We start from the raw sequence: 56775 nt of genomic DNA on the forward strand, positions 1-56775 counted from the left end.
ACCTTGATCACGCCATAAATCATAAGGCACTTTATCAGTAGCCATTTTCTCTTTTGCCTTTTCCTCTGGAATGAAGGAATGCTGGCCGACATAATAAAAACCATCAAGAACACCAACCCACCCGACAGAAGTCAAATCCGTTGTCATAGACAAATCTATACCAAGATAGATCGCCATTTCCTTTAGATCAGGTATTTCACCATGACAGGCCCGCCATTTAGACATTTTCAAATAGCCTTTGTCCTTTTGATCGACCCATATATCCATGTTTTTTGTGAGGAAACTTCTCATCTTTTCAGGCACGTCTAATGCAACATTTATCGCTGACCGTAGTGATTCCATCCCCTCTGGATAAGTTGCTACAATCGGATTTGCCTTGATCCAGTTCGACTCATCCTTTACGTCGTCTTCGGGATCAAGCTCACAGATCATAACAAAATAGTCATCGTTTTCAATTTCAATGTCGGGATCAAGAATTTTGGAAACATATTGATACTCTTTGAAACACGGCCCGTTTAAGTTGAAACCTGCTGTAGTAATGATAACCATCAAAGGGCTTCGACGTGCGACCATTCCACTGTCAATAACATCATAAATTTCACTTGTTTCATGTGCTTGGTATTCGTCGACTATTCCAAGAGAAGGGTTTTTTCCGTCTCCTACCTTTCGGGCTTCACGGGATAACGGTTTGATGATTGAATTTGTTGCGTATTTTGTGACTTGCCCGTTAGCGTCTGTGTATTTCCCTTCTAAAATAGGTGCGTGCTTTAGTTGTTCAATGATTGCTTGATAGACTTCATCTGACTGCTCTCTTGACCAACCAGCAATAAACACGCGGTGTTTTTCTTTAGTAGGAAAGATTTCATATGAAGCCATGATAGCCAGCAACTGTGATTTCGCGTTTTTTCTCGCTAACTGGATGTATGCTTTTCTAAAACGCCTGGCACCATTCACTTTTTTGTAAAAGCCGTAGATATTAGCAGCGATGAATAATTGGAAGTCTGTAAGTTCAATTGGCTTACCTGCTAATATCCCTTCGACATGATTAAATTGCTTGGCCCATTCATAGAAATCAAGGACTGCTTCTGCGTCAAAATAATACGGGCAATCTTCATCTGCTAGCCGCTCTACGTCTTTAATGAACCTCTGAACAGCCCACTTGTGCTTCTTTCCTGCTTTTATTTCCCCCGCTTGGATTTTTTCGCAATATGACCATACGCGCTCAATTAAAAGCTCCGCGGTCATTTCTTGCGTTAGCATTACATGCGACCTCCAAAGCGTTCTTCTTCTTTTGTCTTAGGCTTGTCTTCTTTCTTTGGGATAACGAGTTTACAGCGTGAGGAAATGGTTAAGCCTAAATCACTTGATGCTTGTCTGCATTGTTTAAATAACTTGTCTTGATTTATAAGAAGATCACTGTAGGCAGCATTCGCAATTTCAAACTTTTCTCCCTCTGAATTTTCAGCAAGGGTTGTGATCGGTGTCTCTAATATGATTTCTGTTATTTCTAAATATTGTTTTCTTGCAAATAAAAAACGGGCAAGCGCGTCTACATCTAAATTTGTGATAATTCCGATGTTTTTGAGCTCGTCCGCTATCTTTTTGAATTCTCTTTTTAAGTCTTTTGGTAAGTAAGAAGGAGCTTTCACTTTGTCATCTGGTGCCTTTATTTCTTGCTCTCTTCTTTCTTTAATCTCTTTCTTGGTAAGGTTTTTCTTGCCCTTTACCAACAATAAATCTACCGGTTGTCTAGGCCTCGCCATCCTCTCACCTCCTTTCAAAATTTCATTTAGGGAATTTCTCGCGATGTTGAGGGAGACGCGGTCTACGCCAAATCGTTTCTAGGGATTTAAGGAAGGGGGGCTTCCATTTCCCGCCTTAGTTGATCCATATCTTTTTGACAATCCATTTGCGCTTCTTTGATTTTCTTTTTATAAATTTCGAGTAACTTTTCTGATCTCGCACTCCGAAGGACAACGAATAGCTTTCTAATTTTGCTTTGCTTTCGTCTAATCACTTCGTTTGTAAAGTAAGATGTGTATTCAGTTAGACATCTAGGACAAACTAGAAGATGTTGTTTAATTCCTTCGCCAATCTTTCTAATCCTAGAACAACTTTTAATAATGAATGTTGTTCCACATTGATCGCATACGCATGTTTGATTATCCATTCCCAAACCCTCCATCTTCTTTAGCGGTCTTCCTACTGTGACAGGACGCACACAGTGGCTGCCAGTTAGAAGAATCCCAGAATAATTTTTTATCTCTCTTATGCGGTTTGATGTGGTCCACTACTGTAGCAGCGATACGCTTGCCTTGTAACATGCAAGACTGACACAAAGGATGCTTTGCTAGATAACCTTCACGCGCTTTACGCCATCGACTATTATACCCACGGCGTGATGATGATTCACGGAACAGATCATATAAAGGCTTCGATATCTTATGCTGCCGGCAATATCCTTCGCGCGTAAGTTGAGAACATCCGGGTTCATTGCATGGTTTTAATGGCTTCTTCAATACTGTTCTTCACTTCCTCTCAAAATAAAAACCTTTCTATAAAAAGAAAGGTTAAAGAGATTATTAATTATAGATAAAGATATATTTAAAACCCCAGCAAAACAATACTAATTCCAATCCAATTCCTTAGCTTTTTTATTATATATTTTATCAACTTTTCTATCAGTCAAAACTTTCCCTTTTTGTATTTCTTTCTTAGTTCGACTCCATTCTGCTTTTAAGATGATTTGTTGAAGCTTTTGTATCTTTTTTCGATGCTCCAAAACCAACTTCGGATCATATTTCTCTTTTTCACGAAGTAACGAGATTACAGTAGTAATTTCATTAAGAAGTTCTTTAGCATACTTTTCTGAAGGATTAATCAATAAAGCAATATTAGTTCTTAATTTCCTTAACATTGTAATACTCTCAAAGAAATTAAAATTATCATTCCAACTCTCTTGTTTTTTTAGCATTCTGAGATACGTAGTCCATTTAACAGAGTGCACAAACATTTGATCATTAATTTCTACAAAATTATCCCTCATTTTATTAACCCATTCAATTCTTTGACGACTTATAGTTTCAACTATAGAAGTTCTTCTGGCATGTTTGTTTTGAATTATAATTGTTATAATACCAATCACTATCGAAACAAAACCTGCTATAATTGCAGCGGTTATAACTTCACTTATTTTAAACCCTTTTCCTAAATTCAATGGTAAATTAAAAAGAATTGGAGCTTCTATGATTTCATTCATCTTATTCCCCTCCTACTAAACTTATAGGCAAATTACAAAGAATTAAAATAGTGCTATTACAAATCAAATGAAAAAGCGAGCTGAAATGGAAGCCGCTCTCAATTTATCACCTAATACCATCATAACCACTCTCAAACAAAATGCTTTGCCAAGATCGTGCCAAAAATGTGCCATTTTCGTTTTTATCCATAACAATCATCGGAATTAATATCGAAGTATTCAAATGTCTCTTCAATCACCTTATTACAATCGTTGCATACAGACCAATGACCTTGGTCGTTTAACTCCTCAGAAATAGTAGAACGCTTCTCGCAAGTACAGTAATCTTCTTTAAACAAAGTAATACATCCAATGTTATTAAATTAAAGTTCAAGCCAATAAAAAAGCGACTAAAAGCCGCCTTGAAATAAATTTCCTATTGATTAATTCGTTTACAAATTGAAGCGTCCCATTTCATTATCACTGAACAAACTTAACATTAATTGAATCAGCTATAATTTCTCCATGTTGTTCAACAAGAACATCAAATACACCCTGATAAGAATAGGCATCTACTTTTAAAATTTCAACTTCTCCTGAATCTTTGATAATTGTAACCTCATATTTAGTTAAAGCAGCATCCTTATCATTTATACTTATCCGCTTCTTTTTTAACATAATAACCCTCCAATTTTTTTCATATTTCCTCTTTTTTGTCCACATCACTGAGTTCATTAATTAAGAATTGTATGACCAAGTTCAAACCATTATTTTTAATTTCAAACTTCCCCCAAGCTCTTCCTGAATAAGCTGTTGTCCAGTTATGGATAATTTCTTCTAAATAATTTGTTTGTTCCTCACTAATTTTATTCAAAGTCTTATTTATAACCATTTTTTTTAATTCAGGAAATAACTCGTGATTAAAAGATAACTCCTCTACTTTGTTTACTTCGATATTCACACCGGAATCAACTAAACTTATTAATTCACAAGCAATCGTACTTAATACAGCTTTTTTTAAAATTTTCATTTTTATATCCTCACTTCGCATATATTTTTACTTTATTTATTTCGGCTTAAATGCTGGAATCTTCAATATTTATCCACAAAATCCACCAATTCACCATATCTATTATTGTGTCTAACTCAGGGAATCGCTGAATCCTTTGCCCCTCTTGCTTTTCAGCCATTTCCTTAAAATGAGTTGGACATTTTCTCATTATGGTTAGTTGATGAAAAAGAGCGCAAAAAAAGACCCACCTGCCATTTAAACAGATGAGCCTATAAGCCAAAGTCGTCCATTGTTCTATCCATTGTGTCTTGTGTGATCCCAATATATCTCAAAGTAATATCTGGGCTTGAGTGGTTGAATATTTCTTGCAGCAAGGCCACATCCTTGAACTTTTTATAATGCCAGTATCCAAATGTTTTCCTTAATGTATGTGTACCTATGCTATCAAGCCCGACATACTCCGCTGCCTCTCTCAAAATGTTGTATGCACTGCTACGGCTGATTGGTTTGTTGAGTCCTTCTCTACTTTTAAAAAGATACTCTTGATCATCTTTGTCTTTAATATATTGATCTATCGCTTTTCGAAGCGTCTTGTTTATTTTGATTCTTTTCTCTTTACCTGTTTTTTGTTCTCTAAGGGATACGTACTGTTTTCTCACGTTCTTCACCCTTAATTCCAGCAGATCGGATATGCGCAAGCCCAGATTGATTCCCGCCACAAACAGCAGCAGGTTTCGTTTGTTTCTCTCACCTAAATACTTCTTTATATAATGGATCTGATCAAGGTCCCTTATCGGCTGAACAAAATTCATGATTTATCCCCCTGCTTGTACACTTCTTCTCTCAAAGCAAAGGCCAGTCTATAATATGCTTTATTTTTGAATCGGTAATAGTTCCTTTGGCTGAGGCCCATATCTGCGTAAATCTCATAATCAAACATTTCTTCGTCTTGCATGTAAAGCATGACCAAGATGCGGCGCTCTCTTTGTGTAAGACGATTAACGCCCCTTTCAATTCGCTTCATGTATTTTTCCCGCTCAAACTCCCTATCCATTTTTTTAAGGGCTGCATCCTCGGTCGATGAATGAAACTGATTTGAGAAACTAGGCGGCGTAATGGTGTAAGTTGTTGTGATCTTTGGAAGAAAGTCTTCCGGCGTTTGCAACCTAAATATTTTATATTTTTCCATCATCTTTTCCATTTTGAATCTTGTTTTTTCCTCGTCGATTTGAGGGATATCTAAATTCATTTGATCTGTTTGTTCGTTTGCTTTCTTATCATTTTTATTAGTCATCCCAATCACTCCCTTTATTTTCTGCGCATGACACCGCCTTTGGATCGTTTTAACCGCTGCATGTTTTGCCCCATTAGCTCTCTTGAATCTCTGTCAGTGAGCTTCTGTGTGTTCTCTTTGGGCTTTTCCTTCTTCATGTTCATCCTCCGTTCAGACAAATAAAAAACGGACACCAACCAGCACCCTAAAAAGGTGTTGATCAGTGTCCGCAGGCTCTCCGTCTTGGACATAATTAATTTAAAAAAACAACTTTTAATTCTAAAAATTCAACTTCGTATTCATCAAAGTGCGCTTCAAGTTCCTCATTAATAGCTATCCTACCCTCGCTATCAAAAGATTCTAAAACGGTCAAAAATATTTCAACTACTAGTATACCTTTTATTACCGTGAATTCTATAGTTTCAAAATTAGCCATTCTACCGTGGAAGAATCCATCCAGTGCATCAAAAACATCATTTTCATCAATTGAATCTCTGGTTTGAAAAGAAAGATGAATTTTTGTTAATTCTTTATTCATTTGCTCCTTTATATTTTTAGAGTAATCTTCCCTAAAATGGAAGTAATGATTTCTTACCTCCTTAACTTCTGAAATAGAATTATCAGAAAAGCTTTCGCTATAAATAGCTCCTGCTTCTTTCATGAACACATCAGAATTAAACATATAGAATTCCATTTTTGTCTTATATTTAAATTCATTTAGCAACTCGCTTCTAGGCCCAATTGTTTTTCCTTTGGATTCGTACCACCAATCTTTTTTTTCGTCATCTGTAATGAATATAACATTGTTTGGTTTTTCAATTGCATAATCAATAATCTGTCGCCAAAGAATGTAGTCTCCATACTTCTCCAATATCATCTCACCATTATGAAACTTAGCTCCTTTTTTAGAGGCATCTCTGTACCCTGGTGGTATCTCTAATGAATACCTTTTATCAGCTTCTTTTGCTATTTCTTCGAGTTCATTCTTTTTATATGGTTGCCCCACTTTATTTTCAAATAATGTGGTGATTTGTTGCTTAATGTGATCATTTTTCAATAAGATAGGGTGATCCTGTTGTTCTTGTGATATTTCAGAAGCTAATCTATCTATAGATGATTTTATTTGTTCAATTATAGAATCAATGCTGAGCGTAACGTGTTTTTTTCTATAAGAGCCTAGCTCTTTTTTTAAGCTGGAATCTATTTCAGATGATTTTTTTCTTAAAATTGACTCTATTTTTTCATAAGAAGTCTGTTGATCTAAAATGACATTTGTTCTATTAAGGTGAAATTCTAATGCTATTTGATGCGGTAGCCAGAGTCGATCTTTTGATTTTTCTAACAAAGCAAGTAATTTTTCTGATGTTTCCTTTGAATACCTATACAAATTAAGTAGAATATTTGTATCTAGCACGATTACTGAATTTGTCCAAATATCAGTATTTTTATTATCAAAATAAAATTCTTCAAATAATGATTTCATAATAATCCCTCTAATCCAAATAAATTCTAGATGATAGTTATTATATAGGATTTCATGCGACATTACTATTAAAGTTAAATGATCTTCAACTCGGATTGTTTTGGTTCATCGTGCTTCCTCTTTATATCAACGTTTAAGACCTGCAAAATCCAAAGAAGAGTATCCATGCCGGCAACAGCTTCTTTATACGGTTCATTCGATTTCACGCCTCTTTTTCCAAAAGCGTTCATTCGATGATTTGTCGCCACATGTTTTGCCCCATGAGTTCACGTACTCGTGTAAGCTTCTGCGGTCGTTTTTTCAGATTTTCCTTCTTCATAGCTGCTCCTTTCTGACAAAAAGAAAACGGACACCAACCCGTACCCTTTAAAGGTGTTGGTTAGTGTCCGCAGGTTCTCCGTCTCGGACTTCGTCTATTTCTTTTTCAATATGAATTTCTTTTTCATATAAATCTTCTTTTTTAAGAAACATAGTTTTCTTACATAAGTTATATTCTCGATGATCTCCCACTAAGATGACTTGTTTATCTACAGGATGAATCAGATACCATTTATTGTTCTTATCGTCTATCCAATAAGTTATTTTACGTTTGTACCAATTACCTAATTTAGAAACCGGGTATATAATAGTAGGTAATGGCAAGGTAATGAACAATAATATTATACCTAGAACTAAAAATTCTTTCCAAGACTTAACCTCACCAGTCACTGAAAAAACATCATTATATACTCCAATAAATAAGAACAACGTTAATAATAAATATATTATTATAACTAGGTTCTTTAACCATGAAATCATTTTTACACTTTGCAAAAGAGAAATACTAGTAGTCATACTGCAAATTACAATAAAGATTCCCAAAATCACCCAAAACAATGTCAGTATGAAAATAAAGTTTCTATAGTAATCTGGGTTAAGTGGAATCAATTCAGATAATAGATATAAAATAACTGTAAAAAAAAACGTCAAAGATAAATAATTAATAACGTAAAAAATAAATAACTTTTCTTTAGAAAAAAACTTTTTTTCAATAATGCCTGCTGAAATAAATGAAATTGGCTTTAAAGCACTAAGCAAAAAGATAATGGACAATGAGATACCTGGAATTTTAAGATACTCGCTCATTTCCTTAATAATGTCTTTGAAATCCATTCTAAAATCTCCCTTTAAATTTTTTAGCATAGAAGGAATGACAAAAATTTTGTCAAATTAAGATAACTATACCAAAAATAATTGAATATGGGTGATTAGATTATGAAATGCATTTACTGTAAAGATGAAACATCATTTACAACAATAAATCATGATTATATTTGTGAACCTTGTGCAATTTCGAAAAAACACGAGGTATGTACTAAGTGTGGGAATTATTTTGTTATTGGCTCATCAAATAGTTCCTCTTGTACAAGTTGTGAAGAAAAAGGCTTAGATTAAAAGCTTTAAAGTTTTAGAAACGAGTCTTAAAAACATATTTTAAGACTCGTTTTAATTTCAATTAGATTTTTGAATAAAAAATTGTCATTTCGCTTGGTGAAAGATTTATTTAAAAGACTTTCAATCGTTCTATGATATGCCGCTGTTGTGTTTTCTCCTATCCGAAAGTCGGTTCCGGCTTTTCATCTGGCGTCACTTGATCATCTTCATACTCAATATCAAGATCAAGCTGCACAGCGTTTTGACTTAATCTCATTAGCAAGATTTCAAAGTCGTTTAGATGTCTCAGCGACTTCAAAGCTTTGTTTGATCTATATTGAAGATCCCATTGCTCATCTCTTTTATAGAGAGAAATTGGTACCTCAAAATTCAATTCTTCGTCATGCTCACATTCAAAGAAGATTGTAGCGTGATTAAAGTGGCTCCATGATCTATCCTCATGATGTTCTACTTGAACACTAACCTCCACCGCTTCATACTCTGGTCCATCATCATACTCAACTTCAAGTCCGTCAGTTTCCACTTGCTTTGCCACATACTTCTTCCATTCATTAAAGAGGTCAGACAGTTTGATAGTCTTTTCTTTTTCTTCGATCATTAAATTCTTGAAGTTCTCAAGCAGTGTTCGGTTATCAAATGACGCTTCTTTTATCGTTTCGACTAGCACATGATCCAGCTTGGTGATGTATTCTGAGTAATCGTAAGTTTCAAGGTAAGGAACAATTACACTTTTCAACTTGTTTTCAATGACTTTCCTTGCTTCTCCACCGTATGAAGCAAACAGGTCTTCAAGCGCTTTTGAAACGCCTTGTTTCAATTGCTCTGCGATAAGATTTTCAACAATTCCATTTTCTAATTGTTGTGCAATAACATCTTTGATATTTTTTTCAAGATTCATTATTTTTTCCTCCTAGTGTTACTCAAATTTATTTTTAAAATACGAACACAAGTTCTTATTCATGGTGTATAATATGTTTATTCTTGTAAAAAGGTGGTGAATTCAATGGCTAAAAATAAAACTGAAAATGTTTTAATTACTTTACTAACCTTCTTTTGTATCACGATGATTGCAATTAAAGTAGTTCCAACACTAGCAGGGAAATAAATCCCTGCTTCTTCATTGTCCAAGTCCTCCCATCAACCCTGCGACAGCAATAATCCCCATGAAAGCCAGCAGAGTGAAGATGACAGGTCCGTTTGACTCGCGCTTTGCCATGACGACGTTCCCTTCAATGATCAAGTCAGGGCAACTATCGGCAAGCACCGGTACGAAAAATTTCGGCACGCCTAAATATGCAGCTGCATCATCAATCGTCATTGCTTTGTTTTTGCAGGCTTTGACCGCCTGGGAAAGCTCGACATGTTTAGGTAAATTCATGGTATTTCCTCCCCCGCAGGGGATGAACCCCTGCTATCGTTTAGTTTTATAACTGAAATCAAATCTAACTCGGTCAAAACTTCCTTTAATCGTTTCAATGATTGTGTGACCGTGTTCGGGAGCCTCTATGTAATGCGCTGTGTTGTTGATCCCGTCCAGCACGATCACTTGTACCTTGTCTTGTTCAACTAATGTTGTGAAAGGCTCGTTTTTTATTAATGAGATAGTCTGCGGTCTATTCACAATCTTCACTCCAATGTGATATAATTAAGGTTCCTAAGTTTAATTACTCACATTGAACTGATGTGAATTCTTACCGCTGAGACTCGACGGATTGATCTGTGCGCTGCCAACGCCAGTCTTTACGTTTGAGTCTCTTTTTATATGGCTTGGGTGGATGTTGCAGCCTATATGCTGCCAGTTCAACCTCTGACATAACCCACGCTTTTACTGGACCTGCTTTGTATGGATTCACTACAGTTTCCAATATGCTCACCTCCTTTTATTCGTCACGCTGCGGAACGTTGAGATTATAGATTCTTTCGAGTTCTTCGTCAGATAGTTTTTCGCAATACTCGCGACCAACGTTTGTGAGACTCAACCACTCGATCATTAACGCTCTATCATCACTACTCATCACTTGATGCCTCCCCTCTTTTTGAGGTGGCGCACGGCTGCTGCCTTGATCCATTTCGAACAATCTTCATATCTCGCGATGACTTCGAGTTGTCTTGCCGTTGCTTTCTCAAATGACAGCAACAAGGTGCATTTTCTCTTCACGCTGCTTGTCCCCCTTTCCGAAGACTCCACCTTTACGTTGCTTAATCTTTCCAAGCTCTGCTTGGTCAATTATGAGCAACAGGATGTCATCAACATTGCGTGCTAAACGATTTGCAATGTGTCTGATAGGCTCGTGGTCCTGCCACATTTGTCTAAATAAAATGATGTCTTTTTCATCAAATATGAAATCGCTGTGCGGACAAGCATAGTAAACCGGTTGCTGTTCAAACAACTTGCGTAATTCTCTCTTCTTCACGCTCATGGCGCTTTTTTTGATGTGCATTGGTTCATTTGCCCCGACACCGTTCGGACGCTCCTTGATCTTTCCTCGTTTGCTGAAATCAATCATCAGCATTAACACTTCTTCTTTTGGCCTGCGAAACAGCTCGGCCATTTCACTCAAAGACCTGCCTTCGTACCAGTAATCCAAAAACCTCTTGAGGCCAACAATGGTCCATTCGAAATTGAAATCTTCTAAAATGATTCTAATAGCACTCACTTTGCAATTTCCTTTCTGCGACCGACCTCTTTATGCACAATATGCATAAATGTTGTCAGATTCCTTTCTACGAGCCAATAACGTGGGTTCAACCCATTTATCACTAGAATACTTCTTTCTGCTCTGTTAGGCTTTCTACCGCCTTTTTTCAATTTCGTTCCTCCTTATTTTTTTCATAATCATTCAGACTTACTTCCAGCTGATCTATTAAACTATCAACCTTCTCAGATGTGATTTTCATGTTTTACACTCCCTTAGAACGGCAATAATTCTTTGCGTTTGTCCGATGTGTCTTTAAAAATGATGTACTGCTGTTTTTGGGTGATGCGTGATACTAGCTTGCTGTCATACATTTGATACAGCTTTTCGCTAGTGAGGTTTGTTGTATAGATGGTCACTTTATCCTGCCGAGCAGATGTTACTTTGTAGATGAGACGATGAATGAAATCGCTGGCTTTACTATCCGAATGTTCTGACCCTGTTTCTGCACCGATGTCATCTATCACGAGAAAATCGGCTTCACCCATCAACTGTGTTACATATGCTTCTGTGTACTTACTCTGTTTGTTGCTGAATGAATCTTTAATTACCGTTGCAGCATCTTCCATATTGATAAACAAACATGATCTTCCTTTGTCTTTAGGGTTGTCGGGATCAGGAGGCACGTTGAGTTCTCTAAGTGCTGCATATGCAAGATGACTCTTACCCACTCCTGGATGGCCCTGCAAAAAGATGTTGAACACTTCACCTTGTTGCAAATGTTTAACAAGATCCATCATGCGACTTTTATTCTTGGTCTCTTCTGGCTCAGCAACATTGTAATTATCAAATGTTGCTTGTGAGACAGTTCGCTCCCTGAACATGCTTCGTTTCTCCAACGTATTAAATTTTTTCTGCCGCTGGCTATATTCAATTTGACTTTCTAAGTCCTTTTGCAATTTCTTTGACTCTTCTTCCAGTTCACATCGAGGGCAAATAACTTTCCCATTCATCACCATCATTCGGACAGGTTTTACAACATCTTCACTGCCACGAGTGTATGTGTGCTTATTACAATAATCAGAATGGAAGGTCATTTTGTCGGTTACTTCGGCTGCCACCGCCTTTATGCTGTGCACGCTTTATCACCTCATCACTGTTGTTTAAGTAACCTTCGAATTTTGTTCCGAAAAGTGTTTCGGGACGAAGGAATTTACTCATGTCAGGGTTATCACGCCATTCAAAGCATTTTGCTAAGATGACCTTTTTAAAATCATCGAATCTGAATCCCTCATTCCATCTTGCTTTTATTAGTTGCTGTGTCTTTGGTGTGGTGTGACGGTAATTTTTCTCTGACATTTGGTTTAGAAGATCAGTTATGAGTTTGAATGGGATTTCTGATTCATCCGCAGTCGGGTTTCCCGACAATATATCTTTATTCTTCTTTCTTACTTCTTCTTTCTTACTTCTTCTTTCTTGTTCGTTACTTTGTGTTACTGTAACGTTACATGTAACATTACCGCTAGTTTCTAGAGCAAGAGCCTTCTGTTTCTCCCTATGTTTGGCTACTCTTTTCCTAGTGTCTTCCCTGATTTTATTCATCGCATCAACATTTTGATGTTTTTCCCAATTGCAAATACTTATATAGTGGTTGTCGTTAATCTCAATCATGCCGAATTGCTTAAAAGTATTGAGAGCCATTCTTACGACTCCTAAAGGTCGATTAAAAATAGCTGACAACATTTCCTCTGTGTATGGAACATTTTCGCTTAAATATATATATCCCGAGGCGTTAGTTTTACCAGCCTGAGCAAGTAATTTGACCCAGATAATTAATAGTGTGTCAGATTCAGGCATTTGCTCAATTAACTTTATTTTTTCGTCATCAAACATATTGGTGCTCAATTTCACAAACTTGATTTCAGCCATGATTTAAAGCTCCTTTTGTATTTGCTGCTATCCAAGCTTCTACCGCTTTTCGTGAATATCTTTTATGCTGACGTGGAGCACCAGGTAAACTTGTCAAATCGAGAGTCGGGAAATCTGGTCGATTAAAATAAAGCTCGTCTGCTGTAGCAGCAGTACATTTTAAAATGTTTTCATATACCTGTTTTTTTGTTAGTAGTTCATCTTTGGAAGCGATAATCATTAACATCTCTTCAATTTTTGGAATTAATGCGGCACTCACATTTGCGATAATGCTATTTGTAATTATTTCAAGATCAGAATCTTCAAATTCAAATTTCATTTCACTTTACACCTCACACCTCTTTTTATGATTAGGCTTGTCCTTCAAAAAAGGTGAAACAAAAGTTTCAAGCCTCTTTATTTTTTTTGTTCTTCTCTTTTTTTACTGGTGTGTAATAAGGTGCCACAGCCTCAGTAAAAAGTTTTTCTCTGTCTTCTGTTCCAAAGAAAACTTCTCCGAGAAACAGGTTGCTTTTTCTCTTTTGCTTTTTCTTAGCCATAAAGATCACCTCGACACATAATATGCAATATGGACAGTAGGACTAACCTTCGAATTTTGATTACTATAGGAAGCACTCTATTTAAAAAAAATAAACCGGTGGCAAATTTAATTTTTCACTTAGTTGAACTAAAGAAGAGTGAGACGGGTTAGCTTTCCCTTTTTCCAACTTACAAACATAAGAGCTAGAAAACCCAGTAACCAAACCGAATTGGCGTTGAGTTTCATTTCTTTCTGACCTTATTTTTTTAATTTTTTCTGCAAAAGAAGCAGTTTCGCGGTTCATTGTTTTCACCTCCCCGAACGCTTCCTATAGGAAGCACAAGTAAAATATACCAGCCTTTAGCTTTTTGTGCAACCATTATTTTTAAATGTTTCTTATGGGAACCTACATGTTATAATTATTTGTAGCGGTGTGTCGTGTGTCGTACACAAACACACAGTGGCATTAAATCGAGGTGACCTTATTTATGGACAAAAAAAATGAATTAATCGGTACCAACTTAAAAAGGTTAAGAGAAGAGCATAAACCAAAACTTTCAATAAGGCGACTTGCTCAAGAAGTTGGTTTAAGTAACGGTTACTTATCAAAACTTGAAACAGGAAAAATTAAAAGCCCTTCTTTGGAAGCTCTGACAAAGCTTGCTGATTATTTTAATGTTGACCCCACCTATTTTGTTACTGATCCAAGAGATCTTAAAAAAATGGGTAAAGAAGCTGAGAAAGTAGTTTTCGCGAAAGAACTAACTCTTGAAAATATCAAAAATGCAAATATTATAGATGCAGATGGCAAACAAATAACAGATGATGAGCGTAATTTCATGCTAGATGCCCTTAAAAATTACAGAGCTTCTAAGGCTAAATTTTTAGAAAACGATTCACCTGAAGAGGATTGATTTTGATCTTCTTTTTTTGTTGCTTCTATGATCTCCATTAATTCTTCATATTTTATAGCCATTTCACTACCCTCCAAGGAATACTTGTTCTATGTACGTTTTAGTCTATATTAGATATATTTAAAATAATTTCCTGTTTTCGTATTTTTTGAAAACAGGAAACTTCCCCAGAAAACACGAAAGACGATACCAGATTATAGGTAGCGTCTTTTTCATATCTTATATTTACATTCCTGGTCTTACATCTTTTGTTTCATATACTGTTTCTGGGTTGTTAGTGATAAGTGAGTGAATTTCCGAAACAACTATTGTTGCTCCTAGTGTAATTGTTAAAACAATTACATTGAAACGTTTAGTCATGTATAGCACCCCCTAACTCTTAGAGTGTATACCTAAATCCAATTCTATTCAATTCATTTTTTGGGAAACTTGCCCTGAAATAATCTTTGCTTTTTGAAAAATAATGATGGGATAATAGCAACTTTTCTGATGACAATTCTGTTATTCCATCAAAAAGAAGCGCATATTTATTATACCTATCATCCTGATAAAATTTGCTTAAATCCCCATCATGTTTTAATAACGTGGTGAATTCACTCACTGCAAATTCATCATTAATTCTTTTATCCCAGTATTTTTGAAGGAAAGCTATTTCTTCTTTATTCTCAATTATTTCGGCCTGTCTATCAGGGAATTTTGAATAGAGGTCAATACATTTAAGATAATAAGAAATTGATTGTTCATAGGATTCTAGAAAATATGAAAGACCTAAAATATGATAAGCAGTAATGTTGTGAGCTGTGCTGAAATTTCTGTCCAAAATTCTGTTAGCTATTTTTCTTGACTGGATTAATTCTGTTTTTTGCTTTAAGTAAATATTAACTTGAATTTCATCTAACCTAGCACCGTATGCCATTTTTAGAAACGGATCACTAACCTGAAACAATAAGTCATTTATTTGATCAATAGTATAAATAGTTAAATCATAAAGACCATTCAAATAATAATAATAAACATGTAAGACCTTCACCATGATTTCAGTTTCCAAAAATGTGGTCTTAAAATTTCTTAAGTTATCTAAAAAAGCGTTTCTTTCAAATATAAACCTCGACTCAATCATTAGTGAATATAAAGCACATAACTCTCGAGACTTGGGATTCCTTTTGCTTTTATATTCTCGTGCAATCACACTTGTGTAGTCGTACAATTGTTTAGAATAGCAATATTCTAAAGCAGCAGGAACATTTTTAGAATTAATGCCTTCTTTAAAATAATTTAAAATGAGTTCAATTTCGTTCTCTTTGTCAATGTAATTAATGATCTTATGAACTATCCAGAACGAGACATCCTTACCATTTAAAAATTTGCTTAAATAACTACTGCTTATGCCCAGCTTTGTTGCAACTTGTTTTTGACTTTCTTTAGACATTTCTATTGAGTTTCTTAAATGTGTCCGTAAGTCTTTCGCGATTGTACTTGTCATATATGATCACCTTACCATTGTTAAATTTATCATGAAGTACAAAAAAATGTTGTCGTAAATTGTCGTAGAAGTATGAATTTTTGCTCTAATAAATAAGTTAATTCAATTATAATCCTATTGTGTAACTTATTAACATACGACTTTCGGAGTTATTTAGATTAAAGGTTTAATTCGCAAAAGGTTTGCTTAGCATTCGAAATATGATTTCGAACAGTCTTTTCGCTAATAAAAAGCTCGCTTGCAATTTCTTTTGTTGTTTTATCTTGGACGAGCAATTCGAATACTTCTCTTTCTCTTTTGGTTAATAGCGGCTTGGATTGAAACTCTTTCTCCTTCAAGTATTGTAACCCTCCTTGCTAAGGTGAGAGCTCTAGTCTCTATAGAATGGGATTCTGTATAGTCGAGATATCATATGCCGGGTACCTGAGGTAGGTGACGTTAAAATCAAGAAATCCCGCATATCAGCGTCCAATTTACTGCGCTTTCAGCCACGCAAAAAAGGACGAGTCTCCTCACCGAGACATCGTCCTTTTTTACGTGGTATTTAAAAGATTGTAATGGCGCCTGTTAACAATGCAATAAGTGTTGTAAAAAGGGCAGTTAACACGGTCCATAGGAGTGCGTATTTTTGCAAATCACCAATATCTTTGTTCAGCATACCAACAAGCAGCAGCGTTGAAGCCACAAGCGGGCTCAGTAAGTGGACAGGCTGTCCTATGATAGAAGCACGTGCAATCTCCACCGGATCAATCCCGTAAGCTGCGCCGGCTTCAGCCAAGATTGGCAGCACCCCGAAATAGTAAGCATCATTTGAAAGAATAAATGTAAATGGCATACTCGTCAAAGCCACAATTAGCGGGAAAAATGAGCTGTAGGAATCTGGAATCATGTAAATGACCAAATGGGCAATGGCCTCAACCATCTTTGTTCCTGAGAAGATCCCTGTGAAAATTCCTGCTGCAAATACAAGTGTGATAACCGTTAATGCGTTTCCTGCATGAGATAAAATTCGCTCACGCTGATCTTCAACCTTTGGATAGTTAATCATGAGAGCGATGACAAATCCAATTAAGAAAAGTACAGGAATTGGGATGATATCCATGACTAGTGTGACCATGACAGCAATTGTAAGGAAGAAGTTAATCCAAATCAGATTCGGCCTTTTGATATCGGCTACTCCATCCTCAATTGACGCAGCCAATTCAGGAGAAATGGACGGCTCTTCTTTGTACTGAATTTCTGCAATCCCAATTCGTTTTCTTTCTTTTTTCCCAAGAATATAAGCAGTAAAAAGTATAAAAAGACCGCCTCCAACCATCGTTGGGAGTAATGGAATGAAAAATTCGCCTGCATCTAATCCAAGCGCCGCGATGGCACGAGTAGCTGGGCCGCCCCATGGCGTCATTCCGCTCATAATTCCTAATGATAATAATGAAATTGTTCCTAAAATTAATGGGTTCATCCCAATTCTTAAGAAAAGTGGAAGCATAGCTGATACGGTAATCATATACGTTGTTGTTCCATCACCATCTAAAGCAACAAGCATAGACAAAATCGCTACCCCAAAAGCAATTTTGACAGGATCACCTTTTACAATACGTAGAATGAGTTTAATCAGAGGATCAAACAATCCAGCATCCAGCATGACACCGAAGAATAAAATCGCAAATAACAATAAAGCAGCTGATGGTGCAACAGTTTTCAGTCCATCAAGCATCATGTCCCCTAATCCTTTGTTAAAGCCACCGATCAATGCAAATATGATAGGTACAACGGTTAGAGCCACCACCGGATGCATACGTTTAGTCATAATGAGAAATGTAAATGTCAAGACCATCAAGATCCCTAAAATAGCTAGCACTTTATATCCCTCCATCCTCTTCTTTACATGATCTGCAAGCGCCCCCTTGCACTTGCGATCTATATGTTAGCGCTTTCTATTTCAAGGATATAATAGCTTTTTTTATAATGAAAATATCGATTTTTTCGTATATTCAATAAATTCCTTTTATAATCAACCTTGCTGATTTCTTAAAAACTCAATGAACGCTTTCACAACAGACAAATGAAGTGAGTCTGGCTGGTACATGAGCCATGTATCTCTTAAAACAGGCTGTCCATCTTTATACGAAAGACCTTTTACAAATAACTCATCACTTGGTCTGAGGCAAATTTCTGGGACAATGGCATAGCCTAAACCATGCTTCACCATCTCTTTTGATGTATCCTGACGGTCTGTCTCCATCGTGACAAGCGGAGGCATTGTGAATGTTTCCTGCCACCATCTGTTAATCAGCCGTTTCAATGAACTGTCTGTATGATAGTCAATGAGCGGCAGATTCGGGAGATCCTTTAGCTGGATTTCTGATTTTGAAATGATGCAAAGACGCTCTTTATCGAGCAAAAAGCGCTCTCCATTCCAGTCATAATCGCCTCTTAAAATCCCTAAATGCACACTTGATGTTCCTAATAAATCCATTACCTTTGTGCTCCAGCCTGTGTTGACCATAAATTGAACATGTGGATACTGCTTAGAAAATTCTTTTAATATTTCTGGCAGTTTATACTGGGCAAAGTTACTTGAGACCCCTAACCGGATCGTTCCTTTGACCTTTTTTTGCATATTGAGCATGCCATCTTTTGTTTGCTGCAGCTGTTTGAGCATGTCATTTGCATATTGAGCCAAGTATTCGCCCTCTGATGTAAATTCAATTCCTCGTTTTCTTTTAAAGAAAAGCTTCATATCAAACTCCTCTTCAAGCTGTTTCAATCGATAGCTTAAGGCAGGCTGAGAGACAAATAATTTTTCTGCCGCTTTTGTGATGTTCTTTTCTTCATAAAGTACCTTTAAAAACCGCCAATCTTTTTCATCCATTGTTTGCCCTCCTTTTTTACTAATTATAAAATAATTTTATTGATTTCTCTCAAAATAATGTATTTAACTTATTTCTTATTATACTTTACCATTTTGGTTAGATAAACAGTTTATTAAAAATTGAGGGTGAGAGTAATGAGAAAAGTTCCAATCACAATCATGCGAGGCGGTACAAGCAAAGGGGTATTCATTCACGCGAACAATGCACCATATGAACACGATGAGCTCGAAGCATTTCTATTAGACATTATGGGCAGCCCTGACCGGCTGCAGGTCGATGGAATCGGCGGCGGTAATTCTTTAACAAGCAAAGTGGCGATTATCGATAAAGCCACACGCCCGGATGTGGATGTGAACTATACATTTGCACAAGTCAGCATTAATGAGAGATATGTCGACTTTAAAGGAAACTGCGGGAACATCTCATCAGCCGTTGGGCCGTATGCGATCATTAAAGGACTTGTTCAAGCGGTTGAGCCCATTACGACTGTACGTATCCTCAATACCAATACAAATAAAGTCATTACGGCAGAGGTCGAGGTCGAAAATGGAGAAGTAAAATTTGAAGGACAGGCAGAAATTCCAGGCGTAAAAGGAACTGGTTCTCCCATTTATTTATCCTTTGAGAAACCTGAAGGCGCTGTCACAGGTAAAACCTTTCCAACTGGAAACAAAATTGATACGATTCAAACAAAGTTTGGCGAGATTCCAATCTCGATCGTTGACATTGCAAACCCAATTGCCTTTATTCGCGCGAAAGATATTCAATTAAAAGGAACTGAATTGCCTGAAGAGTTTACAGACGAATTACTGGATGATTTAGAAGAAATTCGTTCCCTTGCTGCTGAAATGTGTCATTTTGCACCAAAAAAAATGGCCACATTACAGTCTCCAGCTGTTCCAAAGCTTGCGCTCATTAGTGAGCCTACTGATTATGTAGATACAAATGGAATCTTGAGACGAGCAGAAGATATGGACATCATCGTTCGTATGCTATCGATGCAACGACCGCACCAAGCACTTGCCATTACCGGCTCTGTCTGCGTGACAGCCAGCTGTTTCTTAGATGAAACGCTTCCTTCTCAGCTGTTTCAAGGAAAAGATGACACCCTTCGAATTGGGCATCCTGCTGGTATTATGCAAACTGAAATTGACATCTCTGAAAACAGAGTCAAAGTTATTCGAACCGCAAGAGAAATTCTAGACGGAGTTGTCTTCACAAAACAAGATTATGTGATTCAGCCTCAGATTAAAAGAGAAGCTTAAAGCAGACGAGAACATCGTCTGCTTAGATTGTTGACAAAGGGCTAAAATGATCTTGATTTTAGCCCTTTGTCTTCTTTTCAGCGTGATAGAAACCTTTGCAGTCTAGGAAGGACGAGCACAGGAGCGGAGCGAATGTGACATTCGTGAGCACCGGAGCGCAGACCTGACACCGAATGCGAGGGTTTGTCTACACGCTGAGCAGACGAGAATATCGTCTGCTTTTTTTAATGCTGTAGCGGTGCATCTATATCTCCGGCAGAATGAGCTTTTATCTGCCCTTTCTCATCTTTTAGCTGGAGATGACCGTTGTGGTTGACCCCGCAGCAAATACCCTCTTCCCATGTTTGTTTTTCACGGTCTAACGAAATCCGCAGCGGTTTATGAAGACGATATAACCGTTTGTTGTAGAGGGCAGTGAGTGCTTCAAACCCTTCATTCTTCCAGCGTGTATGATATTTTTCAAAAGCGGCTGCAAGTTCCTTCACAAGCTGATCGGCATTCACCTCTGTAAGCTCTGATAGGCAAATGGTTTTGTACGGAACATGCTCCGGCTTTGTCTTCACATTGATGCCAACACCAATATAAATGGCTGTACGGTCCGCTTCAATCAATGTGCCTGATACCTTTGCTTCATTGATGAGAATATCGTTTGGCCATTTAATCGCCAGCTGATCCTCAGCCCTTATGAGAGGTTTAAGTACATCGTAGATCGCTAGTGCCGTCAGCGGAGCAATCGTTGACTGGGTGGAGAGTTCTTCTGGCGGCAAAACCGTCATGGTCAAAGCGACATTCCCTGCAGGCGTTTCCCACGGCCTGCCTAGTCTGCCTCTTCCTGCTGTCTGCTGATGTGCATAGACAGCAAATGAAGGTTTTTCTCCTTGCTGAATGAGCCTTTTCGCTTCATTATTTGTACTATCAATGGTGTCATATTGAAAAATCTTCATGTGTTCTCCTTTTGTTTCTTCTTGATATGGTCTTTTTATTATAACAAAATGAAGCTTACACGTTGATGAGGCTGCATACTACCCATTTCGCTGAGCTTGAAATGTCTCTTTTTCTTCCTCTGTAAATGGGACAGGAGCGCCTGTTTCTTTATTAATTTGGACCATGGTGACTGAGCCTGTAAAGCATGGTTCCTGCTGCTCGTTTTCTCCTAAATAATGAAGAATAAGTGAGCTTGACCCAACTTTTTCCGGCTTTACATACACACGAAGCCGCTCCCCTATCTCCACCTGTTTGATGTAATCACATTGCAGGTTTGCCACGACTGTAATCGTCTCTTTCACACGTTTCATTCGTTTATCCACAATTCCTGTTTTTTGAAAAAAGGCAATCCGTGCTTCTTCAAAATACACAAATGGGGTGACATTGTTCATATGGCCGAACATATCCGTTTCTGAAAACCGGACAGTCGTTTCGACATAAAATCGAAAAGATGCCCTCCACTCTTCAAACGGTTCCTCAATATATGACGGAAGTCTCACTTTATCATCTCCTTATTCATCAATAAACGCCTCTCCCAATATTGGAAGAGGCGTTTATTTTGTGTTCCACCCAGCCTCTTGTAAACACTCATCATGATTGGCAAAGAGGACTGAATGTGATGTTATTCTGCGTGATCGCTTCCGAAGAAGTTACGGAAAGCTTGTAATGTTGTATCTCGGTTAAGTGCTGCAATTGACGTTGTCAGCGGGATTCCTTTCGGACAAGCCTGCACACAGTTTTGAGAGTTCCCGCAGTTCGCAAGACCGCCGTCACCCATAATTTCTTCTAGACGGTCAGACTTATTCATCGCACCTGTCGGATGTGCGTTAAATAGACGTACTTGTGAAAGCGGTGCAGGGCCCATAAAGGAAGACTTATCATTCACGTTTGGACAAGCTTCAAGGCAGACACCACAAGTCATACATTTAGAAAGCTCATACGCCCATTGACGTTTTTTCTCAGGCATTCTTGGTCCAGGTCCAAGATCATATGTGCCATCGATCGGCACCCATGCTTTTACTTTTTTCAAGGAGTTGAACATACGGCTTCTATCAACCTGCAAGTCTCTCACCACCGGGAATGTCTTCATCGGCTGGAGACGAATCGGCTGATCTAACTGGTCAATTAGTGCTGTACATGACTGGCGCGGTTTTCCATTAATGACCATAGAGCAAGCTCCGCACACCTCTTCAAGACAGTTCATATCCCAGTTGATCGCCGTTGTTTTTTCACCTTGTTTATTAACCGGGTTACGTCTAATTTCCATGAGTGCAGAAATGACGTTCATATTCGGACGGTAAGGGATTTCGAATTCCTCATCATAAGACTTTCCATCTGCTGTATCTTGACGTGTGATTATGAAATGAATTGTGTTTTTTTCACTCATCTTATTTCTCCACCTTTTTCTTCGAGTAATCTCGTTTACGAGGTGCAATTAACGATACATCGACGTCCTCATAGTGGAATGCAGGCTTTTGATTTTTCCCTTTGAACGTAGCCATCGTTGTTTTAAGGAATTCTTCATCGTTTCTTTCTGGGAATTCCGGTTTATAGTGTGCGCCTCGGCTTTCATTCCGGTTATATGCCCCAATCGTAATGACTCTTGCCAGCTGAAGCATGTTGTCAAGCTGACGTGTGAAGGCAGCGCCTTGGTTGCTCCATGATGCGGTATCGTTGATGTTGATCTTCTTGTAGCGCTCCATTAGTTCTTCGATCTTCTGATCTGTTTTTAGGAGTTTATCATTGTAACGAACCACTGTAACGTTATCCGTCATCCATTCTCCAAGCTCTTTATGAAGCACGTACGCATTTTCTGTACCATCCATGCTGAGGATGTTGTCCCATTTCTCCTGCTCTTTCTTCACGGCGCTGTCAAATGTTGCAGAAGAAAGGTCTTCCGCAGATTTCTCAAGGCCGCTAATATACTTCACTGCATTTGGTCCAGCGACCATTCCGCCGTAAATCGCAGAAAGAAGTGAGTTTGCACCAAGCCTGTTTCCGCCGTGCATCGAGTAATCACATTCTCCGGCAGCGAACAGACCTTTGATATTCGTCATTTGATCATAATCGACCCATAATCCGCCCATTGAGTAATGAACAGCTGGGAAGATTTTCATCGGCAGCTTACGCGGGTCATCACCCATGAATTTTTCATAGATTTCAATGATTCCGCCAAGCTTAATATCAAGCTCTTTTGGATCTTTATGAGAAAGATCGAGATATACCATGTTCTCTCCGTTGATGCCAAGCTTTTGCTCGACACATACGTCAAAGATTTCACGCGTTGCGATGTCACGCGGTACAAGGTTCCCGTATGCTGGGTATTTTTCTTCAAGGAAGTACCAAGGCTTCCCGTCTTTATATGTCCAAACTCGTCCGCCCTCACCACGAGCTGATTCACTCATGAGACGAAGCTTGTCATCTCCTGGAATCGCTGTTGGGTGAATTTGAATGAATTCTCCATTTGCATAATGCGCACCTTGCTGATAAACGATAGATGCAGCAGACCCAGTGTTAATCATGGAGTTCGTTGATTTACCGAACACGATTCCAGGGCCGCCTGTTGCCATGATAACCGCATCTGAACGGAAGGATTGAATTTCCATTGTCGTTAAGTTCTGCGCGACAATCCCGCGGCATACTTCCTCGTCATCTAAAACAGCGCCAAGGAATTCCCAGCCTTCATATTTTGTGACAAGTCCTGCTACTTCATAGCGGCGAACCTGCTCATCCAGTGCGTATAATAGCTGCTGGCCTGTTGTAGCTCCAGCAAACGCTGTACGGTGGTGCTGTGTTCCCCCGAAGCGGCGGAAGTCCAATAATCCCTCTGGTGTTCTATTAAACATAACACCCATACGATCAAGTAAGTGGATAATGGACGGCGCTGCTTCACACATTGCCTTTACTGGCGGCTGGTTGGCTAAGAAATCTCCGCCGTATACCGTGTCATCAAAATGCTCATAAGGTGAATCCCCTTCACCTTTTGTATTGACCGCTCCGTTGATTCCGCCCTGTGCACATACAGAATGCGAACGTTTCACAGGTACGATTGAAAATAGTTGAACAGCTGTTCCCGCTTCTGCTGCTTTAATAGTTGCCATGAGACCAGCTAAGCCGCCTCCGACAACGATGATGCTAGAATTACTCATTGTAGCCCCTCTCCCTCTTCTACTAATCTATTTCCTCTTAAACAAAAGCGAAAATTGCTCTTAGCCCTACATATGAAAGCGCTATAAATATACCTAATGTCACAAATGTGGAGATTCTTTGTGAGCGTGGTGAAACCGTAATTCCCCAGCTGACAGCAAATGACCACAAGCCATTAGCAAAGTGGAAAATAGTAGATAAAACGCCGACAATATAGAAGCCTAGCATAAATGGAGAGCTTAAAATATTCGCCATCATGTCGTAGTTGACTTCAGCTCCAAGTTGAGCTTGAATGCGTGTTTCCCATACGTGCCAAGTGATAAAAATCAATGTGATGATACCTGAAACCCTTTGCAGTCTGAACAACCAGTTTCTTAAGTAACTGAAGCGAGACGTGTTGTTTTGTGCCGTAAAGGCTATGTACACCCCATAAACAGCATGATAGATCAGTGGTAAGAAAATCACGAACAGCTCAAGTGCGTACCTGAATGGCAGCTGTTCCATAAAGTGTGCAGCTTTGTTAAACGCCTCTGGTCCATCCGTCGCAAAGTGGTTAATCACTAAGTGCTGTACTAAAAATAGACCGACCGGAATGACGCCAAGCAAAGAATGCAATCTCCGATAAAAAAATTCTTTGTTCCCCGACATTACTTTACCCCCTAGTAAAAAAAGTGCAATTGCTTGAAAATTGTCTTACCCCCGCTTCTTTCAATTGTAAGCACTTTATTCAAATTTATTGACAATTTCATTTTACTCCTATGTCAAAAAAGCGTCAAGAAACCGCGTACATAAATTAAAATTTTCCGAAATTTAAAAGTTTTAAATCAAAATTCGTTTTACTACAATAAGAATTTCTTAGACTTCAGGGAAAACTCTGTCATCATATGCCCACATAAGCTATAATAAATTGTTGAAAGAGGGGAGCCGTACAATGAATAAATTCGAATCTAACTTAGAACAGCTAAAAGAAATTGAAGTCAATGGATTTGCCTACGAGCTGATACGCGAAGTTCTGCTGCCAGATATTCTTGGTCAGGACCATTCATCTATGATGTATTTTGCGGGTAAACTGCTTGCTCGTAAATTTCCTCAAGAGTCATGGGAAAAGATCCCCGAATTTTTCCATGATGCCGGATGGGGGACTCTCACAATGGTCCATTCGAAAAAACAGGAAATTGAGTTTGAGCTCGAAGGTCCACTAGTATCCAATCGACTCACCTATCAAAAGGAGCCATGCTTTCAGATGGAAGCGGGTTTTATTGCTGAACAAATTCAGCTTCTTAATGAGCACGTAGCTGAATCCTATGAACAAGTGAAAAAGCGTGCTGAGAAAGTCATTTTAACCGTTAAATGGGATTTAAGAGACCCTAGCTAATCCTCTTGATAAAAGGCGCGGACTTCAGGTCACGCCTTTTTTATATGTCTACATCTATCATAGCATACTTAATGAATGGGTTTACGTCCGTTTCAGCCGATTCCATATAGAAAAAAGAGGCGATCCTCTTTCATGAGGTCACCTCTTTACCTTTTTAAGAGTGAGCAGCTGCGCTCACCTTTGATAAATCAAACGCATCATGCAGCGCTTCAACTGCTTTGACCATATCATCACGGCCGACCACTGTTGAGACTTTGATTTCAGACGTACTGACCATTTTCACTTGAATATCTTTTTGCGCTAACACAGCGAACATTTCAGCGGCTACGCCTGGGTTAGAGACCATTCCAGATCCCACGATGGATACTTTCGCTAATTTGCTTTCTGTCTCAATCTGCTCGTAGCCAAGCGCTCCTTTATATTCTTCTAATACTTCAACTGTTTTAGACAAATCATCCGTTTTAACAGAGAAAGAGATCGACGTCTGATTGGTGCTTGTGACAGACTGAATGATGATATCAACATTGATATTCTGTTTCGCAAGCGTCGTAAAAATGGTCGATAATGTTGTTAGACCGCTTGAAAGCCCGCACACTGTCACACGTGTAATCTGATCTTCAAACGCAATGCCTCTGACGACTAAATTTTGTTCCATGGATGATTCCTCCTCAATTAACGTACCCGATTCATTTTCAATACTAGAACGGACTTCTAACGGGACTTGATAATTTTTCGCAAATTCAACAGCTCTTGGATGCAGGACCCCAGCTCCTAAATTAGCCAGCTCAAGCATCTCATCGTATGAAATACCTGCAAGTTTCCGCGCAGATGGTACATAACGCGGATCTGTCGTAAACACACCTGGTACATCTGTGTAAATATCACATTTATCAGCTTTTAGGGCGGCAGCCAGTGCCACAGCAGTCGTATCTGATCCTCCGCGTCCAAGTGTTGTGATATGTAAGTCATCTGCAATTCCTTGGAAGCCTGCCACAACAACGACTTTCCCCGCACTTAATTCCTCTTTTATTCTTGCTTCATCAATGTCCACGATTCTTGCATTTCCGTGTACATGCTCTGTTTTCATACCAGCCTGCCAGCCTGTAAAGGAAATGGCATCATAGCCTCTTGCTTGGAGCGCCATCGCTAATAATGAAATGGTCACCTGTTCACCAGTTGCGAGCAGCATATCCATTTCTCTTTTGCTTGGATCGTCTGTAAGTTCTTTCGCTAGGTCTACTAGAACATCTGTTGATTTACCCATCGCTGATACAACCACAACCACATCATGTCCTGCCTCGCGTTCAGCGATCACTCTCTCTGCGGCATTGCGAATTTTTTCTGTTGACCCAACGGAAGTTCCGCCAAATTTTTGTACAATTAGTCCCATGTCTACCACCCTTTTTCAAAAGTTCACGTGTGAGAGAAGAGGTTGCTTTGGAGACTGTCCGCTCACTGCAAATAAAAAAGCAATGAGAGAACAAATCTCCCATTGCTTTAAAATCATCATTAAACGATGCAAACAATGAGATAGCCCTCCAAGAAATGAATTCTTGACAGCCCTACATTTCTTCAATGTACAGCCAGCGAATAAAATGAGTGGATTTTATTCACTTCGGCGACGCTCCCCTTTCAGCCCTCTTCTTAGATCCCATCGATCTCCGAAGGCTTACTCTTGAAGTTCGCACCTCTATCTTCAACAAACAACACGTTCATTTATTAAATTAGTCACATCTTAACAGACTTTTAATAAAAGTACAATCTATTTTTTTAATGCTTCCATTAAAAGTTCAGCCGTCTGTTTTGGAATGCCAGCCTCCTGAAAGTCTTGGATAGAGGCTTCTTTCATCTTTTTCACAGAGCCAAAATGTTTGAGGAGCTGCTTTTTACGCTTCTCTCCGATACCTGGTACATCGTCTAAAATAGACTGGAATGCATTTTTTCCGCGCAGCTGCCGGTGAAAGCTAATGGCAAACCGGTGCACTTCATCTTGAATGCGCTGCAATAAGTAAAAGGCCTGGCTATTTCGCTCCAGCGCAACAATTTCAAGTGTATCTCCCATCATGAGATTTGAAGTCCGGTGTTTTTCATCTTTTACAAGACCTGCGACTGGGACAGACAAATTCAATTCATTTTCAAGCACATCGATGGCTGCGTTGATCTGTCCTTTTCCTCCGTCAATTAAAATTAAATCTGGCAGCGGCAGTTCATCCTTTAACACGCGGGTATATCGTCTTCTAATGACTTCACGCATGGATGCATAATCATCTGGTCCTGAGACGGTTTTAATTTTGTATTTTCGGTATTCCTTTTTATATGGCTTTCCGTCCTGAAAGACAACCATGGCAGAAACCGGGTCTGCTCCTTGAATATTGGAGTTATCAAACGCCTCAATTCTGTACGGCATATAAATATTAAGCGCATCCCCAAGCTGCTTCACCGCACCAATTGTCCGCTCTTCATCACGCTCAATGAGCGAAAACTTTTCTTTTAAGGCGATTTTGGCATTTTGATGGGCAAGTAAAAGTAAATCCTTTTTCTTTCCTTTTTTCGGCTGGTGAACGTTTGTCTCAAGTAATTGCTCAATCATCTCTTGATCGACACTGTCCGGCACCAAAATTTCCTTCGGCAGAAAATGGTTGTTCTTTTCATAAAATTGCCCCATAAACGTGAGGAACTCCTCTTCAGGGTCCTGATACATAGGAAACAGGCTGACATCACGTTCAATCAATTTCCCCTGTCTGATAAAGAAAACTTGGACACACATCCAGCCTTTATCATAGGCATAGGCGAAGACATCTCGATCTGATAAATCACTCATCGTCATTTTCTGTTTTTCCATCGTTGAGTCGATATAAGCGATTTGGTCTCTCAGTTCTTTTGCCCGTTCAAACTCTAAATTTTCAGCAGCTTCCTGCATCTTTTCGGTCAGTTCTTTTTTGATTTGCTGATGTCCTCCGTTTAGAAACCTTGTGATTTCGTCCACGAGCTGCTTATTCGTTTCCTCGGAAATGTCATACACACATGGTGCAAGACATTGCCCAAGATGATAATAAAGGCAGACGCGGTCAGGAAGGGTGGCGCATTTTCTCAGTGGATATAAGCGGTCGAGCAGCTTTTTCGTTTCTCGTGCTGCTTGTACGTTTGGGTATGGACCGAAATATTTCCCTTTGTCCTTTTTTACATTGCGGGTGACGATCAGCTTAGGGTGGCGTTCATTCGTAATTTTTATAAATGGATACGTCTTGTCATCCTTGAGCATGACATTGTATTTTGGGTCATATTTTTTGATTAAATTCAGCTCTAAAATGAGCGCCTCGATATTAGAAGAGGTGACAATGTATTCAAAGTCTTCAATTTCACTGACAAGCCGCTGCGTTTTGGCGTCATGTGATCCAGTGAAATAAGAGCGCACCCTGTTTTTTAAAACCTTTGCCTTTCCCACGTAAATGATCGTATTTTGTCTATCTTTCATTAAGTAACAGCCTGGTTGATCCGGCAGGACTGACAGTTTTTCTTTGATTAGTTTGTTCATATTTTCATCCGTCCTTGTTTTCCTCTTTCACTCCTTCTAGTGTATCACGAACATTTGTTTTATACCATGTTGAAAGAAAAGCGGCTCTCGTCTTTACGAGAACCGCTTCAATGATTATGCCGCTTGGACATAGATCGGTTTATAGATGTTTGTTGACAAGTTCAGCAAGTGCTTCTTTTGGTTTGAAACCAACAGAAGTTTCTACAACTTCACCGTCTTTTAAAACAAGAAGTGTTGGGATACTCATAACGCCGTATTTACCAGCAGTTTCTTGGTTATCGTCTACATCAATTTTTACAATTTTCATTTTGTCGCCCATTTCTTGATCAAGTTCTTCAAGAACTGGAGCAATCATTTTACAAGGTCCACACCATGGTGCCCAAAAGTCTGCAAGAACAACACCTTCTGCAGTTTCTTGTGAAAATGTTGCGTCAGTAGCTTTTACGATTGCCATTATTCATTCCTCCAATGTAAATTATGCTTTTTAGTATAGCATCTACCAATGTGACTTGCGAATGAAATGCTTACGAATCATTTTTTAGGAAATGAATTAAAAAACAAACCGTATAATCGCACCAATAACAACAATCGCACCGATGATCATTAGAATGGTTCTAAGCATATGACATGACACCCTTTCCGCTTCATTTACAATGTATGATGCCCCAACATTCTTCTCACCAAACATCGAAATATGCAATTAAGCGAGGTCGACAGTTATCATGACCACTGACATTGGCGGCAGCTCTACCGTTAATTCCCCGGGATTTACAGTCATTTGCTGAAAGTCTTTTGGCTGAACAGAATGAGGATCATCAAATGTATTATGCGCATTCATGCGATCAGCCGTCAGCACACGTCCAGTGACTTTCGTTTGTACATCAACCCCTTCAATGGCAAGGGATACCTCTTTTTGTTCATGCGGATTCAGGTGACAGTAGCTAATATGCATCTTACTTGATGAACGCGAGGCTGACACACTAACCTGAGGAATTTTTTCACCTCTCTGTTCATACGGCGGTGAAACGAACTCCACTTCAAGCGCTTCTTCCTCTTGATGCACTTGAAACATGTGAAACACATGATACGTAGGCGTCAGAAGCATTTTTTCGTCCTTTGTTAATACCATCGCTTGCAACACATTAACCGTCTGAGCGATATTTGCCATATGAATCCGCTGACAATGACGATGAAAAATATGAAAATGGAGGGCGGATACAAGGGCATCTCTTAGTGTGTTTTGCTGATATAAAAACCCAGGATTTGTCCCTGGCTCTGGGTCATACCATGTCCCCCATTCATCAATAATCATCCCAATTCGCTTGTCTGGGTCATAACGATCCATGATTTCTCCATGGTCCTCGACAAACCGTTCCATCTCATAGGCTTTTTTCAGCGTGATAAACCATTCATCCTCATCAAATTCAGTCGCTGACCCTTTCTTCTCCCATGTACCAGGTACGGTGTAATAATGTAAACTGAGCCCATCCATCCACGGTGCAGCCCGCTCCATCAATACTTTCGTCCAATTCACGTCATTAGAGTTCGCGCCGCAGGCAATTTTATAAATACGCTGCCCGGCAAATTCTCTTACGTACGTTTGATAGCGTTTATATAAATCTGCATAGTATTCAGGTGTCATATTCCCGCCGCAGCCCCAGCTTTCATTGCCTACACCAACATAGGTCAGCTGCCAAGGTTCTTGTTTTCCATTTTGAATGCGCCAGTCGGACATAGGTGTCCCTTTTGGAAATGTCATGTATTCGACCCAATCGGCTAATTCTTGAACAGACCCGCTTCCCACATTGCCGCAAATGTATGGCTCACATTCAAGCAGCTCACACAATGCCATAAATTCATGCGTACCAAATGCATTGGATTCAACCGTACCACCCCAATGGGTATTTACCATCGGCTTTCGTTCACTGAGATCACCTACACCATTTGCCCAGTGATACTCGTCTGCGAAACAGCCCCCCGGCCACCTCAGCACCGGAATATGTAATGCTTGAAGCGCCTTCAGCACATCGGTACGAATCCCGTCAATATGGTCAATCTCTGAGTCTTTTCCTACCCAAATCCCGTCATAAATCCCTCTTCCTAAATGCTCTTGAAAGTGCCCATAAATGTGTTTAGAAATGCGTCCGATCACGTCATTGACTTTTACTGTCCCCTTCACTTGTCAACCGCTCCTTTTCTTCTTGATTACATACAAAAAAACCCAGAATACCTAGGCATTCTGAGTGTATGAGCGTTACGAGTGGATATTCATCTTTTTTAACTCTTCATTTAAAAGCGGTACCACTTCAAACAAGTCACCGACGATTCCGTAATCGGCGATTTTGAAGATTTCTGCTTCTGGGTCTTTGTTGATCGCTACAATGACTTTACTGTTAGACATTCCCGCTAAATGCTGAATCGCTCCTGATATCCCGCATGCAATATAAAGATCAGGTGTGACGACTTTTCCCGTTTGACCAATTTGCAGGGCATAATCACAATAGTCAGCGTCACAAGCTCCGCGCGAGGCTCCGACTGCTGCCCCGAGCGTCTCAGCGAGTTCATTCAGCGGTTCAAAGCCTTCCTTGCTCTTAACCCCGCGCCCTCCGGCAACAATGACCTTTGCTTCCGATAAATCTACACCTTCTGACGTTTTTTTAATGACTTCCTTCACGATCGTCCGAAGGTTTTGAATATCGACTGAAACTGGTGTGACTTCTCCGCCTCGTGACGTATCCCGCTCAAATGGCGCCACGTTGTTTGGCCGGATGGTCGCTAGTAACAGGCGGTCTGTGGAAATGACTTTTTCGAAGGCTTTTCCAGAGTAAATCGGTCTAGTGAAAACAAGATGTTCGCCGGTAACGCTTACATCGATCGCATCTGAAATCAAGCCAGTCTGGAGACGTGCGGCTATTTTCGGTGACAAGTCTTTTCCAATAGACGTATGGCCAAAGAGCACAGCATCTGGATCGACCTGATCTAATATGGCTTGAAGCGCCTGCGCAAAACCATCTGACGTATAATATGAAAGGTGCGGATGCTCCACAATCATGACATGATCCGCTCCATAGTAAAGCAGTTCATCCGCTAGGCCTTTGACGTCATCCCCTATTAACACGCCAATGACCTCACCACCATCTGCCACTTTGTGAGCGGCAGCAATGGCTTCAAATGTCACATTTCTTAATTTACCGTCACGACTTTCTCCAAGTACAACAACTTTTTTACTCATCTTCAAGCTCCCCCTTGTTCTCGTGATATCGTAAAGTGGATGTTTAGATGACTTTTGCTTCATTTCTGAGTAGATCTGTCAGTTCTTTGACTTGATCCTGAAGCTCGCCGCTCAGCACCTTGCCACCCTCTTTTTTCTCCGGTAAGTAACGTTCAATTGTTTTGATTTTATATGGTACATCGTCTTCGTCCAGATCTAAATCATCAAGTTCCAATTCTTCTAAAGGCTTTTTCTTTGCCTTCATAATGCCTGGTAAGGATGGATAGCGAGGCTCATTGAGTCCTTGCTGAGCTGTGACGACTAGCGGGAGTTCGGTAGAAATGACTTCCACATCACCCTCTGCATCTCGTTCAATCGATGCAGAGCCGCCGTCAATTTGAATACTTGTTATCGTTGTCACATATGAAAAGCCGAGTAATTCAGCAAGACGCGGAGCTACCTGTCCAGAGCCGCCGTCAATTGCTACATTCCCTGCTAAGATCAAGGAAGCTTCTTTGTCTTTTAAATAGTGATAAAGAATGGTAGAAGCTGAATATTGGTCCCACTCTTCTAAATCATCTTCCACGTTTAATAAGACGGCCCTGTCACAGCCCATTGCAAGCGCTGTTCTAAGCTGTTTCTCCGCATCTTCACCGCCAACTGTCACAACGGTCACTTCTCCCCCGTGCTCATCACGAAGCTGAATGGCTTCTTCAATGGCATACTCGTCATAAGGATTAATAATGAACTCTGCTCCATCTTCTTGAATTGCACCAGACTGAATAGAAATTTTCTCTTCCGTGTCAAACGTACGCTTCATCAAAACAAATATATTCATTTATTTCTCCCCCTTGTGTCGTGCTTATCCCTTATTCCCCTTTAAAGTTCGGTTTGCGCTTTTCGATAAAGGCCTGGATGCCTTCTTTGGCGTCATTTGATTGGAAAACCTCACCAAACTTTTTGGCTTCCAGCTTCATTCCGCCGTCATACGAATACAGTTTTGTTGCGTTCAATAAATCAAGCACATATTCAAGTGATTTTGGGCTTTTCGCTGCAAATTTCCCCGCAAGTGTTTTGGCCGCTGTGAGCGCTTCTTCCTCTGTTTCTGCCAGCTTTGTAACAAGTCCGCAGGCAAATGCTTCTTCACCTGTAATCGGTTCAGCTGTTCCCATCATTTCAAGCGCTTTAGCAGAACCAACGTAGCGCGGGAGGCGCTGCGTGCCGCCGAATCCTGGAATAATGCCGAGGTTTAGTTCTGGAAGTCCAAGCTTCGCATCTTTTGTTGCGATTCGGATATCACAAGACATGGCAAGCTCAAGGCCTCCGCCTAATGCTGCTCCGTGAATCGAGGCAATGACTGGTTTTGGACATTGTTCAATCCGTTCAAAAACTTGCTGTCCTCTATCTGCGAGGCTTGCATAATCAGACTCTTCCTGTAAAGTGGTAAATTCTTTAATATCAGCACCTGCTGAGAAGAATCTGCCTTCTCCGTGAATCACAATCGCTCTTACTTCTTCATTCTGTTCCAGCTCATCGAACATGTCATTAAGCTCAGTGAGCAGCTGAGAGGATAAGGCATTTGCAGGTGGGTTCTGAATCGTGATGAGCGCTGTCTGTCCTTCATGATGTAAGCTGAGTATCTTTTCCATGTCAATCATCCTTTTTCACATTGTCTTTAGGATTGATGTATTCCGCTTAACAGCAGATCATGTACATTTTCTGCGAGTGCAGGCAGATCATACTTTTGATCATTCATGACCCATGTTGTTGCGGTTTCATCAATCGTCCCAAATACCATTTGTCTCGCTAAGCGGACATCTAAATTTTGTCTGAATTCTCCGGTTTTCTTTCCTTCTGTTAAAATTGACTCGAGCATATTTAAATACCCTTTTAGCACTTCATTGATTTTTTGCCGCAGCTCAAGGTTTGACTGCCTGAGTTCAAGCTGTGTCACAAGAGCCAAATGATGATTTTGCGCCAGCATGCGAAAATGCTCCTCAATCAACAGTAGAAGCTTTTCTTTGGCAGACGGCTTCTTTTGAATATCTGTTTCCATCCGTTCGATGAATTGTCCCATTTTTTCTTTGAACAATGAGATGAGAATATCCTCTTTGTTTTTGAAATAAAGATAAATGGTTCCGTCTGCGACCCCTGCTTGTTTCGCAATCTTTGAAACTTGTGATTGATGATAGCCATTCTCTGCAATCACCACAACTGCTGCATCAATAATTTGCATGTACTTCGGTCTTTTCTGCTTCAATGTGCTTCGTCCCTTTCTAAATTGAATGAGCATTCATTCATAACTTTATGTTAAAAAGAAACGGGTGATTTGTCAAGAGATCTTCTTCTTTCTTTTCAACCTTTATCATACCAGAGCAGACTGTCATCATTCAAATCATCCGGCCTCTCGACCGGATGATAAAGGTCGTTATTTCTTTAATTGATCAACAGGTGTTTCAGATGAAGCATGCTTTCTTTTTTCTTCTTCAATTAAAACTCTGCGCAAAATTTTTCCGACAGCCGTTTTAGGCAGTGACTCTTTAAATTCATACACGCGCGGTACTTTAAATGAAGCAATTCTCGTTCTCACAAAGCGATCGAGTTCATCCTCTGTTAAATAAGCATCCTTTTTCGGCACAACAAATGCTTTTACTGTTTCTCCTCTATAAGGGTCTGGTATACCTGCGACAACAACTTCTTGTACAAGCTCATGCTCATAAAGGGCTTCTTCGACCTCTCTTGGGTAAATATTATAACCGCTCGCAATAATGACATCCTTTTTCCGGTCAACGATATAGAAAAAACCGTCTTCATCCATATACCCAATATCTCCGGTAAAAAGCCATCCATCCCTTAATACAGCTGCTGTCTCCTCTGGCTGATTCCAGTATCCTTTCATAACCTGCGGTCCTTTGACGATAATTTCTCCGTGCTCATATGGCTCTTTGAGGCCACCCGTTTCCTCGCAATAAATACCTGCGTCTGTACCAGGCCACGGACAGCCAATGCTGCCTGTTTTGTTCGCTCCCCATAAAAAGTTAGAATGGGTCACTGGTGAGGTTTCAGAAAGACCATATCCCTCTACTAAACGCCCTCCTGTCAATTTCTCGAAGTTCTGTTTGACTTCAACAGGAAGAGCCGCCGAGCCGCTTAAACATGCAGTGACGGACGACAGGTCATACTTTTCAATGTTCGGATGATGCAGCAAGGCGATATACATGGTTGGTGCACCTGGAAAGAGTGTCGGTTTCTGTTTTTCAATCGTTTTGAGGGTATCAGCTGCGTCAAATCGAGGAAGGAGAATCATTGAATGCCCTTCTTTGACAGCAAGATTTAATACGGTCGTCATTCCGTATACATGAAAAAACGGAATAATGCCGAGGATTCGTTCTTTTCCTCTTGTCGTTTTATACATCCAAGAAGCGCACATTTCAGTGTTCGCTAAAATATTTTCATGCGTAAGCATGACCCCTTTTGGTAAACCGGTCGTTCCACCTGTATATTGCAAAACAGCGACATCCTCTTTCGGTTCAAAGGCAAGCTGCGGGATTTGTTCTCCTGATGATTCTTTCATGATTTGTGAGAAGTGATGAATGGTATCACTTTTCTCGACTTGGATGACCATTTTATTTTTTCTTTTTTGAACGATAGGAAACAGAATGTTTTTTGGAAATGGTAAATAATCCTGTAGTTTGGTGATGATCAAGTGTTCCATACTTGTCAGCGCTTTCATTTTATAGGCCTTTGGATACAATAAATCCAATGTAATCAGCACTTTGGAGCCGCTGTCCTCCATTTGATATGCCAATTCTTTCTCCGTATAAAGCGGGTTAGTTTGAACGACGATGCCGCCTGCAATTAAAACAGCATAATAAGAAATGACCGATTGAGGACAGTTTGGCAGCATAATCGCTACTCTGTCGCCTTTTTTCACGCCAATTTCCATCAGATGACCAGCTAGTTTCAATGCGTCTTCTTGGAGCTGCTCATAGGTGATGTTTTTTCCTAGAAAATGAATGGCTGTATGCTCAGGTGCAGCCTCTGCGGAGCTGAATAAGTAAGATTGTAACGTCTCATTTGGGATGGTGAGTTCGTGGGGAATTTGATTCGGGTAATGCAGAAGCCAACGTTTATCTGACTGCATAAAAACCCTCCTTCCTGAACTTTCGTACTATTTTATTATAGCAAACTTTTCCTTAAGGCAGTTTGCTTTTTTCAAATAGAGCTTGGTTCCATGACCTCTTTATTTCTTCGCTGGTGTTTCGATCGATGCTCTTTTTCCTTCATGATGCCACTGTTCATATAATCCACCGATTGCACGGAATGACTCATTTACTCTCTCCACGATCTGTTGATGGATACTCGGATCATTAGGTAAATGCGTCTGGATGTTGTCGACTTGATACTGCCTCATCATGTCGATGTAGACTGTGAGAAAAATCGTGTCTTCTAAAATCCAGTAAATGACTTCATCCGCCTCTTCTGTTCTTTTGTGCAGCATTTGGATTCCTCGTTCATATTGAATGAGAATATAGCCGCTCGGATCGATTTGAACATAAGGACTCAAATCATCAAAAAATCCAGTCGTTTGAAATGGGCGTGCAATATACGGTTCATATATGTCTCTTGGCAGGGATGTCATTTGGAGACATGTATCAATGCGCTTTATGATTTCGTCTTTTTGCAGAATTTGCTTCAAGTGATTCGCCGCCTTCGGGTGAGATAAAAGCTGCCAAGGGACCCCTGACAGCTTTCTCACTTTGTCTTTTTCATTTCACAGGAACATGTAAACGGCACCAATGACCGCAAAAGTGCAGGCAACTACGATTAAAACTTTTGCTAGCTTTTCCATGTCGTCTCCTTAAATGCCGGCTGCTACTACGTAAGACAGCCCAACTGAAATAATGAGTGAAATAAACCCGACCGCTCTATTATCATTCTCAATCTCTTTGTCTACTTTAAATCGTGGTGTTAAAAATTCAAAAATGAAATAGCTGACAAGCAGCATCACAAAGCCGTATACGCCCCATCCAATCATTTGCAGAAGGGAATTGTGCTGTGCAATAGAATGCTGAAACACATTCGCAATCCCAAAGATCTTTCCACCTGTTGCCATGGCAACAGCTAAGTTCCCACGCTGAATCTCTTCCCAGTTTTTATAGGAGGTGACGAGTTCAAAAATGGTTAGAAATAAGACAAGACATAGAACGGCCACGCTGTAATAGGCGGCAATTTCCACAAGTTCATTTTCCCAAAAGGCTTTCATGCGTTTTCTCCTTTTTACTTTAATTCGACGATGGTAACGCCTGATCCTCCCTCGCCTTGTTCCCCAAAACGAGCATTTTTCACACTTCGGTGCTGTTTCAGTAATTCCTGAACCCCTTTTCTAAGGGCGCCAGTTCCTTTTCCGTGAATGATCGACACACGGGGATAACCAGCTAAGACAGCATCATCTAAATATTTCTCGACTCTGCTTAAGGCATTTTCATAACGCTCTCCCCTTAAGTCGAGCTCAAGCGATACATGATAATCTTTTCCTTTGACTGCCGTAATGGCTTTCTCCTGCTTAAATTCAGGTGCCGATTTGATAAATTCCATGTCTTTTTCTTTTACTTTCATTTTCAGAATGCCCATTTGGACACTCCATTCTTTGTCACCTGTTTGTTCAAGCAGCGTTCCTTTTTGCCCGAATGTGAGCACTTTCACTTCGTCGCCTGATTTTAGCTGTCTTGCTGCTTTTTTCACCGGCTCTGGCTTTTTCTTCCGGTCAAACTCAGGCACTGCATCTTCAAGACGCTTTCTCGCATCGATGAGTTCATGCTCTTTGAATGAGCGATGCTCATTTTTTATCGAACGAAGCTCTTGAATGATGTCTTCTGCTTCTTTTGAGGCTTGTTCAATTTTTTCTGCCGCTTTTTGTTCAGCTTCTTCAAGCAGTTTGTCTTTTTGCTCATTCCATTCAAGAATTTGTCTCTGCAATTCTTTATGAAGCTTTTCTGCTTCTTTTCTATAGACTTCTGTCTCATGCAGCTCTTCTTCCGCTTGTTTCTTGCTGTCTTCTAATGAAGCAATCATTTGGTCTACTTCATTATGCTCAGCATGCATATCCGCTTTTGCCCGGTCAATGAGGTGATCTGGCAAACCAAGACGTTTAGAAATTTCAAATGCATTACTTCGTCCGGGCACACCGATGAGCAATCGGTACGTTGGTGATAAGGTTTCAATGTCGAACTCCACGCTCGCATTTGTGACACCTTCTCGGTTATATCCGTAAGCCTTCAGCTCAGGATAGTGAGTCGTTGCGATGACGCGTGCATTTGTTTGATGCACCTCATCTAAGATACTCATAGCCAGCGCGGCACCTTCAGCAGGGTCTGTTCCTGCCCCTAATTCATCAAATAATACGAGTGAGTTAGATGTCAAATTCTTTAAGATATCCACAATATTGACCATATGAGATGAGAACGTACTCAAGCTTTGCTCAATGGACTGTTCATCTCCAATATCAGCAAAGACTTGGTCGAATACAGCTACTTCCGAGCCTTCTTCAACTGGAATATGAAGGCCTGCCTGCGTCATCAGCGTCAAAAGACCAAGCGTTTTTAAAGTAACAGTCTTCCCCCCTGTATTTGGTCCAGTAATGACGATGGTTGAAAAATCTTTACCGAGCTCAATGTCGTTTGCCACAACCTGATCACGAGGCAATAGAGGATGTCTTGCCCGTTTTAAATAAATCTCCCCTTGATCGTTCACAGCAGGCTTTGTGGCTTTTTCTGCCTTTGCATATTTGGCTTTAGCAAAAATAAAATCTAGCGTTTGAAGCTCCTTTACATTGTGAAGCAGTTCTTGAATGTGTTCTGACACGCTCGCTGTCAACATTTGCAGGATCTTTTCGACCTCTTGTTTTTCTTTTAAACGGGTTTGCTGCAAAGTGTTATTTAAATCCACGACCACTTGCGGCTCGATAAAAAGGGTTGCCCCAGATGATGACTGATCGTGAACAATTCCGCCGTAATTCGAGCGGTACTCCTGCTTTACCGGAATCACAAACCGGTCATTACGAATGGTAACAATCGTGTCTGACAGCATTTTTGAAGCAGATTGTGAACGAATCATGGATTCTAATTTATCTCGAACTTTTGATTCTAATGAACGTAATTGCGTACGTATTGTTCGTAGCGCCGGAGTTGCATGATCAAGCACTTCTCCATTATCACCGATACAGCTTTCGATTTCTTTTCTGACTTCAGGCAGTAATATCAGCGTCTCTGCATATGTATGAAGGCGCGGTATTTCTACACCATCTTCATACAGGGACGTGAGAAAGTGCTTCATATTTTTCGCAGTGTATAATAGCGCTGCAATTTCCATGAGCTCAGATGGGCTTAATGTACTGCCGATTTCTGCCCGTTTGACCCCGCGTCTAATATCCGCCAGCCCGCCAAACGGTGCAGATCCCTTTAAGCGGATGATATCTTGTGCTTCTGCTACCTCTTCCAGCAAATGCTGAATGGTTTCTATATCCGTCAGCGGCGTTAAATCCTGCGCTCTTTCTTTTCCTAATGAGGATGCGGTATAGGACATGACTTTTTCTTTTACTTTATGAAATTCTAATGATGCTAACACTTTTTGTTGCAGCATGGTCCAGCCTCCTAACGACTACCTGTCACGCGTTAAAAACTTTTTGATCTCGTTTAGAGAAAAAGTATTCACGACATTTGCTTTTGGTGTCCAGCCTTTTCTTGCAGCTGTTACACCAACTTCCATATGATCCAGCATGGCGATATTGTGTGCATCTGTATTGATCATGATGTTCACACCTGCTTCGTTTGCTTTCATTAAATGCTCTGTTTTCAAATCAAGTCTTGACGGGTTGCTGTTGAGCTCTAGTGCAGTTCCCGTTTTCTTCGCAAGCTCTATGAGCTGATCTATATTTAAGGCATAGCCGTCTCGTCTGCCGATCAAACGGCCTGTTGGATGTGCAATTAAATCTACATGCTGATTCCGCAGGGCATTTTCAAGGCGCTCCATGATGACTTCCTCCGGCTGAGAAAAGCTAGAATGGATAGACGCAATCACAAAATCCATGTCTGCTAAAAAGTCATCATCATAATCTAATGATCCATCCGGGAGAATATCCATTTCGACCCCTTTGAAAATGTGAAAATGCTCGAATTCTTGATTGAGCTTGTCAATTTCTTTTGCTTGCAGACGTAAACGTTCTTTTGTTAAACCGTTTGCTACTTTTAAATATTGCGAGTGATCTGTAATCGCCATGTATTCATAGCCTTTTGCGATACATGCCTCTGCCATTTCACGAATAGAAAATGCGCCGTCACTCCAAGTTGAGTGCATATGAAGGTCGCCTTTAATATCTTTTAGCTCGACAAATTGCATACTTTCTTTATACGTATCAATCTCCGCTCCGGTTTCACGAATTTCTGGCGGAATGAGCGGAAGTTGAAAATGCGCATAAAAAGCGGCCTCGTCTTCGAACGTTTTTACTTCTCCAGTTTCAATTGTTTCCACACCATATTCACTAATACGCTCTCCGCGTTCCTTCGCCAGCTGACGCATTCGAATATTGTGGTCTTTTGAGCCAGTGAAATGATGCAGCGTTGTTGCAAATTGGTCTGTTGTCACAAGCCGGAAATCTACACTGATCTCAAAATCAAGGGCAAGAATGACAGATACCTTCGTATCACCGCTTGCGATGACGTCTTTGACATCTTGAAGTGCAACGAGCTGCTCTCTGACTTGTTCAGGATTGTCAGTCGCGATGATATAATCTAAATCTTTGACTGTTTCCCGTGCACGTCTTAAACTGCCAGCTCTTGAAAAACGAAGAATCCCCTTCATCTGTTCAAGCGCATGATCAATCCGCTCTGCCACATCTAATGCAAAGCCAATTGGCAGTCGTTCTGGCTGTTTTCCAGCCTCCTCAAGAGCGGCGAGTATCTTTTCTTCGGTTTTTTTACCGAAGCCTGCAAGCGCTTGTACTTTTTCCGCTTCGCATGCTTCTTTTAATGATTGTGCATCATGGACACCAAGCTCTTGGTAAAGCTTAGCAATCTTCTTCCCGCCAAGTCCTTGCAATTTTAAGAGCGGGACAAGTCCTTCAGGCACTTCCTTTTTTAATTGTTCAAGTGTTTCTGATTGCCCTTTTTCGATATACTCTGTGATCACAGCAAAGGTTCCTTTTCCAATGCCGGGTAATGCTAATAGATCATCTATTTGCGAAAGGCTGCGGTCGTCTTGTTCCAGTGCCGCTGCTGCTTTACGAAAGGCAGAAATTTTAAAAGGATTATCTCCTTTTAGCTCCATATATACTGCAATTGTTTCAAGAAGTTTGATAATATCTTTTTTATTCATCTCTCATCCTCCAGCCGCTTTGGCATCTTCCTATATAAATATACAAACTTTCCCTTCATCCTACAACTTTCTGTCATGGAATGAGAAAAAACTTCTCCAGGAAAGGAGAAGTTTTTAAACTCCATACGTCGACCATAGGTCTTTGACAAGACCGGACAGGTAAGGGGTGTTGTTTACGATCACATCTGCTAACATTGATTTGCTCATCATTGTCTGCAGTGCATCTACTGGTAGTAATGCAGCGACAAACAATAGAATAAAAACAAATAAATAGGTTTCAAGAAATCCTAAAACACCGCCAAGCAGTTTGTTCACCTGTTTAATCACAGGTATACTTGCAATGGTTGTGAGCAATCCGCCAATGATGGCGAGCAGGATTTTGGTCAAGATAAACAGAATGATAAACGCAATGGTATTATAATAAGCTGTTTCTAGATTCCCACTTAAGAAAGCGAGTTGCGGTTGACCGCCGCTAAAATTAGGTGCCGGAATCCACGTAAGCTGTGGTGCAAGTGACTGATAAAACATGGAAGCCACTAAGATAGAAACAACAAAGCTGATCAATTTAATAAATTGAAGAATAAACCCGCGTTTTAGACCGACAAGCGTTCCCATAAGAAGCAAAAACAAAATGATGATATCGATCACGGTAATTTCATTCCTTTTCTTTTAGCTGAATCTCTAATTTTTCGTATTGCTCTTTTAATTTCAAGTAGTCGTGGACGACATTGACTGCTGTCAGTACAGCTAATTTGTTTATATCAAGGTATGGATTTTTTTCGTTTATTTCTCTCATTTTATCATCAACAATTGACGCAACATGTCGCATATGCATCTTCGTTTCTTGTCCGATGATCGTATAGGACTGTCCGTAAATCTCAACTGTTGTTTTCGTTTTACCGCCGTCAGACAACGTTTCTCCTCCATTCCACGAGAATCCTAGTCTCTATCATAACATGTTTAGACATTGAATGGAAAGACGAGCCCTTCCCTGTTATGGTACACTTTAGAAATCAATGATATCAAGGTAAAAAGGAGTTATCCACTGTGCCCCAATCCGTTTTAAAAGCAACATCAGAAGACCTCAAAAAGATGAAGAGCGCGTATGCGCACCATTTAACAGACACTTTGCCGCCAGGTGCCCTCTTTCAAGCAAAAGTCCCTGGCTGTACGATTACAGCCTATCGATCTGGGAAAGTGCTCTTTCAAGGACAAAGGGCAGAAGCTGAAGCCAGCCAGTTCAGCCACTTGCAAGCAGCTGATACGAAAAGTCAAAAAGCACCTGCTGTCACAAAATACAGTCCGCCGCCCGGCATTGCTTCCATGTCGGTCATCGGTTCAGATGAAGTAGGTACAGGAGATTATTTCGGACCGATCACAGTCTGTGCGGCCTATGTTGATGCCAACCAGCTTGCTTTAATGAAAGAGCTTGGCGTAAAAGACTCAAAAGGATTAAAGGACCCGCAAATTATCAACATTGCCAAAGATCTCATCAAAACCATTCCGTTCAGCCTTCTCGTCCTCCGAAATGAAAAGTACAATACGATGCAGGAAAAGGGCATGAGTCAAGGAAAAATGAAGGCACTGCTTCATAATCAAGTCATCACCTCTGTGCTAGAAAAACTGGGCGGACAGCAGCCTGAGGCTATTTTGATTGACCAGTTTGCAGAACCAAGCATTTATTTCAGGCATCTGGCTGGGAAAAAAATCATTCGGGAGCGGACGTATTTTAGTACAAAAGCAGAAGGCATCCATTTGTCAGTCGCTGCGGCTTCCATTATCGCAAGGTACGCCTTTTTAATTGAAATGGACAAGTTATCAAAGGCTGCAGGCTTTGACATCCCAAAAGGAGCCGGCCCTCATGTAGACAAGGCCGCCGCCAAGCTCATCAAGCTGCATGGTGAAGATGCTTTACGTCAATTTACAAAGCTGCATTTTGCCAACACACAAAAAGCGAAAAAAATGCTATAAAAAAAGCTAGGGCCCATGAGGCCTTAGCTTTTTTTCTTTAACCGCGTAAGACGGCTTGATACGTATCTTCTAGTGCTTTCAATACTTTTGTATGAACAGCTGTGACTTCTTCCTCAGTCAACGTTTGTTCAGGGTTTAAATATTGAAGAGAGAATGCAACAGATTTTTTGCCTTCTTCCATATGTTCCCCTTCGTACACATCAAATACAGAGAGGTCTGTGAGTAGATGACCGCCTGCTTCATAGATGACTCGCTCCAGCTGTCCGCTTGAGATATGCTGATCGACAACAAGTGCGATATCTCTTGTCACAGCAGGGAATCTCGGAATCGCTGTATATTTCATATCCTTCGTTTCAGATGTCATCACATCTGTTAAATCAAACTCGAACACATATGTTTCTTTTAAATCCAATTCTTTTTCAACGACTGGATGCAGTGCGGCCACAAAGCCAATGACTTTACCATTTAAGTGAACATCTGCTGTTCGCCCTGGGTGAAGACCCTCACGCTCTGCCTGAACATATGTGATTTGGTCTGACACACCAAGCTTTTCGAACAACCCTTCAGCAATTCCTTTCGCTACATAAAAATCGACGGCTTTTTTCTCGCCCTGCCAAAGATTTTTATGCCATAAGCCTGTCAGCGCACCAGCGACATGTTCTTTTTCCACTGGTTTTGCTCCTTCAGCTTCTGCTAAGAAAACAGATCCCGTTTCATAAAATCCAAATGAATCGGCTTGTCTTGCCAAGTTATATGCAACTGAATCAAGTAAGTTTGGCAAAAGACTTTGTCTCAGCACACTGCGTTCCTCACTCATTGGCAGAGAAAGCCTCGTTTCATAAGCTGGATGCAGGGCAAAAGCTGTGGACTTATGCTGATTCGTCAATGAATACGTAATCGCTTGAGAAAGTCCTGCGCCCTCTAAGAAACGTCTTACCTTTCTGCGCTTCACTTGGTATGGCGTGAGACCGCCAACCGTGCCAGCTGTTGCAGGCAGTGTAGATGGAATATTATCGTAGCCGTATAATCTTGCAACTTCTTCAATGAGGTCTTCTTCAATCGTAATATCCATTCTGCGGGAAGGAACTGTTACGACAAGAACATCATTTGATTCGCCCACTGTGAAGCCTAGTTTGTTGAAAATCTGAATCATATCTTCTTTTGAAATGTTCATTCCAAGCACCTTGTTCACACGCTGAGTTGATACGTGGATGACATTCATACTTGCTTCAAGATGATTTTCCTCAACTGTACCGCTTAGCACTTCACCGCCTGCATACATGCTGATCAATTGAGCTGCTCTTTCTGCTGCCGGCTTCGTACGCTGCGGATCGAGTCCTTTTTCAAATCGTGTGCTTGATTCACTGCGAAGTCCTAAGTCTCTAGATGCTTGACGGACTGTTTGACCGTTGAAATATGCCGCTTCTAAAAGAATCGTCGTCGTCTCATCACGCACCTCTGATTCAAAGCCGCCCATGACGCCTGCTACCGCGTGCGCTTTCGTTCCATTCGTAATGACAAGATGCTTTGATGATAATGTACGCTCTTGTTCATCGAGTGTTTGAATGCTTTCACTATCAGTTGCTTTACGAACGACCACCTGTTTTGAACCAAAGCGGTCATAATCAAAGGCATGAAGCGGCTGGCCGTATTCAAGCAGTACAAAATTTGTAATATCCACGACGTTGTTAATTGGACGAATGCCTGCATTCATCAGTCTTGTTTGCATCCAAAGCGGTGCTGGTCCAACCTTTACATTTTTAATGATCTTTGCTGCATAAAGTGGATTCGCTTCTTGATCCTCAATTTTAACAGAAATATAGTCTGCTGCTTTTTCGGAAGAAGTGTCATGTGCTGTATCAGGAAGCTTGATGTCTCTTCCTAAAATGGCCGCAACCTCATAAGCGACACCTAGCATATTCAGGGCATCGGCACGGTTTGGTGTTAAGCCAAGCTCAAGTACTGCATCATCTAATTGAAGTGCTTGAAGGGCATCATCCCCTGGTTTCACGTCATTCGGGAAGACAAAGATGCCTTCTGCATATTCTTTTGGTACGAGCTTGCTCTCTACGCCTAATTCTTGCAGAGAACAAATCATGCCATAAGACTCTTCACCACGCAGTTTTGCTTTTTTAATTTTAAAGTTGCCAGGAAGGACTGCCCCAACTGTTGCGACGGCCACATGCTGTCCTTTCTCCACATTCGGAGCCCCGCAAATAATTTGCACCGGTGCGTCTTCGCCAATATCAACAAGACATTTGTTTAATTTATCTGCATTCGGATGCTGTTCACGTTCAATGACGTGTCCAACGACAACCCCTTTGATGCCTTCACCTTTATATTCAACGGCTTCCACTTCAATTCCGCTTCTTGTGATTTTTTCTGCTAATTCATCTGGCTTGATGCCTTCTAAATCGACATAGTCTTCTAACCATTTATATGAAACAAACATGTTGATTTCCTCCTCTTAGTCCTGCTTGAATTGCTTTGTGAATCTAATGTCATTTGTGTAGAAATGGCGAATATCATCAATGCCGTATTTCAGCATCGCAATCCGTTCCACACCCATTCCAAAAGCAAAGCCTTGGTAAGTTTCTGGATCAAATCCACTCATTTTCAGGACATTCGGATGAACCATTCCTGCACCTAAAATCTCAATCCAGCCTGTTCCTTTACATACAGAGCAGCCCTTCCCGCCGCATTTAAAGCAAGACACATCGACTTCAACAGACGGTTCTGTGAATGGGAAAAAGCTTGGACGCAGTCTAATTTCACGATCTTCTCCAAACATTTTTCTTGCGACTGTCTCCAGCGTTCCTTTTAGATCACTCATGCTAATATTGTGATCGACGACAAGCCCTTCAATTTGCATAAATTGATGTGAATGAGTCGCGTCATCACTGTCACGTCTATATACTTTCCCAGGACAGATGATCTTCACAGGACCTTGTCCTTTATATTTCTCAAGTGTACGTGCTTGAACTGGTGATGTTTGTGTTCTCATCAGTGTATCTTCCGTAATATAGAAGCTGTCCTGCATATCACGTGCTGGATGCTCCTTTGGAAGATTCAATGCTTCAAAGTTATAGTAATCCGTTTCCACTTCAGGACCTTCCTCAACGGTATAGCCCATTCCGATAAATAAATCTTCAATGTCTTCGACAACTATCGTTAATGGATGTCTTGCCCCTATTTTGATTGGACTTGCCGGCAAAGTAACATCGATCGTTTGAGAAGCAAGTTTTTTCTTTACTTCTTCTGCTTCAAGCTGTTCATTTTTTTCAGCAATGGCACCAGCAATCTGCTCTCTTACTTCGTTTGCGAGTGCACCCATTTTTGGTCTTTCTTCCGCGGAGAGCTTGCCCATTCCGCGAAGTACTTCTGTAATCGGTCCTTTTTTCCCTAAATATTGAACCCGAATGTCATTGACCTCTTTGAGCGAGCTAGCTGCTTCAACCTTCGCTATCGCCTCTGTTTCAAGCTGTTTTAACGTTTCTTGCATGAGTGTAATCCTCCTTTTGATATACAAAACCGCTCGGATAAACGGCTGTTTGATCGTTTGAAGACAATAAAAAAACCCGTCCCTCCATAAAAGAAGGGACGAGTTGTGGTCGCGGTACCACCCTTGTTAAGCACAAATGCATGTGCGAATAAGCTTCATTGACATAACGGAATCAAACGAATCCGGTTCACCTTTACGCAAAGCAATGCCTGCGGTCCCGGTGACAACTCCAGAGGTGAATTCCTGTTTCAGCTTTCCTTAAATGCACTTTCAGTCTACGATGCATTCTCCCTATAAGGCTGCTTCTTGAAACAATCTTCCTCTATCATGGTTTTTAAAATATTAGTTTTATTATAGTGAAAATGAACGCATGTTGCAACATTATCCACGTAAATGATAGACAAGAACAGCTGCTGCAACAGCTACATTTAATGATTCTGCCTGCCCATACATTGGTACATATAAATTTTGGTCTGTCATTTGCAGAATCTCTGGATCAATACCAGCTCCCTCATTTCCAACAATTAATGCAAATGGGCCTTCTGCCGTTACGCTTTTATACTCTTTCGCATCTTTTAAAGCACTGCCGTATACAGGTAAGCCTCGTTCTTTCAGTTCGATTATTGCCTGTTGAAGGGATTGCTTTAAGATGGGCAGATGGAAATGAGACCCTTGTGCGGAACGGAGCGTTTTTCCGTTAAACGCATCAACTGTTCCTTCTCCTAAGATCACAGCATCAAGACCAGCGGCATCTGCTGTTCGAATGAGTGTGCCTAAATTCCCCGGGTCCTGCACTGCGTCTAATAAAAGAAGCCGTTCAACCTTCTTTTCTTCAAAAACAGGAACTGTACAGACCGCGGCAATGTGCTGAGGCGTTTCTGTTTCTGTCATGGCAGAAAAGGCCTCTTCGCTCAGTTCATAAAGCTCAATGTCAGGCTGGATATGAGAAGGAAGCCTATCGGGCGAAGTGACCATTAATTCCTTCACAATCCCGCTCTTTAATGCTTCTTCGACTAAGTGTATTCCCTCAACGAGAAACAGCCCCGTTTTCGTTCGTTCTTTTTTCGTATGGAGCTTTTTCCACTGTTTAATGTTTGTGTTTTTAGCTGATTCTATATATTTCAAGCGACGTTAACTCCTTTAATTATCATGAATTTATTATATCTCATGCACACTACATAATAAACCTGTCTTTGAGACAGAATAGGGCTATTACCATCAAAAAAGGAGTGTGGGCAATGGATTTTAATTTAAGAGGCGCAGTCATTCAAAACATTACTGGCCATAATCAAGAGCAGCTTGAACATACGATTTTAGATGCTATTCAAAGCGGCGAGGAAAAAATGCTGCCAGGTCTTGGCGTGTTGTTTGAGGTGCTATGGCAAGAAGCATCAGAAAACGAAAAAAATGAGATCCTTGAAACATTAGAGCAAGGCTTAAAGCCTCAGCAGCAATAAAAGAAGCCGGTTTGCTTATAAAAGCAAGCCGGCCTTTTTCATTTAGCCAGTGATAGGCGTTTCCATTCGAAGCGCTGGATCACGCCAGATTTCAACCCATTTTTTAATTGCAAACACAATAATCACAAACCCTAAGATCAGCATGATGATCGAAAGCACCGCATTTAGCACACTATAGCCGGATGCTTCAGGATTGAGATATACATTCGCTACCATCCAATAGCCTGCATAATTCACCGTCACATATAAGTAAGCAAGCGGAATTAAACAAGTCAGCATATAACGTCTTTTATCTGCAATTTTTAATACAACCGTTGCCCCAATGATCAACCCAACCGAAGCCATTAACTGGTTTGAAACCCCAAACAGCGCCCAAATAGACCCGATGTCACCTGAGTAAAGTAAGTATCCCCACATAAAACAAGCAAGCGCACTTGCAAACACCGAACCTAGTACCCAGTCAGTTCGTTTAAGCGGTTTATATGCTTCACCTAAGAAGTCTTGAATCAAATAGCGTGCCACACGTGTCCCCGCATCAATAGCGGTTAAAATAAAAACAGCCTCAAACATAATGACGAACTGGAAGAAGTAAGAAGCCAAATGACTAAAGAACGGAATTCCCGTAAAGATATACGCCATCCCTACCGCTAATGTTACGGCACCACCCGTTCTTCCTTCTAAATCAAGGCCGATTTCCTTACTCAGCTGCGGAAGGTTTTCAACGCTCATACCAAGTGTCCGGAACACTTCTGGCGTACTGTTTATCGCAAAATAATCTCCTGGATGCAGGGCCGTAGCCGCAATTAAAGCCATAATCCCAACTAAGCATTCGACCAGCATTGCGCCAAACGCAACAGGCTTCATATCACTCCAGCGGTCCAGCATCTTAGGTGTTGTCCCTGAACCAACAAATGCGTGGAAACCAGAAATAGCACCGCAAGCAATGGTAATCGAAATAAATGGCCAGACAGGACCAGCTAATACAGGTCCTCCTCCGTTCACAAACTCTGTAAACGCCGGGAATTGAATGGACGGATTCACCACAAAGATGCCGGCAATCAGCGCAATGAATACACCAATTTTCATAAAACTACTTAAATAGTCCCTCGGTGCAAGCAGCAGCCAAACTGGCAGAGCCGCAGCAAAAAAGGCATAGATCGGCAGGGCAAGAGCAAGCGTTTTTGTATCAAGTGTTAAAAAATCACCTAGTGCCGTTCCTTGAATATTTGGACCAAGGAATACACCAAACATCAGCAAAATAAATCCCGCAGATGTCGCCAGCTTTAAATTGCCTGTTTTTTTATAATACAGACCAACCCCCATCGCAATCGGAATCGTAATTCCAACTGCAAATGTCCCCCAAGGGTTTCGTTCAAGAGCATGAAGCACAACCATAGACAAACCTGCCATTGTGATTGTAATAATAAACAGCATCGCAAGCCCTGTACAAAAACCAGCAACAGGTCCCAGCTCTTCCTTCGCTACCTCTGATAATGATTTCCCCTTTTTACGCATCGACGCAAATAAGACGACTAGATCATGTACAGCTCCGCCTATGACGGCACCAATTAAAAGCCAAAGGAGACCAGGTAAATACCCAAATTGAGCGGCTAATATCGGACCCACTAACGGACCAGCAGCTGCAATCGCAGCAAAGTGATGCCCAAATGTGACCCATTTGTTTGTCGGCACATAATCTTTCCCGTCCTCTAGTAGGTGAGCCGGTGTAGGATGATCATCTGTCACCTTTAATACCTTGACCATCATAAATGTGCCATAAAGACGATAGGCAATCGCTAAAATACACATAGATCCTATTACAATTGTAACCGCATTCATTTAACCATCCCCTTTGTATAAACAATTTGTTACAAATATAACATAAATTGATTGATTTTTCTTTCTTTTAAAACCAAGTTGACAAATAAGAATAATGTGTTTATTCTTAAGGTAGCTTCACCTACTTCCATAAACTCTCTTTTGGCAGGGCATTCTATGGCTCTGTCCTTTTTATTGCTTTCATCTTACAAAAATAAACGCTTGATCACATGTGCCTTATTCACTAGGAAATGTTCTCTTCTTTTGCCAAAAACAGTTCTTTTGGTGCATCTTAAAAAAACACCGTTCATTTCCTGGGAAATTCAATAAAAAAGCCTTTCCCCTGCTGAGGAAAGGCTTCCTTACTTATGAACCGTACGTAATTTGTTCGACGGTTTTTTGATCAAGTCTTTTGATCACTTCTGTTAAAAGCTTCACTGCATTTTCATAATCATCTCGGTGAATCATTGCAGCATGGGTATGAATATATCTGCTCGGAATCCCGATAGATAGTGATGGAACACCATGCCCCGTTAAATGAATACCGCCAGCATCTGTCCCGCCGCCAGGCATTGAGTCATATTGATAAGGAATGTTCAGCTCATCCGCTGTTTGGACAACAAAATCACGAAGTCCTTTATGAGAGACCATTGAAGCATCAAATACAACAATCGTTGGGCCTTTGCCAAGTTTGCTTGTTGCTTCTTTCTCAGTGATGCCTGGTGTATCTCCTGCCACACCTACATCAATGGCAAATCCAATATCAGGCTGAATCGTAGCCGCTGCTGTTTTAGCTCCGCGCAGGCCTACTTCCTCTTGGACAGTTGCGACGCTGTAAGCAATATTCTCATGCTCAGCATTGTGTAAGTTTTTCATAACATCAATGGCCACCGCACAGCCAATGCGGTTGTCCCATGCTTTTGCAAGGAGCATTTTTTCATCATTCATGACTGTAAACTCAAAGTAAGGAACGATTTGATCTCCAGGCAGTACGCCCCACTCCATTGCCTGTTCTTTGCTTGACGCCCCAATATCAATAAACATATCCGTAATCTCAATTGACTTTTTGCGAGCTTCAGGTGACAAGACGTGTGGTGGTTTAGAACCAATGACCCCTGTAATCTCTCCCTTTTTCGTTACAATGGTGACACGCTGAGCGAGCATGACCTGTGACCACCAGCCGCCGACTGTTTGAAAACGAATGTAGCCTTTGTCATCAATTTTTGTCACCATGAACCCTACTTCATCTAAGTGACCTGCGAGCATAATTTTAGGCCCGTTTGCGTTTCCTTCCTTTTTAGCAATCAAGCTGCCAAGGCGGTCTGTAGAGACTTCATCTGCATATGATTCTATGTATGTCTGCATGACTTTTTTGACATCACGTTCATTTCCTGGGATCCCTTTTGCATCCGTTAGGTCTTTCAGCATAGTTAATGTTTGATCTAGCTTTGTCATTCCATTTATCCTCCTTTATCTTCATGGTGCATTCTTATTATACAAAACCTCTTTCGTTCAATACGATCTTTTTATGAATATTTTTTCGTTTTACGAAATATTTTTTTTAAAAAAGTTGAAACCTTTTGGCGTTTTCATTCGTAGTACATCAGATAACGGTATTGGAGGTGCATCCTGTCATGTTTGTAATCCTCATGAGACTAGCTCTTGTTGCACTGCTTGTCTACATCTTCTACATGGCGGTAAAATTCTTCTCAAATCCGAGAAGAAAGCTGAAACAAGCACAATTAAAAGAAGGCTTTTATTTTATGGACGAACAGCAAAACGCGCGCAAAAACTTTAATTTCGTCTATAAAGGTGTCTTGTTTGAAGGGGAGAAGCATGTTCCTTCTAAGGATCATCCTCTGTTTGTCCACTCCATTTACGTTTGGACGGAGTCACCTGAGAAGCTGAGTGAATTTACATTAGAAGACTTTGAAAAACTAGAGGAAAACATTATCGAGCGTTATCCTCAAACCAAAATTGATTGGGATCAGCCCATTAAAAAAATCAAACAAAAAAAAGGAGCAGACACGCCGTCCTGATGGCGTCTGCTCCTTTTTCAAGTAACTTGGATATAGCCCAATAGAATCAACTGCAAAATCATTAATACAGGCATGCCGATTTGAAAGGCAGGATGCTTTGTTTTATGCCGGAAATACTGCATTCCCAGATACGATCCAGCGGCGCCAAAAAGCACCGCAGCACTCCATAAATGCGCCTCTGAAATTCTCCATTTATGTGCTTTGGCTCGGCGTTTGTCCTCACCCATGAGAAAAAAGCCGTAGCCATTCACTAAAATAAGCAGCAGGATCAAAGCCATATTCATTCATTTCACCTCACATGATGAGAAAAAAAGATCACCCCTCAAAGGAATGATCTTTTATAAAACTTACTTGTCTAGTTGTGCTTTTGCAGCATCAGCAAGCTGATTGAATGCATTTAGGTCATTCACAGCAAGGTCAGCAAGCATTTTGCGGTTTACTTCGATACCAGAAAGCTTTAAGCCATGCATTAAACGGCTGTAAGAAAGACCGTTCATACGAGCTGCAGCGTTGATACGAGTGATCCATAGTTTACGGAAGTCACGTTTTTTCTGACGACGGTCACGGAAAGCGTAGTTTCCAGATTTCATCACCTGTTGGTTTGCTACTTTGTATAATCTATGTTTTGAACCGAAATAACCTTTTGCTAATTTAAGAACCTTTTTACGACGCTGACGCGACACAGTTCCGCCTTTTACTCTTGGCATTGTAATTCCCTCCTATGATTCCTATTCCAAATTACTTGATGTTTGCAAGTTGTTGTTTGATACGTTTGAAATCTCCAGCACTTACGATTGCGCTCTTACGCAATTTACGTTTTTGCTTTGTAGATTTGTTAGCGAACAAGTGACTTGTGTACGCATGAGAACGTTTAAGTTTACCAGAACCTGTTTTTTTGAAACGTTTAGCAGATCCGCGGTGAGTTTTCATTTTTGGCATTGGATGTTTCCTCCCTCTGTTACTTTACTTTTCGACTTTTGGTGCAAGCATGAGGAACATGCTGCGTCCGTCCATCTTAGGTTTTGTTTCTACTGTTGCTACTTCAGCGCAAGCTTCAGAGAAACGGTCTAACACGCGCTGTCCGATTTCTTTATGCGTAATCGCACGGCCTTTAAAGCGGATAGAAGCTTTCACTTTATCTCCCTTTTCAAGGAATTTGATTGCATTACGGAGCTTCGTGTTAAAATCATGTTCATCGATTGTCGGGCTCAACCGAACTTCTTTTAAGCTAATGATTTTTTGATTCTTACGTGCCTCTTTTTCCTTCTTCTGCTGTTCGAATCGGAACTTACCATAGTCCATGATTCGGCAAACAGGTGGTTTTGCATTTGCAGCAACTAACACAAGGTCAAGATTAGCTTTAGCAGCAATTTCCAGAGCTTCCTGGCGGGTTTTAATCCCAAGCTGATCGCCATTTTGTCCGATCAAACGAACTTCACGCGCACGAATACCTTCATTAACTAATTGATCTTTGCTAATAGTGAGCCACCTCCATGAGATTTTGAATTGAGTTCACAATTCATTTTGACCATTTCGTTGTATGTTTTACAGGCAAACAAAAAGTGTGGGCATATAAAACACCCACACTGCGAACATTTGCATGAAAAAATAAATGTACGGTCAACCTGTCAACTACAAACATGTGTCAATCAGGTGAGAAGCGGGTGCTTCTGCTTGTGATATCTATTCAATTCGTTAACTATTCTACACAATTTTCATTTGTCCGTCAAGTAACCGAACTCTTGAAACAACTTTTTCAGTGTAACATGATGAGACGAATTGGGCAAGACTTTTTCACACAATGACGCCATCAAAGAATCAATTGCATAAAGATTGGGATGACGATAACGGTCACAACTCCTACGACCACAACGGCGATACTTGCCATAGCTGCTTCTACTTCTCCCATCTCAATTCCAACAGAAACCCCAAGCGCATGTCCTGATGTACCAAGTGCAAGACCTTTTGCCACTGGGTTTTTAATGCGGAACAATTTTAAGAAGAAGGCACCTAGTGCATAGACAATGACGGCATTAAATATGACCGCAAAGGCTGTGATATCTGCGATTCCGCCAATATCCTTTGCAATCGGGAGAGCAATCGCTGTTGTCGCTGCTTGTGGAAGCATGCTTTTCATCACAGCCGCATCTAAATGAATTCCTTTTGCGACGAGATATACGATCGTAATGGAACAAAGTGAACCTACAAAAATAGCGGATAAAATTTGCCACCAATATTTTTTAAGCAAGGCTCTCTGCTTATAAAGCGGGATAGCGAAAGCAATCGTGGCAGGCTCTAAGAAAAATTTGATAATCTTGCCGCCCTCATTATAATCTGCGTAGGAAAAACCGCCAACTTTCAAAAATAAAATGCCCAGTACCATCGCCACAAACAGCGGGGTGAACAAGAAGAAACCTTTTGATTTTTTAAATAAAAATGTCCCTATTCCAAAAGCGACTAATGAGACGACAATGCCAAAATAAGGACTCATTGTACTTGTACCCATTTTGCATCTCTCCTTTAATGCGTACTTGAAGCTGGTTTATTTGAATGAGAAGGAGCAGATTTACTCTCCTTTGTCTCTTTACGTTTCTGCGGTCTTTCTGATAATTGCATGAGAAGCTGTGAAAACAGCCCTGTCGCTGCAAGTAACATAATGGTTGCAATGATAATGACACCGACTACTTGCACACCTACTTCTTGCATGACACCTAGTGATTGAATAACTGAGATCCCAGAGGGAACAAATAGAAAGCTAATGAGTCCTGTCAATGATGTACCTAATTGCTCCACCTGCTCCAGTTTGACAATTTTCGTTGTTAACAAAACAAATAATAGAACCAAACCAATCACGGATGCGGGCATCGGAATCGGTAAATACATTGAAATGAGATTAGAAACGAACATTACGGTTGCAAAAATAAATGCTTGAGATAAAAATCCATATACTTTAGTGGCACTCATGCCCCTTCACCTCTTTCTTCGACTGCCCTCAGTATACGGCATGAAATAAATGAATAAAGCGTTTACAATAAAACTCACCAGATTCAATGACTGAAATGCAAAAAACGAGTATTGAAATACAAACAAAAAAAGCCCTCCTACTCTAGCAGGAGTGACTTCTTTAATTCTTTGGCATATGTGCGGCTGACAGGAATGATGGACCCGTCTGTCATATGCAGATTGTACGTCGAATTAAACCACGGCTGTACTTCTTTCATATGAGAGGTATTCACGATATAGCTGCGATGGACCCTCATAAAATAAGCCTCAGGGAGTTTCTTTTCAATGACCACCAGCGGTTCTGTGACCTCATACATGTGATCCTTTGTTTTCACAACCTTTTTCCCCTCGCTTAGTCCTACATACATGATCTCTTCAACTTGCAGGATCACAATAGAGTCATCAACTGATATCGCTAATTTTTGCTGATGGGGTATTTTCTCATCTAACAGCTGGTGCTCTTGCGTTTCAACAGATTTCCATTTTTTAAACTTTTGAATGGTCTGGAGCAAACGCTCTTCATCGAATGGTTTTGTTAAGTAATCAAGCGCACTTACCTCAAACGCCTTCAGCGCATATTGATCAAAGGCTGTCGCAAATACAACCGCTGGCGGATCAGACATCCGGTTGAGCCTTTTGGCAATATCAAATCCATTCTCACCAGATAAATCAATGTCTAAAAAGAGCAGATCCGGCTTCTGATCAACCATCCGATCAAAAGCAGATTCTATATTTTCTGCTTCCTCTATTTGAACTTCCTCTTTCGTTCTTCGTAATAAGTATTTTAATTCATCTCTTGCTAATACTTCATCATCTACAATTAATACCTTCATCAATGAGAATCATCCTTTTTTACATAATCCATTGGAATGCGAAATGAGATGTCAGTGCCTTGGTCACTATGAATCGATAAAGCAGCTTGTCTGCCAAAAATCCCTCTTAACCGCTGATCTAAATTAAAAAGGGCTGTCCCTGTTCCTTCTAGTGATTCGACAGGCGCTTTTAATAGTTGAGCCATCTTATCATCTTCAATTCCCTGCCCATTATCTGTTACTTTCATATAAACATGCCCATCTTTCATCAAAGCGGATACGATGACTTCACAATTTGTTTGATGTTTAGGAAAAGCATGTCTCACAGCGTTTTCAACAAGCACCTGAATCACAAAGGGCGGAATCATCACCTGCTCCAGCTCCTTTTCAATTTGAAAGGTCACATGGTACTTATTTGGAAATCTTGCTTGTTCAAGTGACAAATATGCCTCCACATGCTGAATCTCTTTATGCATCGGAATCAGC

Annotated in this window: 68 protein-coding genes, 1 riboswitch and 1 other annotated feature (2 of these 70 running past the window's edge); of the genes, 6 read left to right on the forward strand and 62 right to left on the reverse strand. The window is 40.5% G+C overall.

Annotation, left to right across the window (positions count from 1 at the left end):
• The 24 genes from MHI46_RS13140 to MHI46_RS13255 form a co-directional block, all read right to left on the reverse strand.
• Nucleotides 1-1260, reverse strand: the 5' portion of a protein-coding gene (locus MHI46_RS13140; RefSeq protein ID WP_342502868.1) for a terminase TerL endonuclease subunit. It extends 453 nt beyond the left edge of the window; only the first 1260 of its 1713 coding nucleotides appear in the window; the start codon lies at nt 1258-1260; its stop codon lies beyond the left edge, outside the window.
• A complete protein-coding gene (locus tag MHI46_RS13145) occupies nt 1260-1763 on the reverse strand; it encodes a phage terminase small subunit P27 family (RefSeq protein WP_342502869.1) in 504 nt (167 codons plus the stop codon). Before MHI46_RS13145 ends, MHI46_RS13140 begins: the two co-directional genes overlap by 1 nt.
• An 86-nt stretch (nt 1764-1849) precedes the next feature.
• Nucleotides 1850-2170: a transglycosylase gene (locus MHI46_RS13150; RefSeq protein ID WP_342502870.1), complete on the reverse strand. Its 321-nt coding sequence runs from the start codon at nt 2168-2170 to the stop codon at nt 1850-1852.
• On the reverse strand, nt 2163-2519 hold the full coding sequence (locus tag MHI46_RS13155) for an HNH endonuclease signature motif containing protein (RefSeq protein ID WP_342502871.1): 357 nt from the start codon (nt 2517-2519) through the stop codon (nt 2163-2165). The genes MHI46_RS13150 and MHI46_RS13155 overlap by 8 nt, the downstream gene beginning before the upstream one ends.
• A gap of 107 nt (nt 2520-2626) precedes the next feature.
• Nucleotides 2627-3259, reverse strand: a complete 633-nt coding sequence (locus MHI46_RS13160; RefSeq protein WP_342502872.1) for a hypothetical protein — start codon at nt 3257-3259, stop codon at nt 2627-2629.
• Between the two features lie 459 nt (nt 3260-3718).
• The gene (locus MHI46_RS13165) at nt 3719-3916 is read right to left on the reverse strand and encodes a hypothetical protein (RefSeq protein WP_342502873.1); all 198 of its coding nucleotides are present in this window, start codon (nt 3914-3916) and stop codon (nt 3719-3721) included.
• Nucleotides 3917-3935: 19 nt separating this feature from the next.
• The gene (locus MHI46_RS13170) at nt 3936-4268 is read right to left on the reverse strand and encodes a hypothetical protein (RefSeq protein ID WP_342502874.1); all 333 of its coding nucleotides are present in this window, start codon (nt 4266-4268) and stop codon (nt 3936-3938) included.
• A 251-nt stretch (nt 4269-4519) separates the two neighbouring features.
• Entirely contained in the window at nt 4520-5062 is a 543-nt protein-coding gene (locus MHI46_RS13175; protein WP_060596944.1) for a site-specific integrase, read from the reverse strand.
• Entirely contained in the window at nt 5059-5544 is a 486-nt protein-coding gene (locus tag MHI46_RS13180) for an ArpU family phage packaging/lysis transcriptional regulator (RefSeq protein ID WP_342502875.1), read from the reverse strand. Before MHI46_RS13180 ends, MHI46_RS13175 begins: the two co-directional genes overlap by 4 nt.
• Before the next feature lie 14 nt (nt 5545-5558).
• Nucleotides 5559-5681 carry a hypothetical protein gene (locus MHI46_RS13185; RefSeq protein WP_342502876.1) on the reverse strand — a complete coding sequence of 41 codons (123 nt, stop codon included), beginning with the start codon at nt 5679-5681 and terminating at the stop codon, nt 5559-5561.
• 95 nt (nt 5682-5776) lie between these two features.
• Complete coding sequence (locus MHI46_RS13190) at nt 5777-7006, reverse strand: PIN domain-containing protein (protein ID WP_342502877.1); 1230 nt, start codon at nt 7004-7006, stop codon at nt 5777-5779.
• A gap of 74 nt (nt 7007-7080) precedes the next feature.
• Nucleotides 7081-7254, reverse strand: coding sequence for a hypothetical protein (locus tag MHI46_RS13195; protein ID WP_342502878.1), 174 nt, complete (start codon nt 7252-7254; stop codon nt 7081-7083).
• Nucleotides 7255-7372: 118 nt separating this feature from the next.
• Entirely contained in the window at nt 7373-8158 is a 786-nt protein-coding gene (locus tag MHI46_RS13200; RefSeq protein ID WP_342502879.1) for a hypothetical protein, read from the reverse strand.
• A gap of 439 nt (nt 8159-8597) precedes the next feature.
• Nucleotides 8598-9338 carry a hypothetical protein gene (locus MHI46_RS13205; RefSeq protein ID WP_342502880.1) on the reverse strand — a complete coding sequence of 247 codons (741 nt, stop codon included), beginning with the start codon at nt 9336-9338 and terminating at the stop codon, nt 8598-8600.
• Between the two features lie 77 nt (nt 9339-9415).
• Nucleotides 9416-9568, reverse strand: a complete 153-nt coding sequence (locus tag MHI46_RS13210) for a hypothetical protein (protein WP_342502881.1) — start codon at nt 9566-9568, stop codon at nt 9416-9418.
• Nucleotides 9558-9818 carry a hypothetical protein gene (locus MHI46_RS13215; protein WP_342502882.1) on the reverse strand — a complete coding sequence of 87 codons (261 nt, stop codon included), beginning with the start codon at nt 9816-9818 and terminating at the stop codon, nt 9558-9560. Before MHI46_RS13215 ends, MHI46_RS13210 begins: the two co-directional genes overlap by 11 nt.
• A 33-nt stretch (nt 9819-9851) precedes the next feature.
• Entirely contained in the window at nt 9852-10061 is a 210-nt protein-coding gene (locus MHI46_RS13220; RefSeq protein ID WP_342502883.1) for an XtrA/YqaO family protein, read from the reverse strand.
• Nucleotides 10062-10320: 259 nt separating this feature from the next.
• Nucleotides 10321-10455, reverse strand: coding sequence for a BH0509 family protein (locus tag MHI46_RS13225; RefSeq protein ID WP_341082375.1), 135 nt, complete (start codon nt 10453-10455; stop codon nt 10321-10323).
• Nucleotides 10456-10563: 108 nt separating this feature from the next.
• Nucleotides 10564-11097, reverse strand: a complete 534-nt coding sequence (locus tag MHI46_RS13230; RefSeq protein WP_342502884.1) for a hypothetical protein — start codon at nt 11095-11097, stop codon at nt 10564-10566.
• Nucleotides 11098-11351: 254 nt separating this feature from the next.
• Nucleotides 11352-12215 carry an AAA family ATPase gene (locus MHI46_RS13235; RefSeq protein ID WP_342502885.1) on the reverse strand — a complete coding sequence of 288 codons (864 nt, stop codon included), beginning with the start codon at nt 12213-12215 and terminating at the stop codon, nt 11352-11354.
• Complete coding sequence (locus MHI46_RS13240) at nt 12157-13005, reverse strand: phage replisome organizer N-terminal domain-containing protein (RefSeq protein ID WP_342502886.1); 849 nt, start codon at nt 13003-13005, stop codon at nt 12157-12159. Before MHI46_RS13240 ends, MHI46_RS13235 begins: the two co-directional genes overlap by 59 nt.
• Entirely contained in the window at nt 12998-13324 is a 327-nt protein-coding gene (locus MHI46_RS13245) for a hypothetical protein (RefSeq protein WP_106037556.1), read from the reverse strand. Before MHI46_RS13245 ends, MHI46_RS13240 begins: the two co-directional genes overlap by 8 nt.
• Nucleotides 13325-13391: 67 nt before the next feature.
• Nucleotides 13392-13544, reverse strand: coding sequence for a hypothetical protein (locus MHI46_RS13250; RefSeq protein WP_169738191.1), 153 nt, complete (start codon nt 13542-13544; stop codon nt 13392-13394).
• Between the two features lie 81 nt (nt 13545-13625).
• A complete protein-coding gene (locus MHI46_RS13255; protein WP_342502887.1) occupies nt 13626-13829 on the reverse strand; it encodes a helix-turn-helix transcriptional regulator in 204 nt (67 codons plus the stop codon).
• A gap of 184 nt (nt 13830-14013) precedes the next feature.
• Between MHI46_RS13255 and MHI46_RS13260 the strand changes: the two genes are divergently transcribed.
• On the forward strand, nt 14014-14439 hold the full coding sequence (locus MHI46_RS13260; RefSeq protein ID WP_059375654.1) for a helix-turn-helix transcriptional regulator: 426 nt from the start codon (nt 14014-14016) through the stop codon (nt 14437-14439).
• Nucleotides 14440-14664: 225 nt separating this feature from the next.
• On the opposite strand, the gene MHI46_RS13265 is transcribed toward MHI46_RS13260, so the two are convergent.
• The 5 genes from MHI46_RS13265 to MHI46_RS13285 form a co-directional block, all read right to left on the reverse strand.
• Entirely contained in the window at nt 14665-14799 is a 135-nt protein-coding gene (locus tag MHI46_RS13265; protein WP_260852374.1) for a hypothetical protein, read from the reverse strand.
• Nucleotides 14800-14818: 19 nt separating this feature from the next.
• The gene (locus tag MHI46_RS13270; protein ID WP_342502888.1) at nt 14819-15922 is read right to left on the reverse strand and encodes an AimR family lysis-lysogeny pheromone receptor; all 1104 of its coding nucleotides are present in this window, start codon (nt 15920-15922) and stop codon (nt 14819-14821) included.
• Nucleotides 15923-16080: 158 nt separating this feature from the next.
• Nucleotides 16081-16260 (reverse strand): LuxR C-terminal-related transcriptional regulator, encoded by a 180-nt coding sequence (locus MHI46_RS13275; RefSeq protein ID WP_342502889.1) that lies wholly within the window; start codon nt 16258-16260, stop codon nt 16081-16083.
• 206 nt (nt 16261-16466) lie between these two features.
• Nucleotides 16467-17783 carry a citrate:proton symporter gene (locus MHI46_RS13280; protein ID WP_107163497.1) on the reverse strand — a complete coding sequence of 439 codons (1317 nt, stop codon included), beginning with the start codon at nt 17781-17783 and terminating at the stop codon, nt 16467-16469.
• A 153-nt stretch (nt 17784-17936) separates the two neighbouring features.
• Entirely contained in the window at nt 17937-18797 is an 861-nt protein-coding gene (locus MHI46_RS13285; RefSeq protein ID WP_342502890.1) for a LysR family transcriptional regulator, read from the reverse strand.
• Nucleotides 18798-18932: 135 nt separating this feature from the next.
• Here MHI46_RS13285 and MHI46_RS13290 point away from each other — a divergent pair, with 135 nt between their 5' ends.
• Nucleotides 18933-20063 carry a PrpF domain-containing protein gene (locus tag MHI46_RS13290; RefSeq protein ID WP_342502891.1) on the forward strand — a complete coding sequence of 377 codons (1131 nt, stop codon included), beginning with the start codon at nt 18933-18935 and terminating at the stop codon, nt 20061-20063.
• Nucleotides 20064-20287: 224 nt separating this feature from the next.
• Here the strand turns inward: MHI46_RS13290 and MHI46_RS13295 are convergent, their stop codons facing one another.
• The 5 genes from MHI46_RS13295 to MHI46_RS13315 all read right to left on the reverse strand — a co-directional run bounded on the left by MHI46_RS13295 (nt 20288) and on the right by MHI46_RS13315 (nt 24842).
• Nucleotides 20288-21007, reverse strand: coding sequence for a biotin--[acetyl-CoA-carboxylase] ligase (locus MHI46_RS13295; protein ID WP_342502892.1), 720 nt, complete (start codon nt 21005-21007; stop codon nt 20288-20290).
• A gap of 78 nt (nt 21008-21085) precedes the next feature.
• Nucleotides 21086-21547 (reverse strand): thioesterase family protein, encoded by a 462-nt coding sequence (locus MHI46_RS13300; RefSeq protein WP_039180479.1) that lies wholly within the window; start codon nt 21545-21547, stop codon nt 21086-21088.
• A 122-nt stretch (nt 21548-21669) separates the two neighbouring features.
• The gene (gene sdhB / locus MHI46_RS13305; RefSeq protein ID WP_024427169.1) at nt 21670-22434 is read right to left on the reverse strand and encodes a succinate dehydrogenase iron-sulfur subunit; all 765 of its coding nucleotides are present in this window, start codon (nt 22432-22434) and stop codon (nt 21670-21672) included.
• A gap of 1 nt (nt 22435) precedes the next feature.
• The gene (gene sdhA, locus MHI46_RS13310) at nt 22436-24196 is read right to left on the reverse strand and encodes a succinate dehydrogenase flavoprotein subunit (RefSeq protein ID WP_039180483.1); all 1761 of its coding nucleotides are present in this window, start codon (nt 24194-24196) and stop codon (nt 22436-22438) included.
• A gap of 37 nt (nt 24197-24233) precedes the next feature.
• The gene (locus MHI46_RS13315) at nt 24234-24842 is read right to left on the reverse strand and encodes a succinate dehydrogenase cytochrome b558 subunit (protein ID WP_039180486.1); all 609 of its coding nucleotides are present in this window, start codon (nt 24840-24842) and stop codon (nt 24234-24236) included.
• A gap of 283 nt (nt 24843-25125) precedes the next feature.
• Between MHI46_RS13315 and MHI46_RS13320 the strand changes: the two genes are divergently transcribed.
• Nucleotides 25126-25569, forward strand: a complete 444-nt coding sequence (locus tag MHI46_RS13320; protein ID WP_024423214.1) for a YslB family protein — start codon at nt 25126-25128, stop codon at nt 25567-25569.
• A gap of 154 nt (nt 25570-25723) precedes the next feature.
• On the opposite strand, the gene MHI46_RS13325 is transcribed toward MHI46_RS13320, so the two are convergent.
• From MHI46_RS13325 to zapA, 15 genes are all read right to left on the reverse strand, one after another.
• The gene (locus tag MHI46_RS13325) at nt 25724-26959 is read right to left on the reverse strand and encodes an aspartate kinase (protein ID WP_039180488.1); all 1236 of its coding nucleotides are present in this window, start codon (nt 26957-26959) and stop codon (nt 25724-25726) included.
• A gap of 133 nt (nt 26960-27092) precedes the next feature.
• Nucleotides 27093-27270, reverse strand: a riboswitch (Lysine riboswitch).
• A 61-nt stretch (nt 27271-27331) separates the two neighbouring features.
• Complete coding sequence (gene uvrC, locus MHI46_RS13330; RefSeq protein ID WP_024423216.1) at nt 27332-29104, reverse strand: excinuclease ABC subunit UvrC; 1773 nt, start codon at nt 29102-29104, stop codon at nt 27332-27334.
• Nucleotides 29105-29243: 139 nt separating this feature from the next.
• Nucleotides 29244-29558, reverse strand: a complete 315-nt coding sequence (trxA, locus tag MHI46_RS13335) for a thioredoxin (protein ID WP_007501629.1) — start codon at nt 29556-29558, stop codon at nt 29244-29246.
• 246 nt (nt 29559-29804) lie between these two features.
• Nucleotides 29805-31283, reverse strand: a complete 1479-nt coding sequence (locus MHI46_RS13340) for an alpha-N-arabinofuranosidase (RefSeq protein WP_342502893.1) — start codon at nt 31281-31283, stop codon at nt 29805-29807.
• Nucleotides 31284-31358: 75 nt separating this feature from the next.
• A complete protein-coding gene (locus MHI46_RS13345) occupies nt 31359-32336 on the reverse strand; it encodes an electron transfer flavoprotein subunit alpha/FixB family protein (protein WP_144491333.1) in 978 nt (325 codons plus the stop codon).
• A 43-nt stretch (nt 32337-32379) separates the two neighbouring features.
• Nucleotides 32380-33153 (reverse strand): electron transfer flavoprotein subunit beta/FixA family protein, encoded by a 774-nt coding sequence (locus tag MHI46_RS13350; protein WP_064497843.1) that lies wholly within the window; start codon nt 33151-33153, stop codon nt 32380-32382.
• Between the two features lie 31 nt (nt 33154-33184).
• Entirely contained in the window at nt 33185-33964 is a 780-nt protein-coding gene (locus tag MHI46_RS13355; protein ID WP_024423220.1) for an enoyl-CoA hydratase, read from the reverse strand.
• 26 nt (nt 33965-33990) lie between these two features.
• The gene (locus MHI46_RS13360; protein WP_039180499.1) at nt 33991-34575 is read right to left on the reverse strand and encodes a TetR/AcrR family transcriptional regulator; all 585 of its coding nucleotides are present in this window, start codon (nt 34573-34575) and stop codon (nt 33991-33993) included.
• 168 nt (nt 34576-34743) lie between these two features.
• Nucleotides 34744-36459 carry an AMP-binding protein gene (locus tag MHI46_RS13365; RefSeq protein WP_260774599.1) on the reverse strand — a complete coding sequence of 572 codons (1716 nt, stop codon included), beginning with the start codon at nt 36457-36459 and terminating at the stop codon, nt 34744-34746.
• A 99-nt stretch (nt 36460-36558) separates the two neighbouring features.
• Nucleotides 36559-37014, reverse strand: coding sequence for an Imm63 family immunity protein (locus MHI46_RS13370; protein ID WP_144490390.1), 456 nt, complete (start codon nt 37012-37014; stop codon nt 36559-36561).
• Between the two features lie 162 nt (nt 37015-37176).
• Nucleotides 37177-37581, reverse strand: coding sequence for a DUF350 domain-containing protein (locus tag MHI46_RS13375; RefSeq protein WP_008345990.1), 405 nt, complete (start codon nt 37579-37581; stop codon nt 37177-37179).
• Between the two features lie 14 nt (nt 37582-37595).
• Nucleotides 37596-39953 carry an endonuclease MutS2 gene (locus tag MHI46_RS13380; RefSeq protein ID WP_260776102.1) on the reverse strand — a complete coding sequence of 786 codons (2358 nt, stop codon included), beginning with the start codon at nt 39951-39953 and terminating at the stop codon, nt 37596-37598.
• Nucleotides 39954-39974: 21 nt separating this feature from the next.
• Nucleotides 39975-41687 (reverse strand): DNA polymerase/3'-5' exonuclease PolX, encoded by a 1713-nt coding sequence (gene polX, locus MHI46_RS13385; protein WP_059374756.1) that lies wholly within the window; start codon nt 41685-41687, stop codon nt 39975-39977.
• Between the two features lie 114 nt (nt 41688-41801).
• Nucleotides 41802-42335 carry a CvpA family protein gene (locus MHI46_RS13390; protein ID WP_260774602.1) on the reverse strand — a complete coding sequence of 178 codons (534 nt, stop codon included), beginning with the start codon at nt 42333-42335 and terminating at the stop codon, nt 41802-41804.
• Between the two features lie 7 nt (nt 42336-42342).
• Nucleotides 42343-42600 (reverse strand): cell division protein ZapA, encoded by a 258-nt coding sequence (zapA, locus tag MHI46_RS13395; RefSeq protein ID WP_012010831.1) that lies wholly within the window; start codon nt 42598-42600, stop codon nt 42343-42345.
• Between the two features lie 134 nt (nt 42601-42734).
• On the opposite strand from zapA, the gene rnhC reads away from it, so the two are divergent.
• On the forward strand, nt 42735-43658 hold the full coding sequence (rnhC, locus tag MHI46_RS13400; RefSeq protein ID WP_260774603.1) for a ribonuclease HIII: 924 nt from the start codon (nt 42735-42737) through the stop codon (nt 43656-43658).
• Between the two features lie 37 nt (nt 43659-43695).
• Here rnhC and pheT read toward each other — a convergent pair whose 3' ends face one another.
• The 3 genes from pheT to MHI46_RS13415 form a co-directional block, all read right to left on the reverse strand.
• Nucleotides 43696-46110 carry a phenylalanine--tRNA ligase subunit beta gene (gene pheT, locus MHI46_RS13405; RefSeq protein ID WP_342502894.1) on the reverse strand — a complete coding sequence of 805 codons (2415 nt, stop codon included), beginning with the start codon at nt 46108-46110 and terminating at the stop codon, nt 43696-43698.
• A 15-nt stretch (nt 46111-46125) separates the two neighbouring features.
• Nucleotides 46126-47160 carry a phenylalanine--tRNA ligase subunit alpha gene (gene pheS / locus MHI46_RS13410; protein ID WP_047202641.1) on the reverse strand — a complete coding sequence of 345 codons (1035 nt, stop codon included), beginning with the start codon at nt 47158-47160 and terminating at the stop codon, nt 46126-46128.
• Nucleotides 47161-47541: 381 nt separating this feature from the next.
• Nucleotides 47542-48285, reverse strand: coding sequence for an RNA methyltransferase (locus tag MHI46_RS13415; protein WP_144491329.1), 744 nt, complete (start codon nt 48283-48285; stop codon nt 47542-47544).
• Nucleotides 48286-48398: 113 nt separating this feature from the next.
• Between MHI46_RS13415 and sspI the strand changes: the two genes are divergently transcribed.
• Nucleotides 48399-48617: a small acid-soluble spore protein SspI gene (gene sspI, locus MHI46_RS13420; RefSeq protein WP_129193005.1), complete on the forward strand. Its 219-nt coding sequence runs from the start codon at nt 48399-48401 to the stop codon at nt 48615-48617.
• Between the two features lie 42 nt (nt 48618-48659).
• Here the strand turns inward: sspI and cstA are convergent, their stop codons facing one another.
• Nucleotides 48660-50456, reverse strand: a complete 1797-nt coding sequence (cstA, locus tag MHI46_RS13425; RefSeq protein ID WP_228280367.1) for a carbon starvation protein A — start codon at nt 50454-50456, stop codon at nt 48660-48662.
• 345 nt (nt 50457-50801) lie between these two features.
• Entirely contained in the window at nt 50802-51890 is a 1089-nt protein-coding gene (locus MHI46_RS13430) for a M42 family metallopeptidase (RefSeq protein ID WP_064497840.1), read from the reverse strand.
• Nucleotides 51891-52069: 179 nt separating this feature from the next.
• Here MHI46_RS13430 and MHI46_RS13435 point away from each other — a divergent pair, with 179 nt between their 5' ends.
• Complete coding sequence (locus MHI46_RS13435) at nt 52070-52474, forward strand: hypothetical protein (protein WP_024426127.1); 405 nt, start codon at nt 52070-52072, stop codon at nt 52472-52474.
• Between the two features lie 17 nt (nt 52475-52491).
• On the opposite strand, the gene MHI46_RS13440 is transcribed toward MHI46_RS13435, so the two are convergent.
• The 8 genes from MHI46_RS13440 to MHI46_RS13475 all read right to left on the reverse strand — a co-directional run.
• Nucleotides 52492-52758, reverse strand: a complete 267-nt coding sequence (locus MHI46_RS13440; protein ID WP_039180532.1) for a DUF1294 domain-containing protein — start codon at nt 52756-52758, stop codon at nt 52492-52494.
• 63 nt (nt 52759-52821) lie between these two features.
• Nucleotides 52822-53181: a 50S ribosomal protein L20 gene (rplT, locus tag MHI46_RS13445; protein ID WP_007501659.1), complete on the reverse strand. Its 360-nt coding sequence runs from the start codon at nt 53179-53181 to the stop codon at nt 52822-52824.
• A gap of 31 nt (nt 53182-53212) precedes the next feature.
• Nucleotides 53213-53413: a 50S ribosomal protein L35 gene (gene rpmI, locus MHI46_RS13450; protein WP_003216324.1), complete on the reverse strand. Its 201-nt coding sequence runs from the start codon at nt 53411-53413 to the stop codon at nt 53213-53215.
• 24 nt (nt 53414-53437) lie between these two features.
• Complete coding sequence (gene infC, locus MHI46_RS13455; protein WP_024425720.1) at nt 53438-53953, reverse strand: translation initiation factor IF-3; 516 nt, start codon at nt 53951-53953, stop codon at nt 53438-53440.
• A gap of 71 nt (nt 53954-54024) precedes the next feature.
• Nucleotides 54025-54156: a sequence feature (ribosomal protein L20 leader region), on the reverse strand.
• Nucleotides 54157-54284: 128 nt separating this feature from the next.
• A complete protein-coding gene (lrgB, locus tag MHI46_RS13460; protein WP_024425719.1) occupies nt 54285-54980 on the reverse strand; it encodes an antiholin-like protein LrgB in 696 nt (231 codons plus the stop codon).
• Nucleotides 54981-54994: 14 nt separating this feature from the next.
• The gene (lrgA, locus tag MHI46_RS13465; RefSeq protein ID WP_024425718.1) at nt 54995-55438 is read right to left on the reverse strand and encodes an antiholin-like murein hydrolase modulator LrgA; all 444 of its coding nucleotides are present in this window, start codon (nt 55436-55438) and stop codon (nt 54995-54997) included.
• 137 nt (nt 55439-55575) lie between these two features.
• Nucleotides 55576-56313, reverse strand: a complete 738-nt coding sequence (locus tag MHI46_RS13470; RefSeq protein ID WP_039180535.1) for a LytTR family transcriptional regulator DNA-binding domain-containing protein — start codon at nt 56311-56313, stop codon at nt 55576-55578.
• Nucleotides 56310-56775, reverse strand: the 3' end of a protein-coding gene (locus MHI46_RS13475; protein WP_064497837.1) for a sensor histidine kinase. Its footprint extends 1292 nt past the window's final position; 466 of the gene's 1758 nt are visible here — the last part of the coding sequence; its start codon lies beyond the right edge, outside the window; it ends in the stop codon at nt 56310-56312. The genes MHI46_RS13470 and MHI46_RS13475 overlap by 4 nt, the downstream gene beginning before the upstream one ends.

The sequence above is a fragment of the Bacillus sp. FSL K6-1000 genome (assembly GCF_038630785.1).
GTDB classification, from domain to species: Bacteria; Bacillota; Bacilli; order Bacillales; family Bacillaceae; genus Bacillus; species Bacillus safensis.

What these genes read in the sequence shown, in the direction of transcription:
- MHI46_RS13345 (WP_144491333.1), bottom strand. Translation starts at nt 32,336, where the DNA reads ATGAGTAAAAAAGTTGTTGTACTTGGAGAAAGTCGTGACGGTAAATTA.
- MHI46_RS13225 (WP_341082375.1), bottom strand. Translation starts at nt 10,455, where the DNA reads ATGAGTAGTGATGATAGAGCGTTAATGATCGAGTGGTTGAGTCTCACA.
- trxA (WP_007501629.1), bottom strand. Translation starts at nt 29,558, where the DNA reads ATGGCAATCGTAAAAGCTACTGACGCAACATTTTCACAAGAAACTGCA.
- MHI46_RS13245 (WP_106037556.1), bottom strand. Translation starts at nt 13,324, where the DNA reads ATGAAATTTGAATTTGAAGATTCTGATCTTGAAATAATTACAAATAGC.
- MHI46_RS13265 (WP_260852374.1), bottom strand. Translation starts at nt 14,799, where the DNA reads ATGACTAAACGTTTCAATGTAATTGTTTTAACAATTACACTAGGAGCA.
- cstA (WP_228280367.1), bottom strand. Translation starts at nt 50,456, where the DNA reads ATGAATGCGGTTACAATTGTAATAGGATCTATGTGTATTTTAGCGATT.
- MHI46_RS13165 (WP_342502873.1), bottom strand. Translation starts at nt 3,916, where the DNA reads ATGTTAAAAAAGAAGCGGATAAGTATAAATGATAAGGATGCTGCTTTA.
- MHI46_RS13325 (WP_039180488.1), bottom strand. Translation starts at nt 26,959, where the DNA reads ATGGGACTAATTGTACAAAAATTTGGCGGAACTTCCGTTGGGTCAACA.
- MHI46_RS13180 (WP_342502875.1), bottom strand. Translation starts at nt 5,544, where the DNA reads ATGACTAATAAAAATGATAAGAAAGCAAACGAACAAACAGATCAAATG.
- MHI46_RS13295 (WP_342502892.1), bottom strand. Translation starts at nt 21,007, where the DNA reads ATGAAGATTTTTCAATATGACACCATTGATAGTACAAATAATGAAGCG.
- MHI46_RS13175 (WP_060596944.1), bottom strand. Translation starts at nt 5,062, where the DNA reads ATGAATTTTGTTCAGCCGATAAGGGACCTTGATCAGATCCATTATATA.
- MHI46_RS13285 (WP_342502890.1), bottom strand. Translation starts at nt 18,797, where the DNA reads ATGGATGAAAAAGATTGGCGGTTTTTAAAGGTACTTTATGAAGAAAAG.
- MHI46_RS13365 (WP_260774599.1), bottom strand. Translation starts at nt 36,459, where the DNA reads ATGCAGTCAGATAAACGTTGGCTTCTGCATTACCCGAATCAAATTCCC.
- MHI46_RS13350 (WP_064497843.1), bottom strand. Translation starts at nt 33,153, where the DNA reads ATGAATATATTTGTTTTGATGAAGCGTACGTTTGACACGGAAGAGAAA.
- MHI46_RS13215 (WP_342502882.1), bottom strand. Translation starts at nt 9,818, where the DNA reads ATGAATTTACCTAAACATGTCGAGCTTTCCCAGGCGGTCAAAGCCTGC.
- MHI46_RS13240 (WP_342502886.1), bottom strand. Translation starts at nt 13,005, where the DNA reads ATGGCTGAAATCAAGTTTGTGAAATTGAGCACCAATATGTTTGATGAC.
- MHI46_RS13375 (WP_008345990.1), bottom strand. Translation starts at nt 37,581, where the DNA reads ATGAAAGCCTTTTGGGAAAATGAACTTGTGGAAATTGCCGCCTATTAC.
- MHI46_RS13320 (WP_024423214.1), top strand. Translation starts at nt 25,126, where the DNA reads ATGAATAAATTCGAATCTAACTTAGAACAGCTAAAAGAAATTGAAGTC.
- MHI46_RS13355 (WP_024423220.1), bottom strand. Translation starts at nt 33,964, where the DNA reads ATGGAAAAGATACTCAGCTTACATCATGAAGGACAGACAGCGCTCATC.
- MHI46_RS13190 (WP_342502877.1), bottom strand. Translation starts at nt 7,006, where the DNA reads ATGAAATCATTATTTGAAGAATTTTATTTTGATAATAAAAATACTGAT.
- polX (WP_059374756.1), bottom strand. Translation starts at nt 41,687, where the DNA reads ATGAATAAAAAAGATATTATCAAACTTCTTGAAACAATTGCAGTATAT.
- MHI46_RS13440 (WP_039180532.1), bottom strand. Translation starts at nt 52,758, where the DNA reads ATGAATATGGCTTTGATCCTGCTGCTTATTTTAGTGAATGGCTACGGC.
- MHI46_RS13170 (WP_342502874.1), bottom strand. Translation starts at nt 4,268, where the DNA reads ATGAAAATTTTAAAAAAAGCTGTATTAAGTACGATTGCTTGTGAATTA.
- rplT (WP_007501659.1), bottom strand. Translation starts at nt 53,181, where the DNA reads ATGCCAAGAGTAAAAGGCGGAACTGTGTCGCGTCAGCGTCGTAAAAAG.
- MHI46_RS13200 (WP_342502879.1), bottom strand. Translation starts at nt 8,158, where the DNA reads ATGGATTTCAAAGACATTATTAAGGAAATGAGCGAGTATCTTAAAATT.
- MHI46_RS13260 (WP_059375654.1), top strand. Translation starts at nt 14,014, where the DNA reads ATGGACAAAAAAAATGAATTAATCGGTACCAACTTAAAAAGGTTAAGA.
- MHI46_RS13270 (WP_342502888.1), bottom strand. Translation starts at nt 15,922, where the DNA reads ATGACAAGTACAATCGCGAAAGACTTACGGACACATTTAAGAAACTCA.
- uvrC (WP_024423216.1), bottom strand. Translation starts at nt 29,104, where the DNA reads ATGAACAAACTAATCAAAGAAAAACTGTCAGTCCTGCCGGATCAACCA.
- pheT (WP_342502894.1), bottom strand. Translation starts at nt 46,110, where the DNA reads ATGTTTGTTTCATATAAATGGTTAGAAGACTATGTCGATTTAGAAGGC.
- MHI46_RS13430 (WP_064497840.1), bottom strand. Translation starts at nt 51,890, where the DNA reads ATGACAAAGCTAGATCAAACATTAACTATGCTGAAAGACCTAACGGAT.
- MHI46_RS13250 (WP_169738191.1), bottom strand. Translation starts at nt 13,544, where the DNA reads ATGGCTAAGAAAAAGCAAAAGAGAAAAAGCAACCTGTTTCTCGGAGAA.
- pheS (WP_047202641.1), bottom strand. Translation starts at nt 47,160, where the DNA reads ATGCAAGAAACGTTAAAACAGCTTGAAACAGAGGCGATAGCGAAGGTT.
- MHI46_RS13145 (WP_342502869.1), bottom strand. Translation starts at nt 1,763, where the DNA reads ATGGCGAGGCCTAGACAACCGGTAGATTTATTGTTGGTAAAGGGCAAG.
- sdhB (WP_024427169.1), bottom strand. Translation starts at nt 22,434, where the DNA reads ATGAGTGAAAAAAACACAATTCATTTCATAATCACACGTCAAGATACA.
- MHI46_RS13185 (WP_342502876.1), bottom strand. Translation starts at nt 5,681, where the DNA reads ATGAAGAAGGAAAAGCCCAAAGAGAACACACAGAAGCTCACTGACAGA.
- MHI46_RS13205 (WP_342502880.1), bottom strand. Translation starts at nt 9,338, where the DNA reads ATGAATCTTGAAAAAAATATCAAAGATGTTATTGCACAACAATTAGAA.
- rpmI (WP_003216324.1), bottom strand. Translation starts at nt 53,413, where the DNA reads ATGCCAAAAATGAAAACTCACCGCGGATCTGCTAAACGTTTCAAAAAA.
- MHI46_RS13315 (WP_039180486.1), bottom strand. Translation starts at nt 24,842, where the DNA reads ATGTCGGGGAACAAAGAATTTTTTTATCGGAGATTGCATTCTTTGCTT.
- lrgA (WP_024425718.1), bottom strand. Translation starts at nt 55,438, where the DNA reads ATGAGTGCCACTAAAGTATATGGATTTTTATCTCAAGCATTTATTTTT.
- MHI46_RS13290 (WP_342502891.1), top strand. Translation starts at nt 18,933, where the DNA reads ATGAGAAAAGTTCCAATCACAATCATGCGAGGCGGTACAAGCAAAGGG.
- MHI46_RS13255 (WP_342502887.1), bottom strand. Translation starts at nt 13,829, where the DNA reads ATGAACCGCGAAACTGCTTCTTTTGCAGAAAAAATTAAAAAAATAAGG.
- MHI46_RS13160 (WP_342502872.1), bottom strand. Translation starts at nt 3,259, where the DNA reads ATGAATGAAATCATAGAAGCTCCAATTCTTTTTAATTTACCATTGAAT.
- MHI46_RS13435 (WP_024426127.1), top strand. Translation starts at nt 52,070, where the DNA reads ATGTTTGTAATCCTCATGAGACTAGCTCTTGTTGCACTGCTTGTCTAC.
- MHI46_RS13150 (WP_342502870.1), bottom strand. Translation starts at nt 2,170, where the DNA reads ATGGATAATCAAACATGCGTATGCGATCAATGTGGAACAACATTCATT.
- lrgB (WP_024425719.1), bottom strand. Translation starts at nt 54,980, where the DNA reads ATGGGTACAAGTACAATGAGTCCTTATTTTGGCATTGTCGTCTCATTA.
- sspI (WP_129193005.1), top strand. Translation starts at nt 48,399, where the DNA reads ATGGATTTTAATTTAAGAGGCGCAGTCATTCAAAACATTACTGGCCAT.
- sdhA (WP_039180483.1), bottom strand. Translation starts at nt 24,196, where the DNA reads ATGAGTAATTCTAGCATCATCGTTGTCGGAGGCGGCTTAGCTGGTCTC.